Source organism: Halomonas sp. NyZ770, from assembly GCF_020616575.1.
Lineage (GTDB): Bacteria > Pseudomonadota > Gammaproteobacteria > Pseudomonadales > Halomonadaceae > Vreelandella > Vreelandella hamiltonii.
In genome coordinates this window covers 3895944-3951651 of the sequence record NZ_CP085143.1, presented here as the reverse complement: position 1 = coordinate 3951651, position 55708 = coordinate 3895944, and the positions used below count along the sequence as shown (strand labels likewise).

57 protein-coding genes and 1 pseudogene (2 of these 58 only partly in view) are annotated in these 55708 nt (G+C 60.0%); 31 read left to right on the top strand and 27 right to left on the bottom strand.

Going from position 1 to position 55708, the window contains the following annotated elements; translation table 11 throughout:
• The 6 genes and pseudogenes from LG409_RS18280 to LG409_RS18255 form a co-directional block, all read left to right on the top strand.
• On the top strand, positions 1-16 hold the 3' portion of the coding sequence (locus tag LG409_RS18280; RefSeq protein WP_227407356.1) for a zinc-dependent alcohol dehydrogenase family protein. 1025 nt of this gene lie to the left of the window's left edge; the window shows 16 of its 1041 coding nt (coding positions 1026-1041); its start codon lies beyond the left edge, outside the window; it ends in the stop codon at positions 14-16.
• Between the two features lie 34 nt (positions 17-50).
• Entirely contained in the window at positions 51-947 is an 897-nt protein-coding gene (locus LG409_RS18275; RefSeq protein ID WP_227407355.1) for a LysR family transcriptional regulator, read from the top strand.
• Positions 948-1089: 142 nt separating this feature from the next.
• Positions 1090-2499, top strand: coding sequence for an amidase (locus tag LG409_RS18270; RefSeq protein ID WP_227407354.1), 1410 nt, complete (start codon positions 1090-1092; stop codon positions 2497-2499).
• Between the two features lie 49 nt (positions 2500-2548).
• Positions 2549-2776 carry a hypothetical protein gene (locus LG409_RS18265; protein WP_227407353.1) on the top strand — a complete coding sequence of 76 codons (228 nt, stop codon included), beginning with the start codon at positions 2549-2551 and terminating at the stop codon, positions 2774-2776.
• A pseudogene (locus LG409_RS18260) lies at positions 2769-4281 on the top strand (sodium:solute symporter family protein). Before LG409_RS18265 ends, LG409_RS18260 begins: the two are co-directional and overlap by 8 nt.
• A gap of 134 nt (positions 4282-4415) precedes the next feature.
• A complete protein-coding gene (locus tag LG409_RS18255) occupies positions 4416-5291 on the top strand; it encodes a pirin family protein (RefSeq protein ID WP_227407352.1) in 876 nt (291 codons plus the stop codon).
• 8 nt (positions 5292-5299) lie between these two features.
• On the opposite strand, the gene LG409_RS18250 is transcribed toward LG409_RS18255, so the two are convergent.
• A complete protein-coding gene (locus tag LG409_RS18250; RefSeq protein WP_096921773.1) occupies positions 5300-5926 on the bottom strand; it encodes a DNA-3-methyladenine glycosylase family protein in 627 nt (208 codons plus the stop codon).
• 144 nt (positions 5927-6070) lie between these two features.
• On the opposite strand from LG409_RS18250, the gene LG409_RS18245 reads away from it, so the two are divergent.
• From LG409_RS18245 to LG409_RS18230, 4 genes are all read left to right on the top strand, one after another.
• Positions 6071-6493 (top strand): HipA N-terminal domain-containing protein, encoded by a 423-nt coding sequence (locus tag LG409_RS18245; protein WP_227407351.1) that lies wholly within the window; start codon positions 6071-6073, stop codon positions 6491-6493.
• Positions 6490-6810 carry a helix-turn-helix transcriptional regulator gene (locus LG409_RS18240; protein ID WP_227407350.1) on the top strand — a complete coding sequence of 107 codons (321 nt, stop codon included), beginning with the start codon at positions 6490-6492 and terminating at the stop codon, positions 6808-6810. Before LG409_RS18245 ends, LG409_RS18240 begins: the two co-directional genes overlap by 4 nt.
• A 149-nt stretch (positions 6811-6959) precedes the next feature.
• Positions 6960-8171, top strand: a complete 1212-nt coding sequence (locus LG409_RS18235) for an MFS transporter (RefSeq protein ID WP_039178944.1) — start codon at positions 6960-6962, stop codon at positions 8169-8171.
• A 92-nt stretch (positions 8172-8263) separates the two neighbouring features.
• A complete protein-coding gene (locus LG409_RS18230) occupies positions 8264-8515 on the top strand; it encodes a hypothetical protein (RefSeq protein WP_039178940.1) in 252 nt (83 codons plus the stop codon).
• 15 nt (positions 8516-8530) lie between these two features.
• Here LG409_RS18230 and LG409_RS18225 read toward each other — a convergent pair whose 3' ends face one another.
• A complete protein-coding gene (locus tag LG409_RS18225; protein ID WP_096921774.1) occupies positions 8531-9226 on the bottom strand; it encodes an extensin-like domain-containing protein in 696 nt (231 codons plus the stop codon).
• Positions 9227-9345: 119 nt separating this feature from the next.
• Between LG409_RS18225 and gmk the strand changes: the two genes are divergently transcribed.
• The 4 genes from gmk (at position 9346) to LG409_RS18205 (ending at position 12970) form a co-directional block, all read left to right on the top strand.
• Positions 9346-9978 carry a guanylate kinase gene (gene gmk, locus LG409_RS18220; protein WP_096921775.1) on the top strand — a complete coding sequence of 211 codons (633 nt, stop codon included), beginning with the start codon at positions 9346-9348 and terminating at the stop codon, positions 9976-9978.
• A gap of 87 nt (positions 9979-10065) precedes the next feature.
• A complete protein-coding gene (gene rpoZ, locus LG409_RS18215; RefSeq protein ID WP_016915502.1) occupies positions 10066-10326 on the top strand; it encodes a DNA-directed RNA polymerase subunit omega in 261 nt (86 codons plus the stop codon).
• A 26-nt stretch (positions 10327-10352) separates the two neighbouring features.
• On the top strand, positions 10353-12485 hold the full coding sequence (locus LG409_RS18210; protein WP_039178929.1) for a RelA/SpoT family protein: 2133 nt from the start codon (positions 10353-10355) through the stop codon (positions 12483-12485).
• A gap of 95 nt (positions 12486-12580) precedes the next feature.
• Entirely contained in the window at positions 12581-12970 is a 390-nt protein-coding gene (locus tag LG409_RS18205) for a RidA family protein (RefSeq protein WP_016915500.1), read from the top strand.
• A gap of 100 nt (positions 12971-13070) precedes the next feature.
• On the opposite strand, the gene LG409_RS18200 is transcribed toward LG409_RS18205, so the two are convergent.
• Positions 13071-13952: an SDR family oxidoreductase gene (locus LG409_RS18200; protein WP_096923366.1), complete on the bottom strand. Its 882-nt coding sequence runs from the start codon at positions 13950-13952 to the stop codon at positions 13071-13073.
• Between the two features lie 150 nt (positions 13953-14102).
• Here LG409_RS18200 and LG409_RS18195 point away from each other — a divergent pair, with 150 nt between their 5' ends.
• On the top strand, positions 14103-15032 hold the full coding sequence (locus LG409_RS18195) for a hydrogen peroxide-inducible genes activator (RefSeq protein ID WP_081138541.1): 930 nt from the start codon (positions 14103-14105) through the stop codon (positions 15030-15032).
• The gene (gene recG / locus LG409_RS18190; protein WP_096921776.1) at positions 15029-17107 is read left to right on the top strand and encodes an ATP-dependent DNA helicase RecG; all 2079 of its coding nucleotides are present in this window, start codon (positions 15029-15031) and stop codon (positions 17105-17107) included. The genes LG409_RS18195 and recG overlap by 4 nt, the downstream gene beginning before the upstream one ends.
• A gap of 44 nt (positions 17108-17151) precedes the next feature.
• Here the strand turns inward: recG and yccS are convergent, their stop codons facing one another.
• Positions 17152-19359, bottom strand: coding sequence for a YccS family putative transporter (gene yccS, locus LG409_RS18185; protein WP_227407349.1), 2208 nt, complete (start codon positions 19357-19359; stop codon positions 17152-17154).
• Positions 19360-19597: 238 nt separating this feature from the next.
• Here yccS and LG409_RS18180 point away from each other — a divergent pair, with 238 nt between their 5' ends.
• From LG409_RS18180 to LG409_RS18160, 5 genes are all read left to right on the top strand, one after another.
• Positions 19598-20413, top strand: a complete 816-nt coding sequence (locus tag LG409_RS18180) for a DUF3100 domain-containing protein (RefSeq protein WP_227407348.1) — start codon at positions 19598-19600, stop codon at positions 20411-20413.
• A complete protein-coding gene (locus LG409_RS18175; protein WP_084123778.1) occupies positions 20403-20897 on the top strand; it encodes a hypothetical protein in 495 nt (164 codons plus the stop codon). Before LG409_RS18180 ends, LG409_RS18175 begins: the two co-directional genes overlap by 11 nt.
• Positions 20898-20907: 10 nt before the next feature.
• A complete protein-coding gene (locus tag LG409_RS18170; RefSeq protein WP_058577671.1) occupies positions 20908-22065 on the top strand; it encodes a M20 aminoacylase family protein in 1158 nt (385 codons plus the stop codon).
• A gap of 97 nt (positions 22066-22162) precedes the next feature.
• Complete coding sequence (locus LG409_RS18165; protein ID WP_227408146.1) at positions 22163-23068, top strand: NAD(P)-dependent oxidoreductase; 906 nt, start codon at positions 22163-22165, stop codon at positions 23066-23068.
• Complete coding sequence (locus LG409_RS18160; RefSeq protein ID WP_227407347.1) at positions 23065-24615, top strand: aldehyde dehydrogenase family protein; 1551 nt, start codon at positions 23065-23067, stop codon at positions 24613-24615. The genes LG409_RS18165 and LG409_RS18160 overlap by 4 nt, the downstream gene beginning before the upstream one ends.
• On the opposite strand, the gene LG409_RS18155 is transcribed toward LG409_RS18160, so the two are convergent.
• A complete protein-coding gene (locus tag LG409_RS18155; protein ID WP_227407346.1) occupies positions 24594-25385 on the bottom strand; it encodes a LysR substrate-binding domain-containing protein in 792 nt (263 codons plus the stop codon). The two genes, LG409_RS18160 and LG409_RS18155, sit on opposite strands and share 22 nt — an antisense overlap.
• Before the next feature lie 253 nt (positions 25386-25638).
• Between LG409_RS18155 and LG409_RS18150 the strand changes: the two genes are divergently transcribed.
• Positions 25639-26631: an IS30 family transposase gene (locus LG409_RS18150; protein ID WP_189464221.1), complete on the top strand. Its 993-nt coding sequence runs from the start codon at positions 25639-25641 to the stop codon at positions 26629-26631.
• Between the two features lie 90 nt (positions 26632-26721).
• Here LG409_RS18150 and LG409_RS18145 read toward each other — a convergent pair whose 3' ends face one another.
• The 6 genes from LG409_RS18145 to LG409_RS18120 are packed head-to-tail and all read right to left on the bottom strand — an operon-like array spanning position 26722 to position 31803.
• Positions 26722-26949: a tautomerase family protein gene (locus tag LG409_RS18145; protein ID WP_260851367.1), complete on the bottom strand. Its 228-nt coding sequence runs from the start codon at positions 26947-26949 to the stop codon at positions 26722-26724.
• Positions 26950-26962: 13 nt separating this feature from the next.
• Positions 26963-27865, bottom strand: coding sequence for a DMT family transporter (locus LG409_RS18140; protein WP_096921784.1), 903 nt, complete (start codon positions 27863-27865; stop codon positions 26963-26965).
• Complete coding sequence (locus LG409_RS18135) at positions 27862-29199, bottom strand: aminotransferase-like domain-containing protein (protein WP_189464222.1); 1338 nt, start codon at positions 29197-29199, stop codon at positions 27862-27864. Before LG409_RS18135 ends, LG409_RS18140 begins: the two co-directional genes overlap by 4 nt.
• 3 nt (positions 29200-29202) lie before the next feature.
• A complete protein-coding gene (locus LG409_RS18130) occupies positions 29203-30249 on the bottom strand; it encodes a phytanoyl-CoA dioxygenase family protein (protein WP_227407345.1) in 1047 nt (348 codons plus the stop codon).
• On the bottom strand, positions 30176-30688 hold the full coding sequence (locus LG409_RS18125) for a VOC family protein (RefSeq protein WP_096921787.1): 513 nt from the start codon (positions 30686-30688) through the stop codon (positions 30176-30178). The genes LG409_RS18130 and LG409_RS18125 overlap by 74 nt, the downstream gene beginning before the upstream one ends.
• 23 nt (positions 30689-30711) lie before the next feature.
• Entirely contained in the window at positions 30712-31803 is a 1092-nt protein-coding gene (locus tag LG409_RS18120) for an alpha-hydroxy acid oxidase (protein WP_096921788.1), read from the bottom strand.
• Between the two features lie 394 nt (positions 31804-32197).
• Between LG409_RS18120 and LG409_RS18115 the strand changes: the two genes are divergently transcribed.
• A complete protein-coding gene (locus tag LG409_RS18115) occupies positions 32198-32578 on the top strand; it encodes an aldehyde dehydrogenase family protein (protein ID WP_446719089.1) in 381 nt (126 codons plus the stop codon).
• Here LG409_RS18115 and LG409_RS18110 read toward each other — a convergent pair.
• From LG409_RS18110 to LG409_RS18095, 4 genes are all read right to left on the bottom strand, one after another.
• Complete coding sequence (locus LG409_RS18110) at positions 32557-33495, bottom strand: LysR family transcriptional regulator (RefSeq protein WP_058577673.1); 939 nt, start codon at positions 33493-33495, stop codon at positions 32557-32559. The genes LG409_RS18115 and LG409_RS18110 overlap by 22 nt on opposite strands.
• Before the next feature lie 46 nt (positions 33496-33541).
• Positions 33542-33898 carry a hypothetical protein gene (locus tag LG409_RS18105; protein WP_058577674.1) on the bottom strand — a complete coding sequence of 119 codons (357 nt, stop codon included), beginning with the start codon at positions 33896-33898 and terminating at the stop codon, positions 33542-33544.
• Positions 33898-34170: an HU family DNA-binding protein gene (locus LG409_RS18100; RefSeq protein WP_016915488.1), complete on the bottom strand. Its 273-nt coding sequence runs from the start codon at positions 34168-34170 to the stop codon at positions 33898-33900. The genes LG409_RS18105 and LG409_RS18100 overlap by 1 nt, the downstream gene beginning before the upstream one ends.
• Before the next feature lie 92 nt (positions 34171-34262).
• Positions 34263-35447 carry an NAD(P)/FAD-dependent oxidoreductase gene (locus tag LG409_RS18095; RefSeq protein WP_227407344.1) on the bottom strand — a complete coding sequence of 395 codons (1185 nt, stop codon included), beginning with the start codon at positions 35445-35447 and terminating at the stop codon, positions 34263-34265.
• A gap of 87 nt (positions 35448-35534) precedes the next feature.
• Between LG409_RS18095 and LG409_RS18090 the strand changes: the two genes are divergently transcribed.
• The 5 genes from LG409_RS18090 to LG409_RS18070 all read left to right on the top strand — a co-directional run bounded on the left by LG409_RS18090 (position 35535) and on the right by LG409_RS18070 (position 39758).
• Entirely contained in the window at positions 35535-36107 is a 573-nt protein-coding gene (locus LG409_RS18090; RefSeq protein WP_227407343.1) for a chorismate--pyruvate lyase family protein, read from the top strand.
• A gap of 37 nt (positions 36108-36144) precedes the next feature.
• Complete coding sequence (gene ubiA / locus LG409_RS18085) at positions 36145-37035, top strand: 4-hydroxybenzoate octaprenyltransferase (protein WP_096923367.1); 891 nt, start codon at positions 36145-36147, stop codon at positions 37033-37035.
• Positions 37036-37131: 96 nt separating this feature from the next.
• Complete coding sequence (gene phoB / locus LG409_RS18080) at positions 37132-37821, top strand: phosphate regulon transcriptional regulator PhoB (protein ID WP_016915484.1); 690 nt, start codon at positions 37132-37134, stop codon at positions 37819-37821.
• A 2-nt stretch (positions 37822-37823) separates the two neighbouring features.
• Positions 37824-39119 (top strand): phosphate regulon sensor histidine kinase PhoR, encoded by a 1296-nt coding sequence (phoR, locus tag LG409_RS18075; RefSeq protein WP_039178885.1) that lies wholly within the window; start codon positions 37824-37826, stop codon positions 39117-39119.
• A gap of 327 nt (positions 39120-39446) precedes the next feature.
• Positions 39447-39758, top strand: a complete 312-nt coding sequence (locus tag LG409_RS18070) for a hypothetical protein (protein WP_039178882.1) — start codon at positions 39447-39449, stop codon at positions 39756-39758.
• A 288-nt stretch (positions 39759-40046) separates the two neighbouring features.
• Here LG409_RS18070 and cysZ read toward each other — a convergent pair whose 3' ends face one another.
• The 6 genes from cysZ to LG409_RS18040 all read right to left on the bottom strand — a co-directional run bounded on the left by cysZ (position 40047) and on the right by LG409_RS18040 (position 45996).
• A complete protein-coding gene (cysZ, locus tag LG409_RS18065) occupies positions 40047-40793 on the bottom strand; it encodes a sulfate transporter CysZ (RefSeq protein ID WP_218314051.1) in 747 nt (248 codons plus the stop codon).
• Between the two features lie 70 nt (positions 40794-40863).
• Positions 40864-41589 (bottom strand): phosphate signaling complex protein PhoU, encoded by a 726-nt coding sequence (gene phoU, locus LG409_RS18060; RefSeq protein ID WP_039178877.1) that lies wholly within the window; start codon positions 41587-41589, stop codon positions 40864-40866.
• A gap of 30 nt (positions 41590-41619) precedes the next feature.
• Positions 41620-42432: a phosphate ABC transporter ATP-binding protein PstB gene (pstB, locus tag LG409_RS18055; RefSeq protein ID WP_016915479.1), complete on the bottom strand. Its 813-nt coding sequence runs from the start codon at positions 42430-42432 to the stop codon at positions 41620-41622.
• On the bottom strand, positions 42426-43835 hold the full coding sequence (gene pstA / locus LG409_RS18050) for a phosphate ABC transporter permease PstA (RefSeq protein ID WP_100732275.1): 1410 nt from the start codon (positions 43833-43835) through the stop codon (positions 42426-42428). The genes pstB and pstA overlap by 7 nt, the downstream gene beginning before the upstream one ends.
• Entirely contained in the window at positions 43835-44953 is a 1119-nt protein-coding gene (locus LG409_RS18045; protein ID WP_081194949.1) for an ABC transporter permease subunit, read from the bottom strand. The genes pstA and LG409_RS18045 overlap by 1 nt, the downstream gene beginning before the upstream one ends.
• Positions 44954-45048: 95 nt before the next feature.
• Positions 45049-45996 (bottom strand): PstS family phosphate ABC transporter substrate-binding protein, encoded by a 948-nt coding sequence (locus tag LG409_RS18040; protein ID WP_227407342.1) that lies wholly within the window; start codon positions 45994-45996, stop codon positions 45049-45051.
• A gap of 101 nt (positions 45997-46097) precedes the next feature.
• Between LG409_RS18040 and LG409_RS18035 the strand changes: the two genes are divergently transcribed.
• Positions 46098-46511, top strand: a complete 414-nt coding sequence (locus tag LG409_RS18035; RefSeq protein WP_039178866.1) for an acyl-CoA thioesterase — start codon at positions 46098-46100, stop codon at positions 46509-46511.
• 78 nt (positions 46512-46589) lie between these two features.
• On the opposite strand, the gene LG409_RS18030 is transcribed toward LG409_RS18035, so the two are convergent.
• The 3 genes from LG409_RS18030 to hexR form a co-directional block, all read right to left on the bottom strand.
• On the bottom strand, positions 46590-47678 hold the full coding sequence (locus LG409_RS18030) for a TRAP transporter substrate-binding protein (RefSeq protein WP_039178865.1): 1089 nt from the start codon (positions 47676-47678) through the stop codon (positions 46590-46592).
• Positions 47679-47803: 125 nt separating this feature from the next.
• Positions 47804-50002, bottom strand: a complete 2199-nt coding sequence (gene uvrD / locus LG409_RS18025; protein ID WP_227407341.1) for a DNA helicase II — start codon at positions 50000-50002, stop codon at positions 47804-47806.
• A gap of 89 nt (positions 50003-50091) precedes the next feature.
• Positions 50092-50946, bottom strand: coding sequence for a transcriptional regulator HexR (gene hexR / locus LG409_RS18020; protein ID WP_016915472.1), 855 nt, complete (start codon positions 50944-50946; stop codon positions 50092-50094).
• A gap of 253 nt (positions 50947-51199) precedes the next feature.
• On the opposite strand from hexR, the gene LG409_RS18015 reads away from it, so the two are divergent.
• The gene (locus LG409_RS18015) at positions 51200-51418 is read left to right on the top strand and encodes a PA3496 family putative envelope integrity protein (RefSeq protein ID WP_016915471.1); all 219 of its coding nucleotides are present in this window, start codon (positions 51200-51202) and stop codon (positions 51416-51418) included.
• 94 nt (positions 51419-51512) lie between these two features.
• On the opposite strand, the gene LG409_RS18010 is transcribed toward LG409_RS18015, so the two are convergent.
• Both LG409_RS18010 and LG409_RS18005 read right to left on the bottom strand, forming a co-directional pair.
• Positions 51513-52856, bottom strand: coding sequence for a sodium-dependent transporter (locus LG409_RS18010; RefSeq protein ID WP_039178859.1), 1344 nt, complete (start codon positions 52854-52856; stop codon positions 51513-51515).
• A gap of 153 nt (positions 52857-53009) precedes the next feature.
• The gene (locus tag LG409_RS18005) at positions 53010-53879 is read right to left on the bottom strand and encodes a DUF72 domain-containing protein (protein WP_227407340.1); all 870 of its coding nucleotides are present in this window, start codon (positions 53877-53879) and stop codon (positions 53010-53012) included.
• A gap of 126 nt (positions 53880-54005) precedes the next feature.
• Here LG409_RS18005 and aroQ point away from each other — a divergent pair, with 126 nt between their 5' ends.
• Positions 54006-54443, top strand: coding sequence for a type II 3-dehydroquinate dehydratase (aroQ, locus tag LG409_RS18000; protein WP_227407339.1), 438 nt, complete (start codon positions 54006-54008; stop codon positions 54441-54443).
• Positions 54444-54525: 82 nt separating this feature from the next.
• Here the strand turns inward: aroQ and LG409_RS17995 are convergent, their stop codons facing one another.
• Positions 54526-55708, bottom strand: partial view of a heme biosynthesis HemY N-terminal domain-containing protein gene (locus tag LG409_RS17995; protein ID WP_227407338.1) — the 3' portion only. Its footprint extends 80 nt past the window's final position; the window shows 1183 of its 1263 coding nt (coding positions 81-1263); its start codon lies beyond the right edge, outside the window; its stop codon occupies positions 54526-54528.

Genomic DNA, 55708 nt, shown 5'->3' with positions numbered 1-55708 from the left:
GGTGACGAAATTCTGAACGGAGGTTTTGCCATAGCGATGGGGGCTAATGGATGATCAGTGGTCGAGCCTTACGTTACTTCGACACCGTGGCAAGATGTCGTTCGCTTCGACAGGCTGCGGCCCAGCTACACATTGCTCCCACGGCGATTAGCCGTCAGATTGATTTGCTGGAACATCAATTGGGCGCACCGCTCATCGAGCGTGGCCCTAACGGCATTAGCCTCACGGCAGCGGGAGAGCTATTGGCCGCCCAGGCGCAACGAACTATCCGTGACCTGGAGCGGGTGCAGGAGCATATCGCTGACCTCAAAGGTTTGCGTACGGGCCGAGTCAGCCTGCAAGTGGCCGAAGGCGTGGTAGCAGGCCTGCTCGCGCCTGCATTAGCCAAGATGGGGCAGCGCTATTCCCATTTGAGCTTTGATATTGATATTGCCAGCTCAAACCAGATGGTTGAAGCATTACGCCGTGGTGATGCGGACATTGGCCTATCCTTCTTCATGCCACGCCATGATGACATCGTGGCCTACGCCAGTGCAGAGCTGAACCACCATGCCGTCGTGGCGCCAGGCCATCCGCTGGCCACCGCTTCCGAGTTGTCGCTTCACACCTTGGCGAAGCACCGTCTGATCCTGCCGCATGAGTCCTATGGTGTTCGGCAAGCGCTGGAGCGTGCCGCTCACCGAGCCAATGTGGTGCTGGTGCCCACCTTCAAAACCGCGTCACTTGAAACCCAGAAAGCACTCGCGATCAAAGGTGCCGGCGTGCTGGTACTACCACCGATGGCAGTCGCTCGGGAATGTCAGTTGGGTGACCTGGTGAGTATCCCTATCTCATCTTCAGAGCTCGAAGCCGCACGCGTCGACCTCTGTGTCTATCGCCACCGCCAGCGCAGTTTTGCGACTGAGGCATGCTTGTCACTATTGGCGAATGCATTGCAGACAATATAGAGCCCGCTTCTGCAGGCTTTTGAGTGGGCGAAGTGCACACAAATTGTGGACACGCTGAGGTCAATATTGAAATAGCAGAAGGCACCGTGTGGGTTCATGCTGGGGTTATTGACCTTGATAACAACAGCACTAAGGTGATGGGATGCTTGAACTACACCAGCTAACGGCGACTCAACTGCTTGAGGGCTATCGAGCCCATACGTTCTCACCCAAAGACGTCGCCAGCGCGTTGGTCGCGCATATCGCTCAATGGGAGCCCTCCATCAACGCACTGTATGGCTATCAGCCTGAGGTGTTCATCAAGGCTGCCGAGGCATCTACCCAGCGTTGGGTAACGGGAAAACCCTGCGGAGCTTTGGATGGTGTTCCCGTCACGCTAAAAGAGCTGATTGCCACGGAAGGGATGCCGGTGCCGCTGGGCACGGGATTGGGCAAACAGCCCACGGCCAGTGCAGATGCGCCCCCGGCGGCCCGTCTCTCGGAAGACCGCGCACTGGTCCTGGCGAAAACCACCTGTCCTGATTTTGGCATGCTCTCCTCGGGGCTCTCTTCATTTCATGGTGTCACCCGCAATCCATGGAACTTGGCCTGTAATACCGGCGGGTCCAGTTCGGGGGCAGGTGCTGCCGCTGCCGCTGGCTTCGGGCCGCTACATGTGGGGACCGATATTGGCGGCTCAGTGCGTTTGCCAGCGGCCTGGTGTGGCATCGTTGGCTTCAAACCAACGTTGGGGCGCATACCTATCGACCCTTATTATGTAGGACGCTGTGCAGGGCCGATGACTCGGAGCGTCGAAGATGCCGCACTCATGATGAATACCCTTGCTCGCACGGATCGACGTGATGCCATGCGCTTACCCCCAGAACATATTGACTGGATGGATCTCGCGCTGGATGTCAAAGGCTTGCGAATAGGCGTGATGATGGAGGCGGGCTGTGGATTGCCTCTGGATGAAGAAATTCGCTACCACGTAGAGCAGGCCGCAAGGCTGTTGGAAGCAGCGGGTGCCACGTTGGTACCGATGGCCCCCGTGCTTAGCCGAGGAATGTTGGACGGGTTGGATCACTTCTGGCAGGCCCGCCAGTGGAGCGAGCTATCAAAGCTTGCTGCGGAAGAGCGCGAGCAGGTACTACCGGCCATTCTGGCCTGGGCAGATGGCGGTGCCCGCCTGAGCGGAGTAGAGGTAGTGCAAGGTTTTCAACAAACCATGGCGATGCGTCGTGCCACGGAGTCCGTCTTTGAGATGGTGGATGCAGTGATATCTCCCACGACACCGAATATTGCCTTCCCTGCTGAGTGGGCATCGCCTACCAATGATCCCCGTCAGCCATTTGAGCATATTGCCTATACCGTGCCGTGGAACATGGGAGAGCAGCCTGCCATCTCGCTCAATGCGGGCCTCAGTAAGCGCAATATGCCAATCGGGGTGCAATTGATTGGCCCGCGCTTTGCGGACCACTTTGTGCTCAAGTTGGCACGACAGTTGGAATCCCGTTTAGGACTGCCAATGTGCTTGCCGATGCCGGTGTGTGACAAAAGCGTACTGGAATGAGCAGGGTATTTACTGAGTAAGGGTAATAAATATCAAGAGGGGAACATACATGCGACGTTTATTGGTACTGCCGACTTCACGGGCAGGGTGGGGGCTGTTGATGGCGTTTGTGGCACTGGTCGTGGCAGGTACCTGGCCGGTGATTGCGCTCGTCAACCGAGCCACCCTGGTACTAGGTCTGCCATTGGTGGTGGTGTGGAGCTATCTAGTGATTTTTGCCTGCGTGGTGGTCATGTTGATCGGTAACCACATTGTAGAGAGAGATGACCATGAGTAGCGCTTGGCCATTACTGATTACCCTGACCTACGTTGCTGTTGCCATGGTCATCGGCCTCCGCGCCAGGGCTGGCCGCTCGATGAACAGTCTGGAAGAGTGGGGAGTCGCGGGGCGCAGTATGGGCCCTGTAACGCTTTATCTTCTGATAGCTGCAGGCAGTGTCAGTGCTTACACCTTTATGGGAGCCCCCGGCTGGGCATACTCCAAGGGGGTGGCGGTTTTTTATGTGGCGATCTATCTGGCGTACCTGGCCCTGGTTGCCTGGTATTTTGGCCCGAAGGTATGGCAATTTGGTGAGCAGTTTGGTCATGTCACTCAGGCAAGTGCCATCGCAGATCGTTATCAAAGCCCGACGCTGGGGGCCTTGGCTGCTTTGGTCATGGCCATAGGCTCGGTTGCTTATGCGGTACTGCAAACCATTGGCTCGGCGTATATCTTGTTTGTCATGAGTGGTGGAATGATTCCTGTATGGTTAGGAGTATTCCTGGTACTTGGCTGCATAGCGGTTTACCTCTACGCCAGTGGTCAGCGCGCGATTGGTCGCACGAATGCGTTTCAGGGCGTATTGATGCTGGTGGTTGCCTGGGCCGTTGGCCTGTGGGCCGTACATAGTGTCACTGGGGGGGGTGGGCTTTTCCCGTGTCTTCGAGCGTATCCAGGCGGAACATGGTGAGTTTCTCACGCTACCGGGTGCCGGGGGCGACATGAGCTACAGCTTCTGGACCACGTCCATTATCGTCTCCATGTTCTCGTTCATGCCCCCTGTCTGGACCCAGTGGATGAGTGCTTCATCGGCGCGTACTATCCGCCGTAGCGCGACGTGGTTACCTACCTACTACGTGGTGATTTTACCCATGGTAGTAGTGGGCTTCATCGGCATTTTCTCTCTCCCTGACTTGGCCCGAGCCGACACGGTTGCCCTTGAGTACGCGATGCAACACTTGCCGGTGGTGCTGGTAGGCTTGCTGGGGGCGGGGACTTTGGCGGCGTCGATGTCCTCCAGCGAGCCGTTTATTCATTCGATTTCGCTGTCGCTGAGTAAAGACGTTTTGCAGCCCGCACTGAAGCTTTCGAACGATGTGACTGCAAGGCTAGCGCGGTTACTGATTCTGCCGGTCATGTTTTTAGTGGTGGCACCGCTGGCGATTGCTGAGCCGGGCAGTTTGGTGATGATTCTACTGGTGGGCCTGGGATTTGCGTCACAGGTACTGCCTGCGTTCGTGGGGATGTTCTTCTGGCCGAGAGCCTCACGCCTGGGCGTGATGGCAGGCATCCTGGCAGGTTTCCTCGTCACTGTGGCCTTTACCACGTTGTGGCCACACCCGCTGGGTATTCACGCAGGATTCTGGGGGCTGATGATCAATCTACCGTTGTTTGTCGCGGTTTCCTTGATAACGCCTGCCACCGATGCCGGGGTGGTTGAGCGCTTCTTCCGCATTTCTGCCCCACGGGGCTTGAGCAAGATGGGGGTGCGCAGAGAGAGGGTCAAAACGCTTGGCTCTTGATCATGCTGCTGACCTGGCGGAGGCCCAAGAGTTTCCTGACGATCATCACATTATTGCAATGAACCAAGGCAAATTATTCGCTCCTCATCGCGTCGCTGAGGTTTTACGCTGGGCGTATTGATAAGGAGGACGTCATGTCATCAACCCATACCCCATCCGTTCGCCGCGTGGTCGCTCAGCACCCTGCCCATCGTGACGATATCGGTGACCTGGTCACCCGCCGGCCGCTGCCGGGGCCTGGCGTGGATCAGCTCGATCCGTTTCTGTTCCTGAATCACCACGGCCCGCAGGTGTATCCCGCCAATAATCGTGGGCTGCCGTTTGGGCCGCACCCCCACCGGGGGTTCGAGACGGTCACCTTCATTCTGGAGGGCTCGCTGGCCCACGCCGACAGCGCCAGGCACCAGAGCGTGATCCATGCAGGCGGCGTGCAGTGGATGACCGCGGGCAGCGGCATCGTGCATGCAGAAATCTCGCCCCCTGAGTTCCTGCGCGAAGGTGGGCCGCTGGAAATCCTCCAGCTGTGGGTCAATCTGCCGTCGCGGCTGAAGATGAGCGAGCCGCGCTACGTGGGCTTGCAGCAGGAAGGCATTCCCGCCGTTCCCCTGGCGGGTGGCGGCACGCTCAACCTGATTGCCGGGGAGTGGCAAGGGCAGTCAGGCCCGATCGAGTCGCTGACCGGCGTGTTCATGTCCACACTCGCGCTGCCTGCGGGTGCCAATGAGCAGCTTCCCGTGGCCCCTGGGCGGCAGGTGTTTCTGTACGTGGTGAGTGGTGACGTGACGGTGGGCGGCGAGCCTGCTAAAGCGCGTCATTTGATCGAACTCGACCGTGACGGCGAGAGCCTTGCCATCGAGGCAGCCAGCGATGCGCGCCTGCTGTTTGGCCATGGCGATGTCATCGATGAGCCGGTCTACTCCCACGGCCCCTTCGTGATGACCACCCGCGACGAGATCGTGCAGGCGGTAGAGGATTACCAGAACGGCAAGTTTGGCGGGCTGACGCTGTAACCGCCGCGCTAAACCGGCTCGCCGCGATAGTAGTGCCATAAAAACAGCGACCCCACGCTGCGCCAGGGGGCCCAGGGTTCCACCAACTGGCGGGCCTGCTTCGGCGTGGGTTTGTCCTCCATGCCCTTCAGGCGGCCCAGCGCCACTCTTAACGCAAGGTCGTCGGCGGGGAAGATATCGGGGCGCTTGAGCGAGAACATCAGGTAGATCTCGGCGCTCCAGCGGCCAAACCCACGCAGCTGGGTAATCGCGGCAATCGCCTCGTCATCGCTGAGGTGCGCCAACCCATCGGCGCTAAAGGTGCCCGCCAGCTCCGCCTCTGCCAGCCCTTTGGCATACTCGATCTTGCGCCACGACAAGCCTGCATCCCGCAGCGCCTGGCCTTCCACCTCCATCACCGCTTTGGCGTGCAGCTCCGGCAGCAGCGTATTCACTCGGCCCATGATGGCCCGTGCGGCCTCGGTGGAGATCTGCTGGCTGACGATGGTCGAGAAGAAGGTGGCAAACCCGGGGTCGCGCTGGCGCGGGCTGGGCGCACCCACCAAGGGGTAGGCACGCGCAATGTCGGGGTCGGCGTGGGCCAATGCCTGCATGGCGTGCTCGATCATATCAACGGGCGTTTGATCAGACGGCATGATATCTCCTGAGATAAATGGGTATTAAACTGCTCATTTATGATAATTTGATTCAAATTTGAGTATTAAAGTGCACATTATGCTGCTTCGAACTACACTTTTGAGCATTAAACTACTCATCAAATGACGCGTTAAAGGTGAGCCGTGTTGCTAACCGTTCAAGCCTTCCATCAAGGGCAGTGGCACGATGCTGCCGAGCTAGTGTTCGAGTATCCAGAGCGGGGCCGTCGAGGGCCTGCGCGTTTGGGCTACCTTACCGATTATGCCCTTGAGTGGCTGGATCACGACGATGAGCACGCATGTAGCCTTCGTTTGCCTATCGAGTTGATGAATACCCATCAATCGCCACGCTGGTTCACTTTTTTAGACGATATCATGCCCTCTGGGGCCAGCCGCCGTTACTGGGTCACGCAGTTGGGTATATCGGCACTTAGTGAGGCGGAGCAGGATGCCGCGCTACTGGCCAAGGGAACGATTGCGCCAGTGGGCAATTTACGTATCAAAGAGGCCCTTCCTGAACGCCCAGCAGGCAGCACGCTGGAGCTGCAGCGCTGGGGGTTGGTATGAAGCGTAAAGAGCTCACCAGCATCGAGCGGGAGGCGCTGCTGACGACATTAGCGGCCCAACTGGTGCGCGAAGAAATCAGCTCTGGGCAGGTGCTGCGTCAGCTCCGCCGTGAGGTACTGGGCATGTCGCAGACCCAATACGCCGACCTGGTGGGCATCAGCCGTCGTTCGCTGTCAGACCTGGAAGCCGATAAGGCAAGCCCTACCGTGGCGCTGCTCAATCAGGTCTTCCGGCCGCTGGGTCTGCAGGTAGGCTTGCTGCCGCGCAACCGCGAGCTGCGCGAGCGCTTATTGTCAGCCAATGCCACGAGGGAGTAATCCTCTTGGTTATCGTTGGATGATTGAGTTCGCACGCTAACTTTTTTCATGCCTTGTATTTCTACTTTCGTCTAATCCTGCCATCATTTGCGGTTATCCAGGATCGTTTCAGTGAACAGGCGCGTTATCCCGCGCCTGGGGAGTGAGGTATGCAAGCATCATCAACGGGGCTGGCGCGGCATCCGCGGTGGGCGGAGTTCGTGCTGGCGCTGGGCGGGTTCGGCATCGGCACCAGCGAGTTCGTCATCATGGGGTTGATGAACCGCGTGGCGGAAGACCTGGCCGTGAGCGTGCCGCAGGTAGGCTATTCCATCAGCAGCTATGCCCTGGGGGTCGTGGTGGGGGCGCCGCTGATTTCGGCGCTGGCCGCGCGGGTGCCCAAGCGAGCGCTGCTGATTGCGCTGATGCTGGTGTTTGCTGTGGGTAACATTGCCAGCGCCATGGCGCCGGGGTTCTGGTCGTTCGTGGGGCTACGCTTTCTGGCCGGGCTGCCCCACGGGGCCTACTTTGGCGTGGCGGCGCTGGTGGCGGCTGGCGCCGTGCCGGTCGATCAACGGGCGCGGGCCATTGCTCGGGTGATGATGGGGCTGACGGTGGCCATTCTGATCGGGGCGCCGCTGGGCACCTGGGCAGGCAACCTGTTTGGTTGGCAAATTGCCTTTGCCGGGGTGGGCGTGATCGCTCTGCTGACGGCGCTGTTGATTCGCCTCTGTGTGCCCGTGCAGCCCTTCGATGCCCAGGCCAGCCCGCTGCGTGAGCTTTCCGCGCTGGTCAAACAGCGTGTGCTGGTGACCATTGCCATTGCCTGCATCGGCTGTGGCGGTATGTTCTCGATTTTCAGCTACGTCATGCCCACCTTGACCCAGCAGGCGGGCATGCGTGAAGCCCTGGGCCCCTTGGTGCTGGTCATCTTTGGACTCGGCTCCATCGTGGGCAACCTGATCGGTGGGCGCATGGCCGATAAAAACCTGATGCGGGCAATTCCCGCCATCCTGGTGTGGTGCGCGGTGGTTCAGGGGCTGTTCTACTTTGCCGCCAATCAGGTGTGGAGCGGGCTGCTGTTCGTTGGCCTGGTCGGCACCAGCATGGCCCTGGCGCCTTCGCTGCAAACACGCTTGATGGACGTGGCGGAAGATGCCCAGACCATGGCGGCTTCCATGAATCATGCGGCGTTCAACGGGGCCAATGCGCTGGGGGCGTGGCTGGCGGGGCTGGTGATCAGTGCCGGGTTCAGCTGGTCGAGCACCGGGCTGGTGGGAACGGGGCTGGCGCTGTGCGGGTTGGTCATTTTTGCCTGGGGGCGCTGGCTTGAAAAGCGCGCTGAAGCCCCTGGCCAAACCGTGGCGCAAGGCTATAAATAAGCGTTTTCTCAAGCAAGACAAGGGGCATTAAAAGTGGCAAAAAAGCTGGAGTGTTCCTAGGGTGTAAGATGCAACCCATAAGGAGGTGACCCATGCAAAGCCCATCATTGAACGTCTCGCGTAGCTTGACCCTGAGTGCCATCGCGGCGCTGACCCTGGCCCTGGCGGGCTGTGGCGCAACCACTGGAGAGCGCGCCACCAGCGGCGCAGGCGTAGGTGCCGCCGTCGGTGCTGGCGCAGCAGCGGCCACTGGCGGAAGTATTGGCCGTGGCGCGGTGATTGGTGCAGGCGCAGGTGCTGCGACCGGTGCCCTGACCGATGAAGAGGACATCAGCCTCGACTGACGTTGGCACAGGCCACTAGCGGCACAGCCTGAAACCGCGCATGCCCAGATGGAAATGATCGGCATGCGCGGCATTGTAATCCGGCCCCAGCACGTTGCCGAAGGTATCGCAGGCGCCATCCCGCGCTGCCCGCAAGAACTCTCCCACTTCTCCCTCGTCATCCCAGTCGCGAATCAGCGTAATCTGACGACCATTCTCGAAGCGAAAGCCCACCACATCCAGGGCTTCAGCCGTGGCGTGCTCGCTGCGTCGACCGCTTTCGCGTCCGTAGACATTCCGGCAGGCAAAGCTGCCCACATGGTCCACCTGGGCGACCGGGCTGCCCATGATGGCTTCGGCAGCCGGTTGCAGGGCATGGCGTTCGTACATCACCCAGGCCAGTGCCAAGGGGCAGGTGGCCACGAAGCTTTGGCTGAAGCGCACGCTGCTGGATTGCATGCGCACCACGTTAGTCAGCGGGCAGCTGGCGGTGGGGGAGTAGTCGGCCAGCGGCGTATAGCTCAGCCCGCCCTCGGGGACGGTGTCCAGGGCGGCCAGGCAGGCCTCGCGGTCGTCGTCGAGGCGCTTGAGCTTGAGTTGGGTGACGGGCGTGACCGGGTCGTCCACGTGCAGCGGTGCCCAGGGCGCCCAGTGGCGCGGGATGACGATGATGTCCTTGTAGATGGCAACGCCGACCCCGACCAGCAGGAGCAGGAAGAAGAGAGTGCGCATGGTGACCTCCGTGTGGTGTTCTTGAACCCCTACAGTCCCTGCCAGGGGTATGCGATACTGCGCGCTATTGGCGTGGGCCGTCACCCGCGCCCATTTCTGATCAACAAGGGAAGCGCTGCATGTCCCAGGGTACGCTTTATATCGTTTCTGCCCCCTCTGGGGCGGGTAAAACCAGCCTGGTTCGCGAGCTGATAGAGAGCCTGGATGGCATTCAGGTATCGGTGTCTCATACCACCCGTGCCAAGCGCGAAGGCGAAGTGAACGGCGTGAACTACCACTTCACGCAGATTCCCGAGTTCGAAGCCATGATTGCCCGCGGCGATTTCTTTGAGTATGCCAAAGTCTTCGACAATTACTACGGTACGTCACGTCAGGCCGTGCAAACGCTGCTGGATGCCGGGCAAGACGTGATTCTGGAAATCGACTGGCAGGGCGCGCGCCAGGTCCGCGAACAGATGCCTGCCGCCGTGTCGATCTTCATCCTGCCGCCGTCGCGCAGTGAGCTGGAGCGCCGCCTGTCGAGCCGTGGCACCGATGAGCACGCGGTGATTGCTCGGCGCATGCGCGATGCCGTCAGCGAGATGTCCCATTACGATGAATACGACTACCTGGTGATCAATGATGACTTCACCACGGCACTGCAGGAACTGCAGTCGCTGGTGATCAGCCACCGCCTGACCCTGGCCACCATGCAGCAGCGTCATGCGCCCCTGCTGTCTGCGCTCTTGTCACAGGCGCCTGGCGTCGAGTAATCTATCGGGTCGTATGACTACTTTTTTCGCTGGGTCGGCGGCGTTTTCAGCCCTGCCGGCCCGGCGTCGTTATTACAGGATGGCCCCATGGCTCGCGTAACCGTCGAAGATTGTCTTGAAAACGTAGAAAACCGCTTCAAACTGGTGATGATTTCTACCCAGCGTGCCCGTCAGCTGGCGCGTGGCTCCCGTGATGCCCAACTGCCCTGGGAAAACGACAAGCCCACCGTCATGGCGCTGCGTGAAATCGCTGCAGGCCTGGTCGACCATACGGTTCTGGATGAGCCGGTCGAAGCGCCGGTGCGGGCGCGTCCTGCCATGACGCCCAGCGCTCAAATCGACGACTAAGCTAGCACCGATCAGGGGCGCGGTACATGTTCACCATTGATGACCTGGCCGACCGACTCGGCGGCTACTTACCCCCGGACGAGATCCAGCAGGTCAAGCGCGCCTTCTATTACGCCGAGCAGGCCCACGACGGCCAGCGCCGTCGCTCGGGCGAGCCCTACGTGACCCACCCGCTAGCGGTGGCCAACATTCTCGCCAACATGCACATGGACCATCAGAGCCTGATGGCCGCCATGCTGCACGATGTCATCGAAGACACCGGTGTTTCCAAGAAAGCCCTGGCGGCCCAGTTTGGCAAGCCGGTGGCCGAGCTGGTGGATGGCGTCTCCAAGCTGACGCAGATCACCTTCGAAGACAAGGCCGTTGCCCAGGCGGAGAATTTCCAGAAGATGGTGCTGGCGATGTCGCGGGACATCCGCGTCATCATCGTCAAGCTGGCCGACCGGCTGCACAACATGCGCACTCTGGGGGCTCTAAGGCCCGACAAGAAGCGCCGCATTGCCCGGGAAACCCTGGAAATCTACGCCCGTATTGCAGGGCGACTGGGGATCAACACCATTCGTGTGGAGCTGGAAGACCTCTCGTTCCAGGCGATTCACCCCATGCGGGCCGAGCGCATCAAGCGTGCGGTGGCCAGCGCCAGAGGCAACCGCCGCAGCGCCATGCGTGAAATCCAGGCCTCGCTACAGCAGAGCCTGGACGACGAAGCGCTGCAGGGCACGGTGATTGGCCGCCAGAAGCATCTGCTGTCGATCTACAAGAAGATGCGCGACCAGCGCAAGCCGTTTGCCGAAATCATGGACGTCTTCGGGTTCCGTATCATTACCGAAGACGTGGCCAGCTGTTACCGGATTCTGGGCGTGGTGCACAACCTCTACAAGCCGGTACCGGGGCGCTTCAAGGACTACATCGCGATTCCCAAGGCCAACGGCTACCAAAGCCTGCACACGACGCTGTTCGGCCAGCGTGGCATGCCCATCGAAGTGCAGATCCGCACCCGCGAAATGGAAGCCATGGCCAACAACGGCATTGCCGCCCACTGGCTGTACAAGGCTGGCCAGACCGCGCATCCGATTGCCGAAGGCAGCCACGCCCGCGCCCGCGCCTGGGTGAAGGGGCTGCTGGAGATGCAGCGCCACGCGGGGGACTCGCTGGAGTTCATCGAGCACGTCAAGAACGACCTGTTCCCGGATGATATCTACGTGTTCACGCCCAAGGGCGACATCATGGAGCTTCCCCAGGGGGCCACGGTGATCGATTTTGCCTATAGCGTGCACACCGATATCGGCAACAACTGCATTGCCTGCCGAATCGACCGCCACCTGGCGCCGCTCTCGACACGGCTGGAAAGCGGTCAGACGCTGGAAATCATCACCGCGCCCGGCGCGCGCCCCAACCTGGCCTGGCTGAATTTCGTTACCACCGCCAAGGCGCGCTCGGCCATCCGTCACGCGCTCAAGCACCAGCAGCAGGCAGAAGCCATCATGCTGGGGCGCCGTTTGCTCAACAAGGCGCTGGCCCCCTTCGAGACCAGCCTGGAAGAGCTGGACGAGAGCGTGTTCGAACAGGCGCTGAAAGAGCTGGACGCCAGCTCCATGGATGCGCTGCTGGAGTCGATGGGGCTGGGCAATCGCATGGCTCACGTGGTGGCTCGGCGGCTGGTGGACGTGGCCCACGGCGAGAGCTTCGACAAGACGCTGGCCGACAACAGCGACAAGGCGGTGGTCATCAGCGGCAGCGAAGGCATGGTGATCAACTTTGCGCGCTGCTGCCACCCGCTACCGGGCGACCCGGTGGTGGGGCACCTCTCTGTCGGCAAGGGGTTGGTGGTGCACCGCAGTGAGTGCAAGAACCTCTCCGAGCGCAAGAACGACCCGGAAAAGCTGTTTGCCCTGGAGTGGTCGGAAAATATCGACGAAGACTTCCCGGTGGCCCTGCGCATCGAGATCGAAAGCCGCCGTGGCCTGGTCGCCGAGCTGGCCGGGCTGGTGACCGATGCAGACGCCAACATCGAGCGGATCGGCATCGAAGAGCGTGACGCACGGCTCTCGACGGTCAACCTGACCCTGTCGGTGAAAGGGCGAGTCCATCTGGCGCGGATCATCAAGCGGATCCGCAACCTGCCCAACGTCGGCAAGATTACCCGTACGGCCAATTAAAACGACCTGGTACCCGCCGCTGGCCTGTCAGGCTGGCGGCGTCAGCCATGGCGATCATCATCCATCGATGCATTCTTACAGGAGCAAGAGACGCAATGAGCAATAAAGCGGTTATCAACACCGAGAAAGCCCCGGCGGCCATTGGCCCCTATTCACAAGCCATCAAGGCGGGCAACACGGTGTATCTGTCGGGCCAGATTCCCCTCGACCCGGACACCATGGCGCTGGTCTCCGACGATTTCGAAGCCCAGGCGCGTCAGGTATTTGCCAACCTGCAGGCAGTGTGCGAAGAGGCGGCGGGCTCGCTGAGCGATATCGTCAAGCTCAACCTCTACCTGGTGGACCTGGACAACTTCGCCATCGTCAACAAGGTGATGGAAGAGTTCTTCTCCACGCCGTTCCCGGCCCGTGCGGCGGTGGGCGTGAAGGCGCTGCCCAAGGGCAGCCAGGTAGAAGCCGAAGCGGTCATGGTGATTGGCGACTAACGCCAAGGCTTGGTACGGCACAGCAAAAAGCGAGCCGTGGGGCTCGCTTTTTGGGTAGTGGTCAAGAGGCTAGTGGTTCACGAAAGCTCGCGCGGTAGCGTCAGGCTTTTTGCAGTTCCAGAAACCCGCCTTCCTTGAGCACCTGCAGATACCCTTCCTTGTAGCTGGGATAGCGGAAGGTGTAGCCGGTTTCACGAATACGGCGGTTGTCGCAGCGCTTGCTGGCCCGGCGGCGCAGGGGGGACTGCATGGTCTCGGTGGACTCCACCTTCAACTGTTTCGCCAGCCACGCCATCACGTTGTGCATGGTCACCGGCTCGCAGTCGCTGCCCAGGTAAAGGTCTGCCAGCGGCGTACCGCTCTCCTGACAGCGAATCAGGTGCGCCAGGATGCCGGTGCAGTCGTCGCGGTGAATCCGGTTGGAGTAGATCACCGGCGTCACGGCGGCAATGCGGCCTTCTGCCACCTGGTGGATCAGGCGGTCACGCCCCGGGCCATAAATGCCCGAGAAACGCACCACGGTGCCAGGCAGCGGGTGGTTGAGCAGTGACTGCTCGGCTTCGCACATCAGGGTGCCGGAGAAGCTGGTGGATTCAGTGGGGCTCTCTTCATTGACCACTTCGCCTTCCTGCTGGCCGTAAACGCTGGTAGAAGAGACGAAGAAGATTCGCTTGGGCGGCGTGTCGTGCTGTTCCAGCACGCTCAGCACACGTTTCAGACCCTCCGGGTAAGCGCTTTGATAGGCACTCTCTTCGAAACGGTCGGCGCTGACGGTGTAAATGACGTAGTCCGCGCTGGGCAAGGCGTTGGCAGGTGCCCCTTCCAGGTCGTTAAGGTCCAGGGCCAGCGGCTCGATGCCCGTGTTGGCCAGTGCATCGGCCTGGCGGCGCACGCCGATCACGCGGTGCCCTTCGTCCAGCAGCTCCTTGCCAAGCGTGACGCCGATATCTCCACAGCCGATAATCAGTACCGTTAGCTTCACCTTGCTCACCCCTCTTGATAAATATTCCCTATTAGATACAAAGTCCCTATGAGATGTGCCATCTTCAATAGGGCTTGTCTGTCCTTTTCCATCTCGCTAATTACGATTACCAGTCACGAGCTGCAACGAGAGGATGCCACTGGCACCACCATGACTTTAACAGAACTACGCTACATCGTAACCCTTGCACAAGAGCGCCATTTTGGCCGTGCCGCTGAACGTTGCCACGTTTCACAGCCCACCCTGTCGGTGGCGGTGAAAAAACTGGAAGACGAACTGGAAGTGGCGCTGTTCGAGCGCTCCAAGTCCACCGTACAGGTAACGCCGCTGGGTGAAAAGGTCGTTGCGCAGGCGCAGCGCGTTCTGGAACAGAGTGGGCTGATTTTCGAACTGGCCAAGGCAGGCAAGGACCAGCTGGCCAACCCCCTGCGCATTGGCGCCATCTACACCATTGGGCCCTACCTGTTTCCCCATCTGGTGCCTGCGCTGGCCAACGCTGCGCCACAGATGCCGCTGTACATCGAAGAGGGCATGACCGGCACGCTGCGCGCCAAGCTGCGCAATGGCGAGCTGGACGTGATCATCGTGGCGCTGCCCTTCACCGAAACCGATGTAGTCACCAAGCCGATCTATGACGAGCATTTCGAAGTGCTGATGCCCGCCAGCCATCCGTGGGTAGCGCGTGAAGCCATCCACAAGGAAGACCTGCTGGAAGAGCGCCTGCTGCTGCTGGGGGAAGGCCACTGTTTCCGTGACCAGATTCTGGAAGCCTGCCCGGCCATTACCCAAAAGCTGAACAGCCCCAACAACACCCTGATTGCCGAAGGCGGCTCGTTGGAAACGATTCGCCACATGGTGGCCTCCAAGCTGGGCATTACCGTACTACCCCAGTCGGCGCTGGGCACCGACCAGTACGAAAACGCCATGCTGGTCAGTCGTCCCTTTGTGGAGCCCGCGCCTTCGCGCACGGTGGCGATTGCCTGGCGCGCAAGCTTCCCCAGGCCCAAGGCCATCGATGCCCTGGCCCAGGCGATTGGCCAGTGCCAGCAACCGGACCACAAGGCCCATACGGACTCATGAGTGAACTGGCTGCTCCGGTCACGGCGCTGAAGGGCGTAGGCGACGCGCTGGCCATCAAGCTGGCGCGGCTGGGGGTCGAGCGCGTCAGCGACCTGCTGTTTCACCTGCCGCTGCGCTACCAGGACCGTACGCGACTGACGCCGATAGGCCATCTGCGGGCGGGCCAGGAGGCGGTGGTGGAAGGGGAAGTGACCGCCAGCGACGTGGTCAAGGGGCGGCGGCGCAGCCTGCTGGTGCGGCTGCGCGACGGGAGCGGCATCCTGAGCCTGCGGTTCTTTCACTTCTCTCCGGCTCAGCAGCAACAGCTGCGCCCCGGTGCCACCGTGCGTGCGTTCGGCGAAGCCCGGGCAGGAGCCACGGGGCTGGAAATCTACCACCCGGAGTATCGCCTGAGCGGCAGCAGCGAAACCCCGGTGGAGGAGTACTACACGCCCATCTACCCCACCACGGAGGGGCTGCATCAGGCACGTCTGCGGGCCCTGGCCCAGCAGGCGCTGCGCCTGCTGACGCAAGCCCCTGAAACGCTGCCGGACGTGATCCCCGACACCCTTCGTCAGCGCTTCCAGCTACCGGGGCTGCATGCCAGCCTGCAGCTCTTGCACCAGCCACCACCGGACGTGGACCTGGAGCAGCTTGCCCAGGGGCTTCACCCCGCCACCCGGCGGCTCGCCCTAGAGGAGCTGCTGGCCCACCAGCTCAGCCTGCGGGAAGTGCGCCTGCGCATTCAGGCCGATGGTGCGCCGACGCTGCCCTCCGGGCGTAGCCTGCAAACCCGCTTTCTGGCGCAGCTGCCGTTTGCCCTCACCGGTGCCCAGCGCCGCGTGCTGGAGGAAATCGCCCTCGACCTGGCACGCCCAGCGCCCATGCTGCGGCTGGTACAGGGGGATGTGGGGTCGGGCAAGACGGTGGTGGCGGCCATGGCCGCGCTCTCGGCGCTGGCGGGCAACTGCCAGGCGGCCATGATGGCGCCCACGGAAATTCTCGCCGAGCAGCACTATCGTTCGTTCAAGGCATGGTTCGAGCCACTGGGCATCGACGTCGCCTGGCTGGCGGGCAAGCTGAAAGGCAAGGCGCGGCTGGATGCCAAGGCCGCCATCGCCGATGGCCGAGCGCGGATGGTGGTGGGCACCCACGCGCTGTTTCAGGACGATGTGCATTTTCAATGCCTGGGGCTGGCAATCATCGACGAACAGCACCGCTTTGGCGTGCACCAGCGCCTCGCCCTGCGTGAAAAGGGGGAGGCCGGCGGGCTGACGCCTCACCAGCTGATCATGACCGCCACGCCGATTCCCCGCACCCTGGCCATGAGTGCCTACGCCGACCTGGACGTGTCGGTGATCGACGAGCTGCCGCCGGGGCGCACGCCGGTGAAGACCGTGGTGGTCTCGGACGAGCGCCGCCCGGAAGTGGTCGAGCGTATCCGCAATGCCTGCCGCGATGGCCGCCAGGCCTATTGGGTCTGCACGCTGATCGAGGAGTCCGAAGTGCTCCAGTGCCAGGCGGCGGAAGTCACGCGGGACGAGCTCACCCAGGCGCTGCCGGAGCTGGCCATCGGGCTGATACACGGGCGCATGAAGGCCGCTGAAAAAGCCGAGGTGATGGAGGCTTTCAAGACCGGCGAGCTGGATCTTTTGGTCGCCACCACGGTGATCGAGGTCGGCGTGGATGTCCCGAATGCCAGCCTGATGATCATCGAAAACCCGGAGCGCCTGGGACTTTCTCAGCTTCACCAGCTACGCGGGCGTGTTGGGCGGGGCAGCACCGAAAGTTTTTGCGTGCTGCTTTACCACGCGCCGCTTTCCAAAAGCTCCCGAGAGCGGCTCAGCGTGATGCGCGAAACCACCGACGGCTTCCGCATTGCCGAAAAAGACCTGGAAATTCGCGGCCCCGGCGAAGTGCTCGGCACCCGCCAGACCGGCCTCGCCCAGATGAAAATCGCCGACCTGGAGCGCGATGCCGACCAGCTGGAGCGGGTCACCGCCCTGGCCCAGGCGCTCCAGGGCAACGCCGAAGTCACCGCGGTACTGGTGCGCCGCTGGCTGGGCGAAGCCGCCGGGCGCTACGGGCAGGTGTGAGGGTCGGTGTGAGGCTGCAGGTGTAAGAGACCGGTGTGCGGGAGTTAGCGTAGCGCTCCAGCCGCGTCGGTTTGAAGGCTGCCGGGCGCCACCAGTCGCCCAGCCGCCTCGCTGAGCGGGCCCAGTTGCTCGGCGATCAGACGCAGCTGGCTCTGGATGGGGCGGTAGTGGGTCATGGCCTTCTCATCCAGCGTATTGCTCTGCTCTTCCAGCAGCGCCAGCAGCTCCTGGGCCTGGGCGGCCAGCGGCTCCACCGGCAGGCGTTTGTCCAGCTGTGTGGCCAGCTGCTCCAGCAGGGCGCTGATGCGTTTGGCCAGCGGCACCAGGGTGGCGTCGTCTTCGTCGTCGGCCAGCCGATGACGGTGTGCGCCTAACGCTGAAAGGTGGCTGAGCAGCGTGTTGGAGAGCACCAGGAAGCGCAGGCCGTTGTCGGCGTCCTGTTTGCGGTAGTGGCCTGGCTCGTGGAGCATGTTGGTCAGCAGGGTCGAGAGCGCCGCATCGGCGTTGTGGGCATTCCGCCGGGCCAGGCGGTAGGCCAGGTCGTCCTGCTTGCCCTCTTCGTACTGGTGCACGATCTCGTCCAGGTAGTGACGATGGTTGGTCAGCACCTTGCCCGCCTCACGGTAGAGCCGCCGCCCTTGCCAATCCGGCAGGATAAAGAACACCGCCAGCCCGGCAATCAGCGAGCCAATCAGGGTATCGAACAGCCTGGGCCAGATCAGATCGAAGCCATCCCCCACCTGATTGAAGCTGCACAGCACCAGCAGGGTGATGGAGGCAGTGGCAATCACGTAGTGCTTTTCCCGATTGGCGAAGAAGGATACCCCCGCCGCCACGGCGATCATGCTCTGGACCAGCGGTTGGGGAAACAGGCTGATCGACATCCAGCCCGCGGTCAGGCCCAGCACCGTGCCAAGGATACGCTGAGATAAAAAGCGCCGCGTGGTGGCAAAGTTGGGGCGGCACACGAACAGCGTGGTCAGCAGTATCCAGAAACCCTGCTTGGGGTCCAGCCACTGCAGCAGCCCATAACCGACCACCAGGGCCGTGGTCAGGCGTACCGCATGGCGAAAGGTGGGCGAGCCCAGCGTGAAATTGAGCCGCACGCGCTTCCAGGCTTCCAGCAGGCTGGAAGGCGAGCGGTCGTAGAGGGCGCTGTCGCGGCGCTCTTCATCGGCGGCAGGGTTATGGGCGCTGGCAATCTGGGCTTCCAGGGTAGTGAGGTTATCGGCCAGGGCGGTCAGCGGGCGAATCAGCGGCCGCCACTCGGGCTTGCCGCGTTCGCGGAGGTTCTCGATGGAGGCGCGCAGGTCGGCTAGCGCCTGCTCGCTCTGCTCGTGACTGAACGGGCGATTGAGCAGCAGCGATTTGGCCAGCTGACGGCAGGCACGGCCCTGCTGGTCCAGCAGGCGCTGGCAGCGAAACAGCACGTCGTGATGGAAAAACGCATCGGTGAGCGCGCTGTAAGGGTAGTGGGTGGAGCTGGCCCGCTCGTGGATATCCTGGGCAATGAAGTAGATCTGCAGGTAGCGGTTGAGCTTGCGGCTGCCGCGCTGGCCTTCGAGGCGGCGAAAGATCATCTCCTTGGCCTGGTTCAGGGCATCCACCACCTGGCCGTTCTGGCGGGCCAGCGCCACGCGTCGGGCTTCCACATCGACCCCGCGCACAGGCTCGAAAAGCGCCGACTTCAGGATCAAGAACTCCCCCAGCGCCTTGTACACCCGTGCCATGCTCTGCTTGACCGGCTGACGGGAGAACAGCGCGCACCAGACCACGGAAATCGCCCCGTACCAGGCAGCGCCGCCCAGCAGCAGCAGCTGGCGTGCCGCCACGTCCTCATCCACTCCGCCGTGCTGCTCGATGTTGATCATGGAGTAGATCGACAGAATCAGCGTGCCCGAGGCAATGGTGGCGTAGCGCTGGCCAATGGCGCCCAGCATGATCAGCGTAAAGGTGGAGACTGCCAGCCCCACGGCAAAGAGCCACGGCCAGGGGAATAGCCACTGCACCACGAACGAGGCCGAGGCAAAGCACAGCAGGGTGACCGCCAGGGCTTGTGCCCGCCCTTGCCAGCTGTCGTCGGTTTCCGAGAGCGCGCAGGCGATGATGCCGAGAAACAGCGGGATCACCAGGGCCACGTCGCCCATCAGCCCGCTCAGCAACAAGGCGCCGCTGAAGGCGATGAAGACCCTCAGGCTGTAGGCGAACTTATCCAGTGTCCAGAGGCGGCGTAAGGGCAGTGAAATGGGCATAGTGTGTCTAAGCGGACCTCGAAAGTGTGGTGTTGTTAAGTTGTTAGACTTTAGTCGTGTTCGAGTATAGAGCCAACTCGGCGCCGCTGTCGCTATCTGGCGCAGGCCAACGAACGCTGGGCGTTGGCCAAGCGTTTATTCGCTTGGGTGTTCTAAAAAGTAGCGCACAAAATCGCTATGATTGGAACAGTAACCTTTCGATACTCGGAGTGACTCTAAAAAAAACAGGATCACTCCCATGGATCTCAAACTGCTGCTGGACTGGCGTCTGCACCTCACGGTGATCGTGACGTCGATGTTGTCGGAATGGATAGGCATCGTACGCATGCCGCTGGGGCCAGGAACGCTCTTATTACTCCCTCTGCTTTACGCCTTCGTGATCGGCGTGCTGCTCAATCCGCATCTGTTTTCGGCGATGGGCAAGGTCATTCCCAAGCCGGTCAGCCATGCGGCCGGGCCCATCATCCTGATCGCTATTCTGCCGTTCATCGCCAAATTTGGCTCTACCATTGGTCCTGCCATCGAGCAGATCATCGCCGCCGGGCCTGCGCTGATCCTTCAGGAGCTGGGCAACCTGGGCACCATGCTGCTGGCGCTGCCGTTTGCGGTGCTGGTGCTGAAGATGGGCCGTGAAGCGGTCGGTGCCACCTATTCGATTGCCCGTGAGCCCAATATTGCCATCATTTCGGATCGTTATGGACTGCGCAGCCCGGAAGGGATCGGCATCATGGGCGTCTACGTGGTGGGCACCATGTTTGGCACGCTCTACTTCGCGCTGATGGCGGGCTATATCGCTTCGCTGGACATTCTGGATATCCGCGCCCTGGCCATGGCCTGTGGAGTGGGCAGCGGCAGCATGGTGGCGGCGTGTTCGGCCGCCCTCGCCGAAGTAGTGCCAGCCTCGCGGGACGAGCTGCTGGCCTTTGCCGGGGCCAGTAACCTGCTGACCTATGCCACCGGGCTGTATATCTCCCTCTTTATCGCGCTGCCCGTCACCGAGTGGATGTACAAGCGCCTGACCGGTAACCGCCAGGAGACGCAACATGAAGGCTAACGAGATGACCACAGAACCCCTGGACAAGAGTGCGCTGGAAGAGCTGCGCCCGGAAAACCAGCTGGGCAAGACCGCACTGGTGCTGGCAGCGGTCTGCGTGGCGGCCTGGTTCAGCAATACCGTCAACGGTGCACCGCTGCTGGAAGCGCTGCCGGGCATGCTGATTCTTTATGGGCTGGTGATCATTGGCCTGGTCATGGGTCGTCTGTGCCCCTTCTACCTGCCCAGCGTGGCCTGGGTGTCCCTGGTGAGCATTCTGGTCACACTGCCCTCGTTTCCAGGGAGCGCCTGGATCGTATCGCAATTGGCGGCGGTGAATTTCCTGGCGGTCGTGACGCCGGTATTGGCCTACGCCGGGCTGGCGCTGACCGGCCGTGAGTTTGCCATGTTCCGCCAGACCGGCTGGAAGCTGGTCATCGTGGCGTTGCTGGTGTTCACCGGCACGTTCATCGGCTCCGCCGTCGTCGCGCACATCATGCTTTAAGGAGTGAACCATGGCTGCGTCAGTGACCATACCCGACAGCGCTGAACTCGCCGCCTGGCGGCAGGATTTCCACCAGCACCCTGAAACCGCCTTCGAGGAGCACCGTACCAGTGCGCGTATCGCGTCGCTGCTCACCCAGTGGGGCTTCGATGTCACCACGGGCTTGGCGGGTACGGGCGTGGTGGCCACCCTGGATGGCCAGCAGGGGGAAGGCAAGACCATCGGCCTGCGGGCCGATATCGACGCCCTGGACATCCGTGAAGAGACCGGGCTGGCCTACGCCTCGCAGACGCCGGGCAAGATGCACGCCTGCGGACACGATGGCCATACCACGATGTTGCTGGGAGCGGCCTGGGCGCTGAAGCAGCAGCCCGACTTCAAGGGGCGGGTGGTATTCATCTTCCAACCCGCCGAAGAGAACGAAGGCGGTGGCCGTGCCATGGTGGAGGACGGCCTGTTCGAACGCTTTCCCATGGACGCCGTGTACGGGCTGCACAACTGGCCCGGGCTGCCGGTGGGGGTCGCTGCGGTGCACGATACCGACGTCATGGCCGCGTTCGACATCTTCAGCCTGACGCTGACCGGTAAAGGCTGCCATGCGGCGATGCCCCACCTGGGCACCGATACGGTGCTGGCGAGCTGCCAGCTGATCAGCCAGCTGCAAGGGCTGGTGAGCCGTGAAACGCCGCCGGACAAGTCGGCGGTGCTGAGCATCACCAGCATCAATGCCGGAGACACGTTCAACGTGATTCCCGAGCAGGTGGCGCTGCGCGGCACGCTGCGCTGCTTCGACATGGCGCTGAAAGAGCGCCTGGAAGCACGTTTCAAGCAGGCCATTGCCAGCCTGGCCGAGTTCCATGGCTTGACGGTGGAACTGGATTACCAGCGCTGCTACCCCGCCACGATCAATACCCCAGCGCATGCCCAGCACTGCGCCACGGTGCTGGAGGGGCTGCTTGGCCAAGGCAAGGTGCTGCGCAACCCGCCGCCCAGCATGGCCTCCGAGGATTTCTCGTTCCTGCTGGCCGAGTGCCCAGGTGCGTATATCTGGATGGGCAACGGCGAAGATTCGCCGTCGCTGCACAACCCCCACTACGACTTCAACGATGCGCTGTTACCGCTCGGAACGCGCTACTGGGTAGCGCTGGTCAACGCACTGCTCGTCTGAAAATGACGTAATACATCCATTCGCTCTCTGATGCCCACTGGGTAGGGGAGCGTTTACCCCGCATTCAGCGTTTCATGGCATGCCAAGGAGTTTGATGATGTCGCAAACCGAACACGCTTTATCGATTACCGTGATAGGCCTGGGCCAGATGGGCGGCAATATGGCGCTGACCTTGCAGGCCGCCGGCTTCGAGGTCACGGGCAGTGACCTGTTTGAGGCCGCGCGGGCACGGCTCGCAGGCTTGGGCCTGGCCGTGGTGGCACCGGATGCCCTGCCAGCCAGCGATGTCTACCTGCTCTCGCTGCCTACTTCTGCCCACGTGCGCGAGGTGATCGAAACCTCTCCTGGCCTGCTCGCCCTGGCCCCCAAGGGCAGTGTGATCGTCGATACCTCCACCAGTGACCCCGCCGTCAGCCGCGAGCTGGCCGAAAAAGTTACCGCAGCGGGCCTTCACTGGCTGGATGCCCCGGTCAGCGGCGGCCCCAAGGGCGCCGCCAACGGCACGCTGGGCATGCTGCTGGGCGGCGATGATGCCACCCTGGAGCGAGTGATGCCGATGCTGGAAGCCATGTCGGCCAAGCGCACCCATGTGGGCGGCCCGGGCAGCGGCCACGTGGTGAAGCTCGCCAACAACTACCTGTGTGCGGCGCACCTGCTCACGACCGCCGAAGCCGTCGCCATGGCCGCCAAGGCAGGCGTCGAGCCTGCCGCCTGCCTGGCGGGTATCAACAGTGGCTCGGGGCGCAGCGCCATCAGCGAGGTGAACTTCCCCGAGTGGGTGCTGAGCGAACGCTTCGATTCGGGCTTTACTACCGGCTTGATGCGCAAGGACCTGCGCCTGGCGCGGGACGCCGCCGAGCAGTTGGGTATTCCCCTTGCCTTGCTGCAGGCGGTGGTGAATGCCTGGCACGCAAGCCCGGAGCAGCCCGCCGATAGCGACGACTTCAACCATATCACCACGCCGATTCTTGCCTGTGCCCGCCAAACGGAGAGCCACTCATGAGCCCACTCAGCCAACATGCCAGCGACCAGCTTGCCGCCCTCCTGAACGGCTTTGGGTTAGCGGCAAAAACGCCGTTGAGCAACTGGATCGATGGTGATCTGGTGGCCGGAGAAGGCGAAGAGATCACGCTGATCAACCCGGCGACGGGGGAGGCGCTGGTCAGCTACCGCGATGCGGGTGCGGCGCTCATCGAGCGCGCCACGCAAGCCGCGCAGCGGGGCCAGCGCGAGTGGATGGCGTTGACGGCCAGCGAGCGCGGGCGGCGGATGAACGCGGCAATACGGGGCCTGGAAGGCCATGAAGAGGCGCTGGCACAGCTGGAAAGCGTGGTGGCGGGGAAACCGATTCGCGACTGCCGGGCCGAAGTGGGCAAAGTACGCGAGATGTTCGAATACTACGCTGGCTGGTGCGACAAGCAGCACGGCGAAGTGATTCCGGTACCCACCACGCATCTTAACTACGTGCGCCACGTGCCTTATGGGGTGGTGGGGCAGATCACGCCTTGGAACGCGCCGATGTTCACCTGTGCCTGGCAGCTGGCACCGGCCATGGCGGCGGGCAATGGGGTGGTGCTGAAACCTTCCGAGCTGACCCCTTTCACCTCGGTGGTGATTGCCCAGCGGCTGGAAAGCGGCGGCCTGCCCAAAGGACTGATCAACATCGTCAACGGGCTGGGCAGAACCACCGGTGCGGCGCTGACCGACCATCCCGCCATCAGCAAGCTGGTGTTTGTCGGCTCGCCCCAGAGTGGTCGCCTGATCGCCGAGGCGGGGGCACGGCGCCTGGTGCCCAGCGTGCTGGAGCTGGGCGGCAAATCCGCCAATATCGTGTTCGCCGATGCCAAGCTTGATGAAGCGGTAGCTGGCGCCCAGGCAGCCATCTTTGCGGCGGCGGGCCAAAGCTGTGTGGCGGGTTCGCGGCTGCTGATCGAGCGCTCGGTCTTCCAGGAGGTCACTACCCGCCTGGCCCGCGCGGCGGAGCAGATTCACGTGGGCCTGCCCAGCGATGAAGCCACCCGCATGGGGCCGCTGCAGAACCGCCGTCAATTCGAGCAGGTGACGCGCATGATCGAGGCCGCTGAAGCGGAAGGGGCAAGCGTGCTGACGGGGGGCAAACGCCCGGAAGGCTTGCCTGACGACGCCCAGGGCTACTTTATCGCGCCCACGGTGCTGGTGAATGTCACCCCCGACATGGAGATTGCCCAGCAGGAGGTATTTGGCCCGGTGCTGATCGCCATGGCGTTCGACGACGAGGCCCAGGCCGTTCGGCTTGCCAACGACACCCGGTTTGGGTTGGCCGGTGCCGTGTGGAGCCAGGACGTGGCCCGAGCGCATCGCGTGGCGGGGCAGCTGCGGGCGGGCACGGTATGGATCAATAGCTACAAGGCGATCAGCGTGATGTCGCCGTTCGGGGGCTTTGGCGACAGCGGCTTTGGCCGCTCCAGCGGTCTGGACGGCCTGCGCGAATACACGGTGCCGCAAAGCGTCTGGGTGGAAACCGCACCGGAGGCCAGCGTGGCGTTTGGCTACGGCAGCGGTGTCGGCTGATTCGATGCCGGGTCCCGAAAGGCCTGCATCCAGCGCTGCAGGTGGCGAAGCAGCAGGATACTGGCCTTGGGCTGCTGGCGGCCCACCCGGGTGACCATGTGGGCCTGGGAGCGCTGAAACAGCGGGTCGTCTACCGGGCGTGCGACAAGGCTGCCGATGTCCAGGTCGTGGGCGACCGCAAACGCCGGTAGCAGCGTTACCCCCATGCCGCTGCGCACGTATTGCGCCAGTATCACCATCGAGTTGGTGTTCATGGTCATACGCGGGGCGAGGCGTGCCTGTTGGAACGCCTGATCGACCATCTGGCGCACGCCATGGGTGGTGTCCCACATGGCCATGGGCTGGGTGCTGAGCTGTGCCAGGGTGAGCGGGTGGGGCTGCTCGGCCAAGGGGTGATGCGGCGCCAGAATGGCCATCAACGGCTGCGGGCTAGAGGCCCAGAAGCGCAGCTGCGGATGGGTACGCTCGTGAAACATCAGCCCGATATGGCTTTGATCCTCGACAATCGCATCGATGATGCCGGACGTGCCCGCGATATGGATATCCAGCTGGATGCCCGCATAGCGCTGGGTGAATTCATGCAAGGGAGAAGCCACCAGGTCGCTGACGAAGCCTTCGCCCACGGTGAGGGAAATCGTTCCGGTTTCCAGGCGCTGGTAGGCTTCGAGGGACGTGATGAAGCTTTCGTCGAGGGCGCTGCGCCGCTCGCAGTACTCCAGCAGCATCTCGCCGACGGGCGTGGGGCGTATGCCGCCGCGCTGGCGTTCCATGAGGGTTGCTCCCAAGGCTGCTTCCAGCAGCACTATCCTATCTGCTGACTCACCGCCGAGGGAGCTATCTCCAAGCGAAGCTTCCTGATGGTTTTTTCATCTAACTACTACATAGTTCCCTGTCCTGGAGACGCAATAGTTAACCTTGGCCCCTAGATTCATAGAATAACCGCAGCACTTTGGATCACAAGGTAGAAGCAGGAGGGCCAGCGCCGGTGCCCTCTCTGCTTTACCAACCAAAGTGAAGCAGAGCATGGCATACCGACAGCTGACCCAGACCCAACGATACCAGATTCACGCTTACAGGTGTGCAGGCATGAGCCAGCGACAGATCGCCAGAGCTATTGGTGTTCATGACAGCACGGTGAGTCGGGAGCTGCGTCGTCACACGACGCCCGAGGGGTATGACCCTGAGCAGGCCCAGCAACGTAGCGACCATCGACGCCGCACCGCCTGGAAGTGGACGAAGCGCCTACCCAGCCTGATGGACTTCGTCGCCAGACGGCTCCGCGAGGAGTGGAGTCCCGAGCAGATCAGCGGCTTCATGGCCCCCTTGATTGGCGTGGGCGTTAGCCACCAGTGGATCTACTCCCTGGTCCGGGATGACAAGGCCCGGGGTGGCGGCCTGTGGCGGCACCTTCGTCAGCCCCGGCGGCACAGCAAACGCCGTGCCCGGGCCAAAAGCGCAGGACTTGGCAGGATCCCCCATCGCGTGGGCATCGAGCATCGCCCGGCGGAGGTCGAGGAACGCCGCTTCATCGGGCATTGGGAGGGTGACACCGTGGTTCAGGGGCACAAGCAATCGGGCCTGGTCACCCTGGTAGAGCGGCGTAGTGGTTATCTCCTGGCAGCACGGTTGCCCAGGGTCTCAGCAGACCTGACGCAAGCGGCCATGATCCGGCTGTTGAAGCCACGCCGGGGAGCTGTGAAGACCATCACTCTGGACAATGGCTCCGAGTTTGCCAGTCACGTCGCCGTTGGCCAGGCGGTCAGCGCAGATATCTACTTTCGTGACCCTTACTGCTCCGGCCAGCGTGGGAGCAACGAGAATACCAATGGCCTGATCAGGCAGTACTTCCCCAAGGGGACAGACTTCCGTCAGGTCACCGATGCCGAGCTGCGCAGGGTGGTCAGGAAGCTCAATGACCGCCCTCGAAAGCGACTCGGTTACCGGATACCGGCACAGGTGTTCCTGGGAGAGTACTCAGGAGCCCTGGACACAGCAGGTGCTGCACTTATTGCTTGAATCTAGGGCCGAAAACCCGCAATTGAGAATTAAGTATGTCCTATAATACTTGATGAAGAAACAAGGCAACGGCATTGGATGATATCCAAATTAACCCTTGGTATGCTTTGTGTCTATATGCAATAGACCCGCTTTGCCCCAGTTTTGGTCGTCATAATCTTGGAGGAATATTGTGACAGATTCCGGTTTGACATTATAGCTGTCGACAAATGCTTCGGTAATTTTCTTGATGAGCTCACGTTTTTGCTCCAACGTCCGGCCTGGAGACTGGGCGATAGTAACGACGGGCATAGATAGTTCCTTATTCGTGTATGAAATTTTGAAAATGTTGTTAGCTCTGCTCTCTTGACGGTTTTTTGATGCGCCACTCTAACTTAGAGACCATCAAAAAATTACCGAAGATGATAACGCCAACACCTGAAAAAGTAGTTGGATCCCAGTGGAAGTCTTCAAATAATGTGGAAATCAGTATCGCTACGACTGGGAAGGCCACCATGCAATATGCAGCCTTATTGATGCCGATCTTATTCACCAGAGTCAAATAAATAGTGAACCCTAGTACGGATGCAAAAGCTGAAAGGTAAAGTAAGCTGAGAATATATTGGTAAGTAAAACTGAACTTAAAGGGCGTTCCTGTGAGGATAACAGCTAACAATAAGATCAGAGCTCCGTACCCCATAGAATAACCATTGCTGGTTAGTGGAGTGATGCCTTTGGAACTGTTACGAATAGATATCATATTGCCAAATGAAAAAATCAATGTTCCCAGTAACGCGAATAGTATGCCAGTGAACAGATCTGCGCCGAAAATTTGCTGTGTCAGCTCACGCCAGAATAAAAGAATAATGCCTGCTACGCCAAAAAACATTCCTGCGAATTCACTCAGTGAGGTGTTCTGATGTAAGAATAGCCAACGGTTTATACTATTAAAAAGCAGCACTGTGGAAAAAATGATAGCGACAATTCCGCTGGGGATATATTGCGTAGCATGATAAAAGCATAAGAAATTTAAAGAAAAGAAACACACTCCTTGTCCAACAAACCAAAGATGGTCAATAGGTTTTGTTTTTTGTAATTTTTTAATAATAATTAGGCATGGGAGAAGCAGTAGGGCCGCGATTACGAAGCGGTAGAAAATAGAGGCCAGTATCGGTACGTCCCCCAACTGCATTTGAATGGCAATCCATGACGACCCCCATACCATAATGCAAGCGAAGTACAGAAAAGCGGTCATTTATACTCGTCTCCTTTACTTTGCTTATTAAAAGCTTTAGGCGTGTTTATAGCCATACATTCTTTTATAAAGTCACTCAGCCGGATGACTCCTTCTTTGAGTTCCTCAGGGGTTAGATAGCTGAACGAGAGCCTGATTTCATTGGACTCTCTAGGCGGTGAGTAAAATATTTCCATGGGTGTCCAAAGAACACCATGCTGCTCAGCAGAGATTTTTAGCAGCGACAAATTAACTGGGAAAGGAAGCCTGAGCACTAGGAAAAAACCACCTTTAGGTCGATTCCATGATATTTGTGACCGTAAGTGGGATCCCTCGGGAAAGCTTGCGTCTAATTGATTTAGTAAATCGTCTAGATTATTTAGATAAAAATTTATTTTTGTTTTACAGTGGTGTCGAAGGTCCCCTTGGCACTCCAGTAGTACGCCGCCTACAATTGCTTGACCAATAGGTGAAGTGTTGAGTGTAAGCATACTTTTTATCTTTGTTAATGCTAAGGATAATCGTCTGGAAACAATAAACCCCACCCGTACACCGGGAAATAATGTTTTAGAGAACGAACCGAGGTATGCAACGTGGTTATTATGCAGGTCGAGTGAGATCAAGGTAGGATTAATACTCCTCTCTGATCCGAAAATGCCATAAGGGTTGTCTTCTAACAAGGTTAGATTGTAATTGCGGGCAAGTTTGACCAACTCTTTGCGCTGATTAAGCGGTAGGGATATACCGATGGGGTTGCAGAAATCCGCATTGATGTAAAGGGCTTTGACTTTTCCCCCCTCTGCTTCTGTGGCTTGAATTTTTTCCTTAATTTCACTAATTTCCACACCGTGTTCATGGATATCGAATGTCTCAATACGGATGTCCAACAATCTTGCTGCGCCAATAATGCCTACATAAACAGGTTGAGGAACTAGTAAAACATCGTCACTATCAGAAAAAAGAGCACGTAAAATTAGTAGCATTCCCTCCTGTGCACCAGACGTGACTACAATATCCTCTGGGGAGCAAGTAATACCGTCTGTTATATTCAGCATGTCAGCAATGAGTGCGCGAATATATCCTTCTGAGGGGCCGTATTGAAATAATTGAGTTATCACGCCGCTCTCTAAGCGATGCTCATTTTTCATAAGATGATCGATATAAATATTTATATAAAAGCTGATGTCGCCGAATTTAAAGTCCTTTTCTATAGGACGACCAGGGGCGAACGATATTGCTTCAGGATATTGGCTGGCAATATCATTAAGGAACGTCATAGTGTTTAAGCATGGGTCAGTTAAAGATGAGTGAAGTATAAGTTCATCTCGGTTTGCCTGATGAGTCGACGCACCCATAACTTATTCCTTCCAGATTTTTGGGCAGAAGTCTGGATCAGTGTAATCCGGATTGCCTGCATGGTCTAAACGGCAGAAGTAATCATTATTATATTTTAACTTTGAGCCGTCGGCTAAAATATGCTGCTTGTAACTATTAGCTCCATCTTGTAAGTGCAGAGAAATTGAGACTCTATCAACTTTGCTGTAGTTAGGAGGGCTGCCATGGAAGGTATTACAGTTATGAAAGCTGATATGACCACGTTTTCCAACCATGGCGATTTTTCTGACCGTGTCGTCGTTGAGTTTGGCTGTTTCTTCCAGCATAGTTTGTAGTTCATCTACGCTGCGATTCCCAAAATGCTGAGTAATACTGTCATCGGCATCAATCTCCCGCCACCGGTTGCTGCCGTCAATCATTTCCAAAGCGCCCATATTTTCATAGCAGTCATAAAAATTGATAAAAGCCGTGAGAAGCTTGTTTGACGAGCAGGTCGACCAGTAGTGCGCATCTTTATGCCATGGAACCACTGGGCGGAACATTCCCTCTGCCTCAAACTCTCCCCGAGCAGGCTTGGTAATGAGAGCGCTATTCCATATTCTTATTTCATCGGTTTGTGCGAGACGTGCAGCGATGGCTCCAATGATTGGTTTTGTTAATAGTTTTCGAAAGGTGTAGCTTTCATAGTGAACATAGTCATTATTGCGGGCAACGTCTCCATCTTCTGGAACCCAATAAGCTAGGGTAGGAGGGATTGTTGGCAAATGCCTATCCCTTTTCCCCTCATAGTAATCGTGACTTTCCTTTACGAAAGCATTAAGTTCATCATCGGTAAAAATTTTCTCGGTCATGAACCAGCCGTGCTTTTGATAAAAACGTACGTCTTCATTACTAGGCAAGAGAGTTTTTTCTTGCGTGCTTAATTTAAATTTATCTGCACACATGTTGCAATCCTTTATATGTGTTTTATTGGACAGAGCCATTGCTGCATTTTTATTAATAAGAGTCACTTGCTTCAAGCTGTCGGAAAAGGTCTTCAACATTTTTTTCAGAGAAGCCTTCTTCTTCATTCCTTTCGATAAACTCAATCATAACGCCAGAGTTAGGGCAGCGAACGGTAAAACGCTGGATCAGATCGGAGCCTTTAATGATTTGGGTGCTAAATGTCAAGCCTTCGCTTTCTAGTTCTTTGCATACTCCCTCCACATTATCCACCTCAATGGCAATGTGCTGTGGGCCTGGACCGTATTCATTAATAAAACGGGTTATTTGAGAGTTTTCATCTGCTCCTTCGAGCAAGACGAATTTAATCGGGCCAGCTTCCATTACTGCGGAATTCATTGCGCTGCGGGCACCAGTGGTAGTCATACGGTCTATGAGGCTGAATCCGATCATGCTGTAATAGCCAATGGCCTGCTCAAGATCTAGTACTGCAATTGCAACATGATCGATTTTTTGGGCTTTATGTTTGAGCATTAGCTTTGAAGTGGTTTCGCAGCTATTAGTCATGAGTGTTCTCCTTGGCGTGTGGTTCACTCGATCCAAATGATTTCATTATTGACTTCCGCAAGGGAGGCGCATCCGCAGAGATGCATGCAAAGATGTAAATCTTCACTCAGCTGTTCCAATACTCTGGCTACTCCTTGCGCACCTTCAGCAGCAAGCCCCCAAAGAACTGGACGACCTACGCCCACAGCATCGGCACCTAAAGCAAGAGCCTTAAGGATATCTGCGCCACTGCGAATGCCGCCATCTACGATAATCGGTATCACATTGCCTAGCCGTTGACGAATATGTGGTAACATACTAATGGCGGAAACATGGTGGTCGAGTTGACGCCCGCCGTGGTTAGAAAGGTAGAGGGCATCTACTTCATGCTGCAGAGCAATTTCCGCATCTAGTGGGTGCAGTATGCCTTTCAAAATCAGTGGCATATTAGTATGGTATTTAACCCATTCTACATCTGCCCAAGAAATAGCGGGCTCTAATTGATCAGCAACGAAAGCCGCGACTCCTGAATTTCCTGAGACAGGGATACACTGATGCTTTATTTGCCCTTGCAAATAACTTTCATTTCTATATCTGTTAACGCTAAATTCATTGCGGCGGTCACGCAGTCGTGCACCCATGAGAGGAACGTCTACAGTGAGAACTAAAGCGCTGCAACCAGAATCTTGTGCTCGCTGAATAAGATCCCTGTTAATTTGACGATCTTTATACAGATAGAGTTGAAACATAACTGGTGCGTCTGACTTTTCGCATACTGTTTCCACAGGAAAATCTGACATAGTGCTTAGGATGAAGGGGACTCCATTCTGGTTCGCAGCTTTAATTGTTGCGAGTTCTCCTTCAGGGTGAACGAGTTTATGATGCGCACTCGGAGCCACAAGTATGGGAGGTGTTGGGCATTGGTTTCCAAGGATGCGAGCCAAACGAGTGGTGAATGGGTCTACTTTTTCTATTCCTCGCAGAACTCTGGAAAGAAGCTTTACACGTTCCAGTGCGCAAATATTTTCTTGCAATGATTGCTCACTTCCAGCCCCACCGTCAATAAAGTCATAAACTTCTGGAGGTAAGTGGCGTTTTGCAATCGATTGCCAATCTTCAATACACACTGGAACCATACTCGTTCCCTCGTCTAATTTAGCTGTTAATTAGATTGGATAGTTATAATAATGTGTGTTATGTGGCGTTACCGCTTTGAAGGGGGCTACGAACTGAGAATAGGTGCGCTAGCTGAGCTGTGATGTAAGTTATTTCTTAAAAAAATGTAAGTTATTTCTTAAAGCATGTAAGTTATTTCTTACATACTTGCAAAGTACGATTGATTTATAACTGTTTTATATTCATGTTGCTTTAATATTCCATGCGGCTAATTTAGATTAAATAGAGAAGTTTTATGCTCATTGTGATTAGTGTACTCCCCCTCCGATAGAGCCTCAGTAATGGTAAGAGGTACGGCATGGATAGGTGCTTGATTTTGACCCTCGGTTTGGATCTAGATGAATCACCCCCACGGTGCTGGTGGATGTCACCCCCGACATGGAGATTGCCCAGCAGGAGGTGTTTGGCCCGGTATTGATCGCCATGGCATTCGATGACGAGGCCCAGGCCGTTCGGCTTGCCAACGACACCCGGTTTGGGTTGGCCGGTGCCGTGTGGAGCCAGGACGTGGCCCGAGCGCATCGCGTGGCGGGGCAGCTGCGGGCGGGCACGGTATGGATCAATAGCTACAAGGCGATCAGCGTGATGTCGCCGTTCGGGGGCTTTGGCGACAGCGGCTTTGGCCGCTCCAGCGGTCTGGACGGCCTGCGCGAATACACGGTGCCGCAAAGCGTCTGGGTGGAAACCGCACCGGAGGCCAGCGTGGCGTTTGGCTACGGCAGCGGTGTCGGCTGATTCGATGCCGGGTCCCGAAAGGCCTGCATCCAGCGCTGCAGGTGGCGAAGCAGCAGGATACTGGCCTTGGGCTGCTGGCGGCCCACCCGGGTGACCATGTGGGCCTGGGAGCGCTGAAACAGCGGGTCGTCTACCGGGCGTGCGACAAGGCTGCCGATGTCCAGGTCGTGGGCGACCGCAAACGCCGGTAGCAGCGTTACCCCCATGCCGCTGCGCACGTATTGCGCCAGTATCACCATCGAGTTGGTGTTCATGGTCATACGCGGGGCGAGGCGTGCCTGTTGGAACGCCTGATCGACCATCTGGCGCACGCCATGGGTGGTGTCCCACATGGCCATGGGCTGGGTGCTGAGCTGTGCCAGGGTGAGCGGGTGGGGCTGCTCGGCCAAGGGGTGATGCGGCGCCAGAATGGCCATCAACGGCTGCGGGCTAGAGGCCCAGAAGCGCAGCTGCGGATGGGTACGCTCGTGAAACATCAGCCCGATATGGCTTTGATCCTCGACAATCGCATCGATGATGCCGGACGTGCCCGCGATATGGATATCCAGCTGGATGCCCGCATAGCGCTGGGTGAATTCATGCAAGGGAGAAGCCACCAGGTCGCTGACGAAGCCTTCGCCCACGGTGAGGGAAATCGTTCCGGTTTCCAGGCGCTGGTAGGCTTCGAGGGACGTGATGAAGCTTTCGTCGAGGGCGCTGCGCCGCTCGCAGTACTCCAGCAGCATCTCGCCGACGGGCGTGGGGCGTATGCCGCCGCGCTGGCGTTCCATCAGCGTTGCCCCCAGGGCTTCTTCCAGCAGGGCAATCTGTCGGCTGACGGCGGAAGGGGCAATGTTGAGCCGCGACGCAGCCCGGCGCACCGAGCCTGATTCGAGCGTCACGCGAAAGTAGGCCAATCGCTGATGAGGGATATCCATCGCCTGGTACTACCTCGCGTGACGAAAATGCGCCCAGCTTGAAGGGCTACAAGTATCTGAGCAGCTTTTGCAGCTTGTTCATGTCGGCAGAGTCGCCGACGAGGCGCACGTCGCCCGCCACCATGCCATCCAGAAATGCCTGTTGCGTCGGCTTTCTGAGGATGCGCAGGGCGGCTTCCTGGTCGCGAAAGCGCAGCTCCAGGTCCAGGTCGACGGGCAGGCCTTTACCGGACGTGATGCGTTTGGGGGTCATCCGGTAGTGGCGTGCCGTGCTCAAATCTTCTGTGGCAATGCCCCAGTCCAGGCCGCGCATGCGTTCCAACTGCTCACGAAAGCGCGGCTTGCGGCGCAGGGCGCGCTTGAGCATGAAGCTCAAGAGCCACAGCGTCAGCGAAAGCTTCATTAGGAAACGGCGTCCTTGAGCGCTTTGCCTGGCTTGAACGCCACGTTCTTGCTGGCCGGAATCTGCAGCGGTGCGCCGGTCTGCGGGTTCTTGCCGGTACGGGCGGCGCGTTCACGTACGGTGAAGGTGCCAAAGCCAATCAGTGTGACGTCTTCGCCTTTGGCCACGCTGTTGGTGATTTCGTCCAGAATGACATTCAGGACCTGGCCTGCCTTGTCCTTGGACAGGTCAGCACTCTCGGCGATGGCAGCGGCGAGTTCAGGTTTGCGCATGAAGGAATCTCCCTTGTGAAAAACAAACGTCAATGTTGTTGGTAACCCACCCCGGCAGGGCTTATTCAGCCTAGTCGTGAATGCGGCGAAAATCAGCCTAGCAGGGCAGGTACAGCTCTGGAAAGCTCCACTTTCCTTCTCACGCAGCCCCCTGTCAACGCAAAACCAATCAAACGACCGTCTTTATCTTCCGCCAGCGCCGTCAAATCCTGCCCATGACCCTCCACTCGCCAGTGCTGCGGTGTGCTCACTGGTGGGTAGGCCACCACCGGGAGCAGGGGCGTTTTGACGATGATCGGCCAGGCGCCGAAGCTTACCGGGGTGGGTGAGCCGCCCAGCGTGGCCGCCAGCGCTTTGGCACTGGCTTGCAGCGGCTGGACGTACATGGCGTTCACGCCGTCGATGCAGGCCACGTCGCCCAATGCGTACACGTTCGGCTGGCGGGTGCGAAGCAGCCGGTCCACCTCGATACCGCGGGCGCTGACCGCGAGTCCGGCGGCCTCGGCCAGCGCCGTGCGGGGCGCAAGGCCCGTGGCCAACAGGATGATGTCCACCGTATGGCGCTCACCGCCGTCGAGCTGCAGTATCAGTTCGCGGTCGGCATTCAGGGATAGACTGTCCAGCGTGCGTCCAAGCGCCAGTTGCATGCCCGCCGTTCGAAAGGTTTCGGCCAGGGCGTGGCCCAGCGGCTCGGGCAGCAGGCGCGGCAGCAGGGTGCTCTCTGGTGCCACCAGGGTGACATGGTGGCCGCCCGCATGGAGGTCGTTGGCGAATTCGCAGCCCACCAGGCCCGCGCCAATGATCGCCACTCGGCTTGGCTGGGCGAGCGCTGCATGCAGTCGGCGGTAGTCGTCCAGGTCGTTGACCGTGAAGCAGCGCCCTTCCAGCGCATCGGGTATCTGGAACGGCGTGCGCGGGGCCGCGCCGGTGGCGAGCACCAGGTTCTCGTAGCGGAGCAGGGTGCCGTTGCCCAGGCGCAGCATCTGGTGTTCCACCACCAGTTCGACGACTTGCGTGTGGGCCATGACCTGGGCATTCAGTTCGTCGGCGAGCGCTTCTGCGCTGCGCTGCGCCAGCTTTTCGGGGCTCAACCGCTTGGCGAAGCCCGTGGACAGCAGCGGTTTGCTGTACTCTTCGCCACGGTCGGCGCTGACCAGCGCGATGGTGCGAGAATCTCCCTGGCGGCGCAGCGCTCGCGCCAGGCCAATACCGGCCATGCCAGTGCCGACAATGACCAGCTCGGCATGTGGGGATTCGCTCAAGTGTGAATCGGGCATATCGTTATCCGGGGGTAAGGAACAAAAGCCTGCCAAGCCATCATGTTACACTAGCTGTCTTTCCAATTGACTGCTCTGGAGGCTCAGGTGACGCTCGTTGAGTTGCCACGCCCTGCGTTTTCGCTACCCCCCCACTGGCGGCCGGTTGCCGCTGCGCGGCCTGCCATGAGTGCGGCCTGGTGGCAGTGGGTGGCCTCGACCGACTCCCTGACGGCGCGCCTGATGGCGGCCGGAGCGCCGGGCCAGTTCCGCGTACGCCTGCTGCGCCAGACCATTGGCCTGCCGTTTCAGGACGAAGCCATGGCGCTGGGCATCGCTCCACGTCGCCACGCCTGGCTACGCGAGGTGGCGCTGTGCATCGACGGCACGCCCTGGGTGGTGGCGCGATCGGTGGCACCGCTGGAGCAGCTGCAGGGCAAAGGCCTGGGGGCCTTGGGCGAGCGTTCGCTGGGCAGCTGGTTGTTTCAGCAGCCGGACCTGGTGCGCGGGCCGTTACAGGCCACGGCGTCGCGCCCGCGCTTCACGGCGTGGGGTACACCCGCCAAGGGGCGTAGCCAGTGGGGGCGTCGCTCGGTCTTTCAGCACGCGGGGCTGTCGCTGCTGGTTCAAGAGTATTTTTTATCGACCATGGCCGATGCGCTGAGCCTGCCCTCGCGCTAGGCTATCCTGGAGTTTCTTTCACGAGGTAAGCATGAGCATGGACCGTTCTCTGTTGCGGCCAACGGGTTGGGCCCGGCTGGCAGACTTTCTTCAGCTGATGCGCCTGGATCGGCCCATTGGTACCTGGCTGCTCATGTGGCCGACGCTCTGGGCGCTGTGGGTGGCTGCAGAAGGGGTGCCGGGCCGCTCCGTGCTGATCATCTTCATTGCCGGTGTCTACGTGATGCGGGCTGCGGGCTGCGTGGTGAACGACTATGCCGACCGCCATGTGGATGGCCACGTCAAGCGTACTCGCCAGCGCCCCATGGCCACGGGACGCATCAGCGAAACCGAAGCCCAGCTGCTGTTCGTGGCGCTGGTCGCCGCTGCCTTCATTCTGGTGCTGCTGACCAACTGGTTCACCGTGCTGCTGTCGGTGGGCGGCGTGCTGCTGGCTTTCGTGTATCCGTTCATGAAGCGCTACACCCACTTCCCGCAGGTGGTGCTGGGCGCGGCCTTTTCCTGGGCCATTCCCATGGCGTTTGGCGCGGTATTGGGCCACGTGCCTCTGGAAGCCTGGCTGCTGTTCAGTGCCAACCTGCTGTGGACCGTTGCCTACGATACCCAGTACGCCATGGTCGACCGTGACGATGATCTGAAAATCGGCATCAAGTCGACCGCCGTGCTGTTTGGCCGTGCTGACCGGTTGATCATCGGGCTGCTGCAGGCAAGCGTGCTGGCCCTGCTGAGCTGGGTCGCGCTGCGCGTCGGGCTGGGGGGCTTTTTCTGGCTGGGGTTGCTGGGGATGGCGGCGACGTTCGTGTACCAGCAGTGGCTGATCGTCGGGCGCGATCGTGACCGCTGTTTTCAGGCCTTCCTGAACAACCACTGGTCGGGTCTGCTGGTCTTTGCAGGTATTGCCTTGAGCTGGTGGCCGATGGCGGGCTAAATTGATTGTGTGTCATGGAACTGTCATCAAGTCATGGTGTTATCGTCACACACATGTCATTGAACTTTCCTGTATAGAGCACCGTGAGGCCCTGGAATGACCGCCAAGACCGTACTGATCGTCGATGATGAGGCGCCTATCCGCGAAATGATCGCCGTGGCGCTGGAAATGGCTGACTATCGCGTGCTTGAAGCGGACAACGCCCAGGATGCCCACGCCATGGTCGTCGACCACCAGCCTGACCTGCTGCTGCTGGACTGGATGATGCCGGGCACCAGCGGCATCGAGCTGGCCCGTCGGTTGAAGCGCGAAGAAGCCACTGCCGAGCTGCCGATCATCATGCTGACGGCCAAGGGCGAAGAGGACAACAAGATCCAGGGCCTGGAAGCGGGTGCCGACGACTATATCACCAAGCCCTTTTCCCCCCGTGAGCTGGTGGCCCGCCTGAAGGCCGTGCTGCGCCGGGCCACGCCGCGTGGCGTGGAAGACCCCATCGAAATCAATGGCCTGCTGTTGGACCCTGTGAGCCACCGGGTCAGCGCCCATGGCAAGGCGCTGGAAATGGGGCCTACCGAGTATCGTCTGCTGCAGTTTTTCATGACCCATCAGGAGCGCGCCTACACGCGCAGCCAATTGCTTGACCAGGTATGGGGTGGCAACGTCTACGTGGAAGAGCGCACGGTGGACGTGCATATTCGTCGTCTTCGTAAAGCGCTGGGCGAGCCTCATCAAAATCTGATTCAAACGGTGCGCGGTACTGGGTACCGGTTCTCTGCGCGAGTGTAAGCGTGCGCCTGTGGAGCCGTGAGATCTGGCGCATCATCTGGCTGGCCCTGTTGGGCCTCTGCCTGGGATGGCTGGTGGATTACCCTGGCGCCGGGCTGGCGGCGGGGCTGCTGTTTTGTCTGGTCTATCATCTGCGCCAGTTTCGGGCGCTCTTCCTTTGGCTGACGCTTCACCCCCACGATGAGCCCCCGGCGGCCAAGGGCATGTGGGGGGAGCTGTTCGACCGCCTCTATCGCTACCAGAAAAGCCAGCGCATTACCCAAAGCCGTTTACGGGCGACGCTGGCGAGAATTCAGGAGTCCTCCGAAGCCATGCGCGATAGCGTGGTGATGCTGGACCGACACGGCGACCTGGAGTGGTGGAACAGCGCGGCCACCGACATGCTGGGGCTGCAAACCGCCCACGATCGTGGCCAGCACATCACCAACCTGCTGCGCGATCCTCGCTTCATCAGCTACTTCAATGCCCGCGATTACAGCGAGCCGCTGACGCTGACCTCGCCGATCGACGAGCGGCGTATCCTCCAGTATCAGATCACTCTGTATGGCGATGACGAGCGCCTGGTCATGGCCCGTGATATCACGCGCTTGCATCGCCTGGAGCAGATGCGGCGTGACTTCGTCGCCAACGTCTCCCATGAGTTGCGCACTCCGCTGACCGTGCTGTCGGGCTATCTGGAAACCTACGGCGACCTCAAGGAGCTGTTGCCTCCCCGCCTGGGCAAAGGGATCGTACAGATGGAGGAGCAGACGCGACGGATGCAGAATCTGGTCAACGACCTGCTGCTGCTGTCACGGCTGGAAATCGACCAGGGAGGCGATGATCACCAGACGCTGGCCGTAGGCCCCATGCTCGACAGCATTCGCCGAGACGCTCTGGCGCTCTCCAGGCAGCAGCACAGTGTGCAGGTCATTCTGGAGAGCGACGCTGGGCTGATCGGCAGCGAGCAGGAGCTGCGCAGCGCCATTTCCAATCTGGCCTTCAATGCCGTGCGCTATACCCCGGAAGGCAGCCAGATCACGCTGCGCTGGTCGGTGGCCGCCAACGGCAGCGGGTGTATCGAGGTCGAGGACGATGGCGATGGCATTGATCCTGTGCATATCCCCCGCCTGACCGAGCGCTTCTATCGAGTGGATAAAGGGCGCAGTACGGCAACAGGAGGGACGGGTCTGGGCCTGGCCATCGTGAAGCACGTGCTGCTGCGCCACGAGGCACAGCTCAACGTAGAGTCACATCCTGGCGAGGGGGCATCCTTTCGCTGTGTCTTCCCTGCCAAGCGAGTCAGCGGCCCGGCTTGAGGGCTCGATGTCGCTTTGCGTTCCTCCTTATCCCCTTTCTGCACAATCTCTGTATAAGTGTGCCATATTGGCATAGAACTCTGGTCACACATCACTCATGTGTCATTTTTAACCACTTCAAAGGGGTGGTCATGCCCCCCTGAGCCCATGCTTTATACCATCCTTGTTTTTTTAAATTATTGATAATAAATAATTTTTTTATTTTTTGGCATGCGTGGCACAACGTATGCAATATTCTAGGCAAGGAAGATTACCGCAGGAACTGGTAAGACATGAAGTCACTCTTCCTTAACTATGCGGTATCAACAGCGATCGAGGAGGCGGAATATGATGTCCAAGGAACTACTCAAGAAAGCTGGTATTTTAGGTGTTTCTTTCGGCCTGATGGCAAGCCCACTGGCTTTTGCAGACACCACGGATCACTCATCCATCGACCAGAATCAGGATGTAACCGTCGAAGATGAGCCCATGAACACACAGTCTGGCACGGCCGAGCCCGGCAGCTATGACACCGAAGACCTGACGACGGATCACGGCACACAAGGCCCCGACGTCGTGGATGAGCCGGACTCCACCAACATGAGTGGTGGTGCCGAGTACACCCCAGAAGACGTAGTTGAAGAAAACAGCGGCAGCTAAGTAACAATTCTTTGCAAAGCTGAAAAAAACTCTTACGCTTAGGATTGAGCAAATAAGGGGCAAGGATGTCCCATAGCAAGGATGCTCATCGATTCACGGATGAATCAGAAAACGGTCAAGACACTGGTCAGGGTAAATTCCAAGGTTGGAGTCCCGCAAACGGATAGGAAGCCAGCAGTCAGTATCGTTCACAAGTAAGAGTGGTCGAGACCCCGCCTAGCGGGGTCTAATTTTTTGTGCCTGCTATATGGGCGGCCCTTTGATGACCCTTTGATGAGTGGCTCTGATTCAGAGCGCCGAGCCTGCCGCCTTATCCCGCGTGTCCGGTGTGCCACGATAGTGGCGGTCCCACATGAGGACTGCGCCTGCGACGGCGCCTGGAATCAGGAACAGGTTGGCCAAGGGGATCCAGGTGATGAGCATGACCAGCCCGCCATATGTCATGCTCGGCCACCAGCGCCGTGAAAGCCTGCTGCGCATGTCCTTGAACGACACTTTGTTGTTATCCATCGGGTAATCCAGATAGGTAATGGCCATGACCCAGGCAGAAAAGAGCGCCCATAAGGGAGGCGCGAAGACGTTCAAGCCGGGAATCCAGCTGAACAGGAACAGCACGGCCATGCGCGGCAGGATATAGCTCAGCTTGACCAGCTCTCGACCCACGGCGTCCAGCGCCGTTTTGGCCAGCCCTCGGTCATCCAGAGGCTCACGCCCGGTGGCCTGGCGCTCTACCTGAGCCGCCAGAAACCCATAGAAAGGCGCTGCGATCAGGTGAGTCACCAGGGTGAAGCTAAAAAAGATCACCACCAGCAAGCTGATGAAGAATAGCGGCCAGATGAGCCACGACAACCACTCCAGCCAGCCTGGCACCATGGCCATGCTGCTCTCCAGCCAGCCCGAAAAGCGTGTGAAGACCACGTAAACCATACCCGTATACACGAGCAGATTGACCAGAATGGGTAGAAAGACATAGCGCCTTAGCCCGGGCTGATACACCAGGCGGGTGCCTTGACCCAACGCGTTGAGTGCATTCACGCGACATTACTCCCTAAAAAAACGCCCAGATGATTATCTGGGCGTATTGCAGGAGGGTTTGGCGGGCAGGTCAAGATTTTTTCATGACCTTCTGTTCCAGGGTACTGGGATCGCTGTGGCGAATATCCAGGCCTTTCACCAGGTACACCACGTATTCCGCCAGGTTGTTGGCGTGGTCGCCCACCCGTTCCAGGGCGCGCAGTACCCACATGATGCTCAGCACCGAACTGATGGAGCGCGAGTCTTCCATCATGAAGGTCATCAGCGAGCGCATGGCGCTGCCGTACTCGTCGTCTACCGATTCGTCTTCGCGAACGACCTGCATGGCCAGCTCGGTATCGAAGCGGGCGAAGGCGGTCAAGGCGTCACGCAGCATCTTGCGCACGTGCTCGCTGATATGGCGAACTTCTACCAGACCGCGAATGCCACCGCTATTTTCACTTAACAACAGCGCGTTGCGGGCAATCTTGCTGGCTTCGTCGCCGATTCGCTCCAGGTCCGAGGTGGCACGGATGACCGCCAGCACCAGCCGCAGGTCCGATGCCGCCGGCTGACGGCGAGCCAGCACCCGGGTGCATTCGTCGTCGATTTGCAGCTGCAGGTCGTTGACCTGACGGTCGTTGTCGCGCACTTTTTCCGCCAGGCGGCTGTCGCCCTCCAGCAGGGCGTGCACCGCATCCTGCACCTGCTTTTCCACCAGACCGCCCATGGCCATCAGGTGGGTCTTCAGCTCTTCCAGCTCCTGATTGAACTGGCGAGAGATGTGTTGGCTGTGTGTCTCGCTCGTGATATCCATTGAGCACTCCTGACGTATCGTCGATGGGGCCTAGGTCATGCGGCCGGTAATGTAGTTTTCGGTGCGTTGTAGACGCGGGTTGGTGAACACTTGATCCGTGGGCCCATATTCGATCAGTTCACCGTTTTGCAAAAAGGCCGTGTAGTCGGAAACCCGCGCGGCCTGCTGCATATTGTGAGTCACCAGCACCAGGGTGAGCTGGGACTTCAGGTTGCGTATCAACTCCTCGATCTTGAGGGTCGAAATAGGGTCGAGGGCCGAGGCGGGCTCGTCCAGCAGCAGGACATCCGGCTGAACGGCCAGCGTCCGGGCAATCACCAGGCGCTGCTGTTGCCCGCCGGAGAGCTGCCAGGCCGAACGGTGCAGGCGGTCCTTGACCTCATCCCACAGAGCGGCCGATGTCAGCGCCCACTCGATGATGTCGTCGCGTTTGCGTTTGGGCAGGCGCCCTTGCAGGCGCAGGCCAAAGGCCACGTTTTCGTAGATCGACATCGGGAACGGGTTGGGCGTCTGAAACACCATCCCTACCCGCCGTCTGAGTTCGGTCACGTTCATGCGTGGCGCATGAATGTCCTGCTCTTCCAGGTAGATATGGCCATCGTGGGTTACGGACTCGTTCAAATCGTGAAGCCGATTGATTGCCCGTAGCAGCGTGGACTTTCCGCAGCCCGAGGGGCCGATGAACGCGGTCACCCGGTGACGAGGTACGTCGAGCGTCAGGTCACGCAACGCCGGTTTCCCCGCATAAGCGAGGTTGAACTGGTGGATGCTCAGGCACCGGGCGTCGGCTGAGAAGCGCGTCACCGGCGGTTGAGCAGTGTTGGCGGACGATAACGCTAGCATTCGTTTCCTCGTTGACGCCTCAGATAATGACGCAGAAATATGGCAGTTAGATTAAGCACCAGCACAATCAGCACCAGCAGGAGCGCGGTGGCAAACACCAGGGGGATCGCGGCCTGTACGTCTTCACCGTGGAAGGCCGTATCAAATAGATGATAGCCGAGGTGCATGAACTTGCGTTCGAGGTGCAGGTAGGGAAACTCGCCGTCCAGGGGCATCTGCGGAGCCAGCTTGGCGACGCCCACCAGCATCAACGGGGCCACTTCGCCAGCGGCCCGCGCCACGGCCAGAATCACCCCGGTCAGCATGGCGGGCATGGCCATGGGCAGCACGATGCGCGTGAGCATCTCCAGGCGGGTCGCCCCCAGCGCCACGGCCCCTTCACGTTGGGCATCGGGAATGCGTGCCAGGCCCTCTTCCGTGGCCACGATCACCACTGGCAGGGTCAGCAGTGCCAGGGTCAGCGATGCCCACAGCAGCCCGCCGGTACCAAAGGTCGGTGATGGCAGTTCGTCTTCGAAGAACCAGCTGTCGATGGAACCGCCGATGCCGTACACGAACACCCCCAGCCCAAACACGCCATATACGATGGAGGGCACGCCAGCGAGGTTACGGACCCCGATACGCACCAGATGGGTCAGGCGGTTCTGGTGGGCAATTTCGTTGAGGTAAATGGCTGCCAGCACGCCAAAGGGGGTGACGATCACGGACATGAGAATCACCATCAGCAGCGTACCGAAAATGGCCGGCCATACGCCGCCCCCGGTATTGGCCGCACGCGGCCCCTCACTGAGGAACTGCCACACGCGCCCGCCCCAGGCTGCCACCTTTTGGTGCCAGGCCATGGCGTTGGGAGTTTGCAGGTGGGTGATCCCCGCCAACGGCTGAGGCTGTACCCTGCCATTGGCTTCCAGCAACAGCTGGGCGTCGGGGCGCTGGTTTGGCGGCAGCATCAGGGCTTGGCGCACGAACTCCATGGCCGCCTGCCCTTCAAGCCGCTGGCCTTCGTTTTCGACGGCATCCAGGCGGCCAAGAAAGTCGCCCCACGGGGTACGCTCCAGGCGTATCAGCTCAGCGGGTGTGGTGACCTGGGCGATTTGATCGACGGCCAGCCAGCGCCAGCTGGCACCCGTGAGGTCGCGGTTGCCGGTAAAATAGAGCCGCTCCATGCCCTGGGCATGGGGTAGCGGCACCTCGCGCACCGGCTGGCCGATCACCGTTTCGCCGCTGTGCAGGGTGACCTCCTCCAGCTCGGCGGGCCAGAAGTGACCTAACCCTTTGGTGGTCAGCAGTACCAGCAAAGCGCCGAGCATGAGCAGCGAAAGGGCCACGCTACCCGCACATAGCCAGGGCCACAGCCGGTTGCCCGCCGTGTTCAGGCGAAAGCTCAGCGCTCGCCAGCCCATCAGCGTGCGCCTCCCAGCCGCTGGTAACGCCGACGCAGGCGCTGGCGCACGACTTCGGCCAGCGTATTGACCGAGAAGGTGAAGATGAACAGCGCCAGCGCCGCCAGAATCAGCAGGTGATAGGTCATGCCGCCGGGGGAGGCCTCCGGCAGCTCGATGGCAATCGACGCCGACAGTGAACGTAGCCCCTCAAAGGGGCTGGCGCTGAACAGTGCGGTGTTGCCGCTGGCCATCAGCACGATCATGGTTTCGCCCACGGCGCGGCCTGCGCCAATCATCACCGCCGAAAACACGCCAGGGCCTGCGGTGGGCAGGGCGACTTTCCACAGCGCTTGCCAGCGGCTGGCGCCCAACGCCTGGGCGCCCTCCATCAAGGTGGATGGCACGTCGGCCAGGGCGTCATCGGCCAGCGAGTAGATACTGGGAATAATCGCAAAGCCCATGGCGATGCCGACGATCAGGGCGTTGCGAGTGGCGTAGTCGATGCCGTGGCGCTGCTCCAGCCACAGACGCAAGTCGCCCCCCAGCCAGTGGGTTTCGGCGAGCGGTGCCGCCCACAGGGCCAGGGCGGTCATGCAGGCGAGCCACGGTATCAGCCACAGTGCCGCCGACGACAGCGGCAGCCGCTGGCGCCAACGGCTGCTGGCCATATGCCAAAGGGCACCTGCCAGCGCTGCGCTCAGCGGCAGCCAGGCCAGTACGAGCAGGGTGCTGGCCAAATGACGCTCTACCCACGGGGCCAGCAGCAGTCCGGCAATGAAGCCAATCACCACGCCGGGTATTGCTTCCATCAACTCCATCACGGGCTTGATGCGGCTGCGCAGGCGTGACGACATGAACAGCGCCGAATACATGGCGGCCCCTAGCGCAATGGGCGTGGCAAACAGCATGGCCGCCAGGGCAGCTTTGAGGGTGCCCCAGGCGAGCGGCGACAGCGTGGCCAGGGAGAGCGCTTCGCCAAAACCAAGCAGCGGCAGCGCTTCCCACACCAGAAAGACGCCAATGGCGAGGATCGCCAGCAAAACAGCAATGCCGCCAGCCGTAATCAGTCCGGTGGCAATACGGTCGTGAAGCAAACGTAGCGGCTGACGCGAAGCAGGTAGCCGAGGAGGAGTCATATCGACATCATACGAAGCAGGTGCCGTGATGAAAATAAGGGTTTGTGGCCAGAATAGCTTACCCTACGCCCTGTTTGTGACAATTGGATGACAGTTTATTCATCCAACGCTTGGCTGCTGCGCAGGTGGTCGGGAAGCGCCACGAAGCCTGCCGCCTGCACGATCTGCTGCCCTTCGGCTGAAAAGACCAGCTCCAGAAAGGCTTGCTCGGCCGCCGGGAGTGCTTCGCCGGGGGGCAAGTTGACGTAGAGATACAGCGTTCTGGAGAGTGGATAAGTGGCCTTTTGAATGTTCGCCACGCTGGGCTCTACCAGGTTGCCTTGCTCATCGGCCAGCGCCACGGCGCGCACCATGGGCGTCAGGTGGTTGTATCCGGCATAGCCCATGGCGTTGGGCGACTCCCCCACGGCGGCAATCACCGCTGCCGCACCGGGATGTTCGCTGATATCGCGGCGAAACTGCCCGCCGCACAAGGCGCGCTGCTGGAACAGCCCTTGGGTGCCGGAGGCCAGGGTTCTGCCATGCAGGGCAATGTGCCCGTAAGGCCAATCCGTGGCGGGCAACAGCGCTTCCCACCGCTGCAGGGGCGCATCGGCACCGCAGGCGAGGGTGGTAGAGAAGATGGCATCTACCTGCGCCAGTGACAGGGCTTCCAGCGGGTTATGGCGATGTACCACCAGCACCAGGGCATCGCGGGCGACGCTGAGTTGCAGCGGCGGGTAGCCATAACGCTGGATGAACTGCTGGCGCTCGCGTTCGGTCATGGCCCGCGACATGGGCCCGATGCGGGTGGTGCCTGCCACCAGGGCCGTGGGGGCGCTGGCCGACCCCCCCGCCTGAAATTGCAGAGTGATATCGGGGTAGCGCGCATTCAAGGCTTCACCCCAGCGCAGCATCAGCCCGGCCATGGTGTCCGAGCCCACGGTGCCCAGCGTGCCGCTGATGGGCGCTGGCTGCGCCCAGGCAAAGGCGCTGCAGCAGCATAGCCAGCTTGCCAGCAGTAGGCGGTAAGGTCTCCATCGCTGTACACTGTCGCTCTTCAAACGCTATTCCTCTTGTGATTAACTGGTGCTAGCCTGTTATTGCAGTGCAGCAACAGGCGCTAAGCCCGACCACAACAATAACCTTGCAAAGCGACGACCCCATGACACCACTGGATTCCGATGTGGACGATGCTCCCGCCCCTAAAGGGCAGCTCACGTTAAAATTACTGGCTTCTCGTCAGGATACCAACCTCTACGGGGACATTCCCGGCGGCTGGCTGGTGAATCATATGGACCAGGCCGCCGAACTGGCCGCTGGCCGAGAGGCGGGTGGGCGCACTGCCACGGTCGCCATCGAAGCCATGGATTTTCTAAGCCCGGTGCGCGTGGGCTCCATGGTCAGTGTATACACCCAGGTACAGGATATTGGCCATAGCTCGATCCGTATCGACGTGGAGGTCTGGGTGCGTCCTCCCCATGGCCGACACATCGAAGAGCGCCAGAAGGTCACCGAAGCGCGTTTCGTCATGGTGGCGCTGGATGACAATGGTCGGATCAGAGCGGTTCACAGCTGATGTGGCCATGACACCGTCGTCATAACAAAGTCGTCATAACAAAAAGGGCGCCGAGGCGCCCTTTTGAGTCGAAGGTGATCAGGCACCCACGCTGTCGCGGCTCTTCAGGTAGGCATACTCGCCTACGTCACTGAAGGGGCGCAGCACGCTCTGGAAGGCCGAGTAGGATTCCCACACGCGACGCGACTCTTCATCGCCATCGACCTGGCGCTGAATGGCTTCTTTGGAGGACTCGTACAGCGCGGCCATGACGTCATCCGGGAAGGTGCGCAGCTGCACGCCGTGCTCGTCGACCAGCGTCTCGAGCGCCTGGGCGTTGCGGTAGGCGAACTCGCTGATCATGGCCAGGTTGGACGCACGTGCCGCTTCGCGAATCACGTCCTGCAGGTCTTCCGGCAGGGCATTCCAGGCGTCCAGGTTGACGGTGCCTTCCAGTACCGCCGTGGGCTCGTTCCATACCGACGTGTAGTAGTAGTCGGCCACCTGATGCAGGCCGAAGGCCATGTCGTTGTAGGGGCCTACCCAGTCGGCGGCATCCAGAACACCGGTTTGCAGCGAAGTGAAGATTTCGGAGCCCGGCATGTTCACGGTGGTGACACCGATACCGTTCATGGCTTCACCGGCCAGGCCTGGCAGGCGCAGGCGAATGCCCTGCATGTCGGCCAGCGAATTGATCTCTTTCTTGAACCAGCCCGCCATCTGAGTGCCGGTGTTGCCGACGGCAAAGGGCTTGAGGTTGTGGTTGGCGTAGATCTCGTCCCACAGCTCCTGGCCACCGCCATGGTACAACCAGGCATTCATTTCGGTGGTGTTCATGCCAAACGGCACCGCCGTGAAGAACTGGGCGGCGGCCACTTTGCCACGCCAGTAGTAAGAGGCGGAGTGGCCCATCTCGGCGGTGCCGGCGGCGACGGCATCGAAGACTTCCAGCGCAGGCACCAGCTCGCCCGCGCCATGGACCCGAATACGCATACGGCCGTTGGAAAGCTCTTCCACACGGCGAGCAAAGTCATTGGCGCCGGTGCCCAGAGCCGGGAAATTCTTGGGCCATGAAGTCACCATGTCCCAGGTATAGGTTTCATTGGCGCTGGCAGTCGATACGAACGGTGCAGCAGCGACACCGGCGGCACCCAGGCCGGCGGTTTTCAGGAATTGACGGCGTTGCATGGCGGGCATGACTCCGAAATTATTGGATGTTTTTTATAAGCGCAGTGAGCGCAGTGTCCGCCTGCCAGTATGCGCCAAGCAGGTTTTATTGGGCAAGTACCCAGTCCTGCTGGCGGGTCAACGGGTTACATGGGAGTGAGCTTGGCAAACCCGAGTACCAGCCACTTCACGCCTTCGCCGTCAAAGCTCACCTGAACCCGCGCCCGAGCGCCTTCGCCTTCGGCGTTCAGAATGATGCCTTCGCCGAACACCGGGTGGCCCACCCGCTGGCCGACATGCAGGGCGGGCAGGTCGCCGTCGCTTTCGATGCTGGATTGGGCAAAGCTGGGCCGTGACGCGGTCACGGGGCGCGAGACATGGCCGCGCAGACGCACTTCTTCCAGCAGATGAGGCGGCAGCTCACGGAGAAACCGGGAGGGGCGGGGAAACACCTCTTTGCCGTGCAGGCGGCGAGTCTCGGCGTGGGTCAGGTAGAGCTTCTGCATGGCGCGCGTCACGCCCACGTAGCACAGGCGGCGCTCCTCCTCCAGGCGGCCTGGCTCCTCCACGGACATCTTGTGGGGAAACAGCCCCTCTTCCACCCCGGCAATGAACACCACCGGGAACTCCAGCCCCTTGGCCGAGTGCAGGGTCATCAGCTGCACGCTGTCTTCGAACTCCTCGGCTTCATGGTCGCCTGCGTTGAGGGCGGCTTCCGAAAGGAAGGCTTCCAGCGCGGCCATGCCTTCTCCGGCTTCCGGGGTCTCGAAGGCATCGCCATGGGTAAAGGCCCGGGCTGCGTTGACCAGCTCTTCCAGGTTCTCGACCCGAGCCTGGCCTTTTTCACCGCGCTCGCTTTGATGGTGTTCGATCAGCCCGGTGCGCGCCGTGACGTGGTCGATGATCTCGTGGAGCGGCAGCCCGGACGTGTCGTTGTCCAGCTGCTCGATCAGGTTGGTAAAGGCCTGTACGGCGTTGCCTGCACGGCCTCTCAAGGTGCCATCCTGAAGGGTGTCGTGCAGCGCTTGCCACAGCGACACGCTCTGCTCACGGGCGTGATGGCGGACGATTTCCACGGTGCGCGTGCCGATGCCACGGGTGGGCACGTTGATGACGCGCTCCAGGGAGGCATCGTCATCACGGTTGAGCAGCAAGCGCAGGTAGGCCAGGGCGTTCTTGATTTCCAGCCGCTCATAAAAGCGGTGGCCGCCGTAGATACGATAGGGCATGCCTTGGCGAATCAGTGTCTCTTCCAGCAGGCGCGACTGGGCGTTGGAGCGGTAGAGGATGGCCACGTCCCGGCGGTTGAAGCCTTCGTTGACCTTCTCCTTGATGGTATCGACGATATAGCGGGCTTCCTCGAGGTCGTTGAACCCCGCATACACCGAGATAGGCTCGCCTTCGGCGCCATCGGTCCAGAGGTTCTTGCCGAGACGCTCGCTGTTGTGGCTGATCAGCGTATTGGCCGCTTCCAGAATCGCGCTGGTGGAGCGGTAGTTCTGCTCCAGGCGCACGGTATGGGTGTTGGGAAACTCTTCTTCGAAGCGGCGAATGTTCTCGACCTTGGCGCCCCGCCAGCCGTAAATGGACTGGTCGTCATCGCCCACGGCGGTCATCGGGGTCTGCTGGCCGGTGAGCAGTTTGAGCCAGGCGTACTGAAGGGTGTTGGTATCCTGAAACTCGTCCACCAGCACATGGCCAAAGCGCTCGCGATAGTGGTTCAGCAGCGGCGGGTTGTCGCGCAACAGCTCCAGGCTGCGCAGCAGCAGCTCACCGAAATCCACCAGCCCGCCTCGCTCGCAGGTGAACTGGTAGCGCTCGTAGAGCTCGACCATCTGGGCGAGGTACGCATCGCCATTGACGTTCACCTGATGGGGTCGCAGGCCCTCTTCCTTGCAACCAGAAATGAACCCCTGCACCTGGCGTGGCGGGAAGCGCTCATCGTCAATCGAGTAGTCTTTCAGCAGCCGCTTGATCAGCCGCAGCTGGTCATCGGAGTCGATGATCTGAAAGTGCTGGGGCAGGCGGGCATCCTGCCAATGGGTGCGCAGCAGCCGGTGCGAGATCGAGTGAAAGGTACCCACCCAGACATGGCGCATGGAGATGCCCAGCAAGGCTTCCAGACGCGTGCGCATCTCGCGGGCGGCCTTGTTGGTAAACGTGACGGCCAGCAGGGCATAAGGGGAAAGCCCTTCGGCCTGCATCAGCCAGGCAATGCGGTGGACCAGTACACGCGTTTTGCCGGAACCGGCACCGGCCAGTACCAGAAGGTTGCCCTGGGGCGCACTGACGGCTTCCCGCTGGGCCGGGTTGAGATGATCGAGTATCGCCGTGACGTCGTCCATATAAGCCGCTGCCGGTTCAAAAAAGGGGCGACCAGTCTAGCACAGCCAGCACACTGGCTGTGCATACAGCGTGTCTTCAGGACGCTGGCTCAGGACTCTTCCGGGTAACGCAGCGTGGTCAGGCTCTTCTTCACCGCTTTCAGCTGCTCGGCCAGTTTGGGGCCCCGGGTCTTGGCCACGCCCACCGCCAGCACGTCGATCAGCACCAGGTGGGCAATACGCGAGCTGAGCGGGGTGTAGATCTCGGTGTCTTCGTGCACGTCGATGAACAGCGGCAGGCTCACCTCCTGGGCCAGCGGCGATTCGCTGGGACACAGGCCGATCACTGTAGCGCCTGCTTCGCGGGCCAGGCGAACGCTGGCCACCAGCGCCCGGGTACGGCCTGTCTGCGAGATGGCGACCACCACGTCGCCCTCCTGCAGGGTCACCGCCGACATGTTCTGCATATGCGGGTCGGCGTAGGCAGAGGTCGAGATCTGCAGGCGGAAAAACTTGTGCTGGGCATCGAAGGCCACCGCGCCGGAGGCGCCAAAGCCGTAGAACTCGACGCGATTGGCCATGGCCAGTGCATTGACGGCCTTGCCCAGCGCATCGTTATCGAGCCGGTCGCGCACCGACAGCAGCGTGCCCACGGTGGAGTCGAAAATGCTGTGGGAGAATTCGGCCACCGAGTCGCTGTCGTTCATCGAGAACTGCGCGAACTGGCTTCCGCTGGCCAGCATCTGGGCCAGCTGCAGCTTGAAATCCTGAAAGCCGTTGCAGCCCAGCGCACGGCAGAAGCGCACCACCGTAGGCTCGCTCACCTTTGCTTCGGTGGCCAGGTCCACGATGCGCATATGAATGACTTCATCGGGGTTGCGCAGCACGAACCGCGCGACCTTTTGTTCGGAGCGACGGAAATGCTCCATGCGGCGTCTCATTTCATCGAACAGGGCGCGGCTCACGTTCAGCTCCTTAAATTCTTGATCGTGCTTGTGCGGCCATAAAGAGGCCACAGTATGCCTGAGTGTTGCATCGGGGGCAGCGTCCTTCACAAGAGTACTGCCGTTTAAAAGGCGTTAACCCATTTCTTCAAGAATCGTCATCATTTTGTCAAGTAGGTTATAGTAAGAAGTGACGTGCCGCACTGCATCATTTAAAAATCAGTCGTCACGGATGCAGGTGGACGTAGGCAACTCACCTGGAGGAGCGTCGATTATGAGAAACGTCGAACGAATGACCTCGGTAAAAAGCGAATTGCTCGACATATTCATGAGTATGGAGGTCGATGAGCATGCCCAACGTCGGCGCAGCGCCGCCCAACGTAGCCTGAGAGCGCGTCGGGGCATCGAGCTGCACCGGGAATTCCAGAAGCTGTCACGGGATATCGCTCCCTTGCCAGACGATGACGACCCGCAAGAGAGCGAACTGCACTAGCCAGCCGAAGAAGAGGCTGGTGAAGGAAGGCGAGAAAGCGTTACGCCACGGTAACGCCTTCTCTATTGGGTAAGCTTGCCGACCCAGCGACGAGTCAGAACAGGCCTGCCAGGAAAACCACCGTTACCCCGATGGGGGCGACGTATTTGGCCAGCAGGTTCCACAGGCTGTAGTCGTAGACATCCAGCCTCAGCTCCTTGCGCGCTTCTTCTTTATCCAGGCAGAAGGCGAAGAACACGATCGCACCCAGGCCGGTCAATGGCAGCAGGATCTTGCTGGTGAAGGTATCCAGCAGGTCGAAGATGTTCAGCCCAAAGAACAGCACGTCTGCCCATACGTTGAACGACAGCAGCGCCGCGACACCCAGTGCCCATACCGCCACGCCGCTGACCAGTGTGGCCACGATACGTGACATCGACGTGCGCTCTTCGAGAGTTTCCACCACCGGTTCCAGCAGTGAAATGGCCGACGTCAGGGCGGCAAAGGTCAGCAGCAGGAAGAACATCAGGCCCAGAATGGTGCCGCCGGTCATGTTGCCAAACGCCAGGGGCAGGGTGACAAAGATCAGGCCGGGGCCTTCGCCGGCACTCAGGCCGTTGGCAAAGACGATGGGGAAGATGGCCAGGCCCGCCAGCAGGGCGATGGCGGTATCCAGCAGGATGACCGTCCGTGCGGTGCTGATCAGGTTGACGTCTTCGCCCAGATACGAGCCGTAGGCCATCATGATCCCCATGCCCAGCGACAGCGTGAAGAATGCTTGGCCCATGGCCGCCAGTACGACACCGCCATCGAGAGCATCCCAGTCAGGGCTGAACATGAAGCTCAGGGCTTCACCAAAGTAGCCGCTGGCCATGCCGTATCCCACCAGCACCAGCATCAACACCACCAGAGCAGGCATCATGGTGCGCGCTGCGCTTTCCAGGCCTTTGGTGACCCCGCGTGCCACGATACCGACGACCAATACCATGAACGCCGTATGCCACAGCAGCAGGGCCGAGGGGCTGCCCAGCATGCCGCTGAAGATGTCGCCAATGCTGTCGGCATCCAGACCGTTGAAGCTACCGAGCACCGAGCCCAGCGTATAGTTCAACGACCAGCCGCCGATGACGCTGTAGAACGAGAGAATCAGAAAGGCAGCCAAGACGCCGCTGACCCCCACCAGCGCCCACGCTTTCGAGCGGCCGTGGTTGGCGGCCAGTTCGGCCATGGTGTTGATGGGGTTCTTCTGGCCGCGACGGCCAATCATCCACTCGGCGACCAGAATGGGCAGGCCGACCAGTGCTACACAGGCCAAATAGACCAGTACGAAGGCGGCGCCACCGCTGTCACCCACCATGTACGAGAAACGCCAGATATTGCCCAGGCCAACGGCGGAGCCCGCCGCGGCCAGCACAAAGCCCATGCGAGATGACCACTGTGCATGCGCAAGTTTTGCCATAAATCACCTGTTTCAGTTCGATTGTAATGGGTCGATATCGGCAGATTGCGCCGATGTTCGGAAAAAAGAGATTGCCAGCGTGCTTTTCCGAAAGAACGCGCAATTTATCCGATCAAGGGTAGGCTTGCCAGTGAGCCAGCCTAAAAAGGCGGCTTAAAACAGCTGGCTCTGCTTTTCATCGGCGAAAGGTGCCAGGTCTGCCAAAGCGACCTTGGCCTGCACCAGGCGATAGAGATGGCGAGCCATCTGGGGAGACTCACGGTTGTCTGCGGTATGCACAAATAAAAAAGGGGTTTTCCCCTGTTTTATCCACAGGCTGAGCTGTTCTATCCAAGGGGCGAAGTAGCGTGTGTTGATCGCTTTGTCAATATGTCCAATGAAGCGAATGATGGGTTGTTGACCAGTGGAAAGCACGTGTAGCGGGAGTTTCGGCTTCTCCTGCTGGGCGTGGGCCAGCCCAGCGTGCCCTTCATGCGGCGTAGAGAAGACCGGGCGCACATCCAGCATGACTCGGTTGGCCGAATAAGTTATCAACAGGCGGTTCAAGGCCCTCTCTGCCTCACCTTTGTGGAAAAAAACAGGGTGGCGAACCTCTACCGCACAGGGCAAGTGCGCTGGCCATTGGGCGAGCAGGGCTTCCAGTTTGGGGAGTTCGGCAGGGCCAAAGTCTCTGGGTAGCTGCACCATGGTAGGGCCTAGTCGGTCGTGCAGGGGCGTCAGCGCGTCCAGAAACGCCCAGGCATCCCCAGGTTGGGTCAGGCGCTGGTCGTGGGTAATGTGGCCTGGCAGCTTGAAGCAGAAGCGAAAACGCGGCGGCGCCTGGCGCGCCCAGGCGGCGATGATCTCCGATTTGGGCGTGCCACTGTAAAACGTCGTGTTGCCCTCCACGCTGGAAAACACCGCCGCATAGTCGCTGAGCAGCTCGGTTTTGGCCTGGCGAGGATAGAGGCTGCCTTGCCAATCCTGATTGGCCCACATGGGCAGGCCAAGATAGAGGGGGAGGGCGGGGGTTGCGCCGATCATGTCAACAGGGGGCCTTCGTCATGCCATCGAAACATCAGTGTAACCGCTATGCCGTGTAACCGGCGAATGGCTGGCGCCCGACCGCAAAGCTTGGCATGCTGGCGAAAATCATCACCGGAGAGCGTCATGGGGCAAGGCAAAGTGGTCGTGTTGCACGGGCCAAACCTGAACCTGCTGGGGAGCCGGCAGCCTGAGATCTATGGCTACGACACCCTGGAGGATGTCAATAATCTGCTGCGCGAGCGGGCCGTCATGGCGGGGTGGGATATCCACTGCCTGCAAAGCAACCACGAAGGCGAATTGATCGATGCCATTCATGCTGCTCGACTGGATGGTACGCAGGCCATCATCATCAACCCCGCCGCCTATACGCACACCTCGGTAGCCATTCTGGATGCCTTGAACGCATTCGACGGAAAGGTCATCGAAGTACATCTTTCCAATGTCCACAAGCGAGAGGCCTTCCGCCACCACTCGTATGTCTCGCTGCGTGCCGATGGGGTGATCGCCGGGCTGGGCATACAGGGCTACCGGGCAGCGCTGGACGCCATCATCGCCGTGTGAACGATCTGTTTGCTGCGCCTGGAACGCAACAGGGTGCCCCGAGGGGCACCCTGTTGCGTTCAAGCGACTTACTCTGCGAGGGTCATGCCTTGCGCGGTGCCGCTTTCTGGCCACCCTGCTTGCTGTCATGGGCATCGCTGGGCTGTGGCAGTGAAGGCAGCGACTTGGCCAGCATGTCCACGCTGTGCCGGTAGTAGAGCTGGCTCTTGTTGTGCTCGCCCAGGCTGGCGTACAGGCGTGCAAGCTCGGCACAGACCTCACCGTTCGGGCGCTGGCGCTGGCTGGCCTCGAAATACTCAAGCGCCTTTTCCCACTGGCCAACCCGCAGCGACAGGCGGCCACAGGCCAGCAGCAGTTCCGGGTCGTTGGGGCGCTCTTGCAGCCATTTCTGCGCCTTGGCCAGCTGGCGCGCGGCGTCGACGTTCAGCAGGCCATAGCGCTTGACCAGGCGCGCATCCCAATGATGATCCAGGGAGTGATTGAGCAGCCGCTCGGCAATCGGTTCTTCGTTGGATTGCAGCAGGGCTTCGGTGTAGAGCACGATCAGCTCGGTGTTGGCCCGCAGATAGTCGGGCATGTCGGCCCATAGCCCGCGAACACGCTCGATATTGGACGGGTTCTTGGCTTCGAACAGAATCAGCTCCCGGTAGGCCTTGAACTCCAGCTGCTCGCGCTCTTGCTGGGTAATCAGCTTCTGCGCGGCCAAGCGTGGAATGAGGCGACGCAGCCCTTCCCAGTCGTTGACGCTCAAATGCACCTGCTTGAGCAGTTTCAGCACTTGAGGATGGTTGGAGAGCTGCTTGTCCAGTCGGTTGAGGATCGCCAGCGCTTCTTCGGGCTGTTGGCGGTCGATCATCAGCTGGGCCTGCATCAGGCCAATGGCGGTGTCGGCACCGTCGGTGGTGAGCTGCGCCTGATTCAAGTGCTCCTGAGATTTCTCATGGTAACCCTGATAGTGAGCTGCCAGGGCGGCTGCCAGGTAGTTCACCAGCGGGGTGCTGGAGTCATCGGCGGCGCGTACCAAGGTCTTCTCGGCCTTTTTCCAGCGGCCTTCGGTGAGCGCCACCAGCCCGTGCACGGTGCGCTTCATGGCGCGGCGGTTGCGGGCGCGGCTATTCCAGGTGCGAAAGCGCCCCACGGGACGAATGATGCCGGTCAGCAGGCGCAGCACGAAGTGCAGCACGATGAAGGCTGCCAGCAAGAGTACCAGGCCGAACCAGAACGACGTCTGGACCGAGGTATCGCCCACTCGAATCAGCCAGTAG

Excerpts from the sequence above, each read along its gene's own strand:
- LG409_RS18275 (WP_227407355.1), top strand. The coding sequence starts at position 51 with ATGATCAGTGGTCGAGCCTTACGTTACTTCGACACCGTGGCAAGATGT.
- LG409_RS18270 (WP_227407354.1), top strand. The coding sequence starts at position 1,090 with ATGCTTGAACTACACCAGCTAACGGCGACTCAACTGCTTGAGGGCTAT.
- LG409_RS18265 (WP_227407353.1), top strand. The coding sequence starts at position 2,549 with ATGCGACGTTTATTGGTACTGCCGACTTCACGGGCAGGGTGGGGGCTG.
- LG409_RS18255 (WP_227407352.1), top strand. The coding sequence starts at position 4,416 with ATGTCATCAACCCATACCCCATCCGTTCGCCGCGTGGTCGCTCAGCAC.
- LG409_RS18250 (WP_096921773.1), bottom strand. The coding sequence starts at position 5,926 with ATGCCGTCTGATCAAACGCCCGTTGATATGATCGAGCACGCCATGCAG.
- LG409_RS18240 (WP_227407350.1), top strand. The coding sequence starts at position 6,490 with ATGAAGCGTAAAGAGCTCACCAGCATCGAGCGGGAGGCGCTGCTGACG.
- LG409_RS18235 (WP_039178944.1), top strand. The coding sequence starts at position 6,960 with ATGCAAGCATCATCAACGGGGCTGGCGCGGCATCCGCGGTGGGCGGAG.
- LG409_RS18230 (WP_039178940.1), top strand. The coding sequence starts at position 8,264 with ATGCAAAGCCCATCATTGAACGTCTCGCGTAGCTTGACCCTGAGTGCC.
- LG409_RS18225 (WP_096921774.1), bottom strand. The coding sequence starts at position 9,226 with ATGCGCACTCTCTTCTTCCTGCTCCTGCTGGTCGGGGTCGGCGTTGCC.
- gmk (WP_096921775.1), top strand. The coding sequence starts at position 9,346 with ATGTCCCAGGGTACGCTTTATATCGTTTCTGCCCCCTCTGGGGCGGGT.
- rpoZ (WP_016915502.1), top strand. The coding sequence starts at position 10,066 with ATGGCTCGCGTAACCGTCGAAGATTGTCTTGAAAACGTAGAAAACCGC.
- LG409_RS18210 (WP_039178929.1), top strand. The coding sequence starts at position 10,353 with ATGTTCACCATTGATGACCTGGCCGACCGACTCGGCGGCTACTTACCC.
- LG409_RS18205 (WP_016915500.1), top strand. The coding sequence starts at position 12,581 with ATGAGCAATAAAGCGGTTATCAACACCGAGAAAGCCCCGGCGGCCATT.
- LG409_RS18195 (WP_081138541.1), top strand. The coding sequence starts at position 14,103 with ATGACTTTAACAGAACTACGCTACATCGTAACCCTTGCACAAGAGCGC.
- recG (WP_096921776.1), top strand. The coding sequence starts at position 15,029 with ATGAGTGAACTGGCTGCTCCGGTCACGGCGCTGAAGGGCGTAGGCGAC.
- yccS (WP_227407349.1), bottom strand. The coding sequence starts at position 19,359 with ATGCCCATTTCACTGCCCTTACGCCGCCTCTGGACACTGGATAAGTTC.
- LG409_RS18180 (WP_227407348.1), top strand. The coding sequence starts at position 19,598 with ATGGATCTCAAACTGCTGCTGGACTGGCGTCTGCACCTCACGGTGATC.
- LG409_RS18175 (WP_084123778.1), top strand. The coding sequence starts at position 20,403 with ATGAAGGCTAACGAGATGACCACAGAACCCCTGGACAAGAGTGCGCTG.
- LG409_RS18170 (WP_058577671.1), top strand. The coding sequence starts at position 20,908 with ATGGCTGCGTCAGTGACCATACCCGACAGCGCTGAACTCGCCGCCTGG.
- LG409_RS18165 (WP_227408146.1), top strand. The coding sequence starts at position 22,163 with ATGTCGCAAACCGAACACGCTTTATCGATTACCGTGATAGGCCTGGGC.
- LG409_RS18160 (WP_227407347.1), top strand. The coding sequence starts at position 23,065 with ATGAGCCCACTCAGCCAACATGCCAGCGACCAGCTTGCCGCCCTCCTG.
- LG409_RS18155 (WP_227407346.1), bottom strand. The coding sequence starts at position 25,385 with ATGGAACGCCAGCGCGGCGGCATACGCCCCACGCCCGTCGGCGAGATG.
- LG409_RS18150 (WP_189464221.1), top strand. The coding sequence starts at position 25,639 with ATGGCATACCGACAGCTGACCCAGACCCAACGATACCAGATTCACGCT.
- LG409_RS18140 (WP_096921784.1), bottom strand. The coding sequence starts at position 27,865 with ATGACCGCTTTTCTGTACTTCGCTTGCATTATGGTATGGGGGTCGTCA.
- LG409_RS18135 (WP_189464222.1), bottom strand. The coding sequence starts at position 29,199 with ATGGGTGCGTCGACTCATCAGGCAAACCGAGATGAACTTATACTTCAC.
- LG409_RS18130 (WP_227407345.1), bottom strand. The coding sequence starts at position 30,249 with ATGAAGAAGAAGGCTTCTCTGAAAAAAATGTTGAAGACCTTTTCCGAC.
- LG409_RS18125 (WP_096921787.1), bottom strand. The coding sequence starts at position 30,688 with ATGACTAATAGCTGCGAAACCACTTCAAAGCTAATGCTCAAACATAAA.
- LG409_RS18120 (WP_096921788.1), bottom strand. The coding sequence starts at position 31,803 with ATGGTTCCAGTGTGTATTGAAGATTGGCAATCGATTGCAAAACGCCAC.
- LG409_RS18110 (WP_058577673.1), bottom strand. The coding sequence starts at position 33,495 with ATGGATATCCCTCATCAGCGATTGGCCTACTTTCGCGTGACGCTCGAA.
- LG409_RS18105 (WP_058577674.1), bottom strand. The coding sequence starts at position 33,898 with ATGAAGCTTTCGCTGACGCTGTGGCTCTTGAGCTTCATGCTCAAGCGC.
- LG409_RS18100 (WP_016915488.1), bottom strand. The coding sequence starts at position 34,170 with ATGCGCAAACCTGAACTCGCCGCTGCCATCGCCGAGAGTGCTGACCTG.
- LG409_RS18095 (WP_227407344.1), bottom strand. The coding sequence starts at position 35,447 with ATGCCCGATTCACACTTGAGCGAATCCCCACATGCCGAGCTGGTCATT.
- ubiA (WP_096923367.1), top strand. The coding sequence starts at position 36,145 with ATGGACCGTTCTCTGTTGCGGCCAACGGGTTGGGCCCGGCTGGCAGAC.
- phoB (WP_016915484.1), top strand. The coding sequence starts at position 37,132 with ATGACCGCCAAGACCGTACTGATCGTCGATGATGAGGCGCCTATCCGC.
- LG409_RS18070 (WP_039178882.1), top strand. The coding sequence starts at position 39,447 with ATGATGTCCAAGGAACTACTCAAGAAAGCTGGTATTTTAGGTGTTTCT.
- phoU (WP_039178877.1), bottom strand. The coding sequence starts at position 41,589 with ATGGATATCACGAGCGAGACACACAGCCAACACATCTCTCGCCAGTTC.
- pstB (WP_016915479.1), bottom strand. The coding sequence starts at position 42,432 with ATGCTAGCGTTATCGTCCGCCAACACTGCTCAACCGCCGGTGACGCGC.
- pstA (WP_100732275.1), bottom strand. The coding sequence starts at position 43,835 with ATGGGCTGGCGAGCGCTGAGCTTTCGCCTGAACACGGCGGGCAACCGG.
- LG409_RS18045 (WP_081194949.1), bottom strand. The coding sequence starts at position 44,953 with ATGACTCCTCCTCGGCTACCTGCTTCGCGTCAGCCGCTACGTTTGCTT.
- LG409_RS18035 (WP_039178866.1), top strand. The coding sequence starts at position 46,098 with ATGACACCACTGGATTCCGATGTGGACGATGCTCCCGCCCCTAAAGGG.
- LG409_RS18030 (WP_039178865.1), bottom strand. The coding sequence starts at position 47,678 with ATGCAACGCCGTCAATTCCTGAAAACCGCCGGCCTGGGTGCCGCCGGT.
- uvrD (WP_227407341.1), bottom strand. The coding sequence starts at position 50,002 with ATGGACGACGTCACGGCGATACTCGATCATCTCAACCCGGCCCAGCGG.
- LG409_RS18015 (WP_016915471.1), top strand. The coding sequence starts at position 51,200 with ATGAGAAACGTCGAACGAATGACCTCGGTAAAAAGCGAATTGCTCGAC.
- LG409_RS18010 (WP_039178859.1), bottom strand. The coding sequence starts at position 52,856 with ATGGCAAAACTTGCGCATGCACAGTGGTCATCTCGCATGGGCTTTGTG.
- LG409_RS18005 (WP_227407340.1), bottom strand. The coding sequence starts at position 53,879 with ATGATCGGCGCAACCCCCGCCCTCCCCCTCTATCTTGGCCTGCCCATG.
- aroQ (WP_227407339.1), top strand. The coding sequence starts at position 54,006 with ATGGGGCAAGGCAAAGTGGTCGTGTTGCACGGGCCAAACCTGAACCTG.